This window comes from Photobacterium sanguinicancri, assembly GCF_002265265.1.
Taxonomy (GTDB): Bacteria; Pseudomonadota; Gammaproteobacteria; order Enterobacterales; family Vibrionaceae; genus Photobacterium; species Photobacterium sanguinicancri.
The window spans coordinates 1-44652 of sequence record NZ_NOIF01000019.1 but is presented as its reverse complement, the minus strand read 5'-3'; the positions used below and the strand labels follow the sequence as shown (position 1 = coordinate 44652).

Sequence of the window (44652 nt, the reverse complement as noted above, 5' to 3'; positions counted from 1 at the left end):
TGATTCACTATCAAAGGCTACATTCACAGAGAGAATCGCTGGATGCTGGGCTCTCAACTAAGTTGCTGAACAGAGCCATACCTATACCAGGTACTAGCCATAAATCTTGGTTGATATCGACCTGAGTATTCCCCTTTTTAATGCCACTAAAAATAATCATTTGGATTCAGATGGTTATGAGAGCCGTGAAAAATAGGGTAGAAATTTATGCCTTGCATCACGATAAGTCGGGACGGTATGAGTGAAACTAAGGTTTAACATCAATCATTAGGTGAATCTATGGCCAAAGTAATCAGTCCTAGCGATCTGAAAACGATCCTACACTCCAAGCGTGCCAATCTTTACTACTTGCAGCATTGTCGTGTATTGGTAAATGCAGGGCGAGTTGAATATGTTACCGACCAAGGTAAAGAAAGCCTGTATTGGAATATTCCTATCGCAAATACGACCGCACTAATGCTAGGTACAGGCACATCGATTACGCAAGCGGCAATGCGGGAGTTAGCCAAAGCTGGGGTTCTGGTTGGTTTTTGTGGTGGTGGTGGAACACCGTTGTACTCGGGCAACGAAGTACAAGTAGACGTGTCTTGGTTACTTCCTCAGTCTGAATATAGACCAACAGAGTATCTCCAACAATGGGTAAGTTTTTGGTTTGACGACCATCATCGCCTTGAAGCTGCAAAGCTATTTCAATTAGAACGCATAAAGCAAATTCGTAAGCACTGGCTGTCTACCAACATCAAAAAAGACTTCACTCTTAATGGTGAACAGCTAGAAAGTGCATTGAATCGCTTTGAAGATAAAATGCAAACCTGTGCCACTACGCAAGATCTTCTCTCTTTAGAAGCAACCACCACTAAAACGCTTTATAAGCTCGCTTGCCATGCCAGCCAATATGGCGATTTTACCCGCTCTGAAAGGGGTAACAGCAGTGATATAGCTAACCGATTTTTAGACCATGGTAATTATCTCGCTTACGGTTTGGCTGCAACAGCATGTTGGGTGATTGGCCTGCCTCATGGATTAGCGGTATTACATGGTAAAACGCGCCGAGGTGGGTTGGTGTTTGACGTCGCAGATATAATTAAAGATGCGTTAATATTACCTCAAGCCTTTATCGCTGCCATGGAAGGAGACGACGAACAAGAGTTTCGTCAGCGATGCTTAAATCAGTTCCGCTCAGCCCATGCATTAGATGTGATGATCGATACACTGCAAAGCACGGCTTCAGCATTGGCGCAAAATAACAAAGTGGAGCAGTAAGGGTGAATATTTTATTGGTTTCTGAGTGCAGCAAACAAGCCTTACCAGAAACACGCCGCGTCTTAGACCAATTTGCAGAGCGTAAAGGTAGGCGAACATGGCAGACGCCAATCACCTATGAAGGGCTAAAAACATTAAGACAATTACTAAAGAAAACAGCAAGGCGCAATACCGCTGTCGCTTGCCATTGGGTGCGTGGTAAAAACCATACTGAATTAATGTGGGTTGTTGGTAATCGTCGCAAGTTTAATTTAGATGGCAGTGTTCCAACTAATACGACTCAGCGGGATATTCTTCGAAGCCAAGACGAAAATAACATGAATAGCATTCAAACTTCCGCTCTCATGGCTGGAATTGCTGCTCTGTTTCATGATTTTGGGAAAGGTAACAAACTGTTTCAACAAAAACTAAAACCTAAATCAAAAAGCAAAGGGTTCGAACCTTACCGCCACGAGTGGCTATCTTGCCAACTGTTTATTGGTTTTGTGGCAGGCAGAACCGATCAAGAGTGGTTAGAGCATCTTGGTTCCGTTTCTGAAAATGATGACAAACCACTAATTGAAGGTTGTGACCCAACGCAAAGTGTTAGCTTTACTGATTTGTCTCAGTCCCCGCTTGCCCAATGTATTGTCTGGTTGATTTTATCTCATCACCGATTACCAAAATGCCTTGGTGATGGACCAAAACAAGACTTAAATGATGTGGATAGCTGGCTTACGGGCTTTGGCGCCAATTGGAATGCGCTAAACCATTGCATAGATAAGTTTACTCCTGCAGAAAGAGTCGCTGTTACCGTGTTTCCTCACGGTACACCAATGCGAAGTTATAAATGGCGCAGTAAAGCCAAGGAGCTATCGAAGCGTGCATTGAATCAAGCTAACTTGGCGGAGTACGCCTCCCTTGATAAAGCCTTTCCATTACACATTGCTCGCATGGCATTGATGTTGGCTGATCATGCATATTCTTCAGGGGAACCAAATACCTATTGGCAAGATGAAGGCTATAACGCCAATGCCAATACCTACAGAGAAACAGGAAAGCCAAAACAACAGCTTGATGAGCACTGCGTGGGCGTGGCTCATAATGCCTACATATTAGCGCGTACAATGCCTAAGCTTCGCGGGGTAATGCCTGCTATCACCAATCACAAAGGTTTCAAACGTCGCAGCAAAATCAGTAAATTCCGCTGGCAAGATAAAGCCTACGACTGTGCCTACAGCATTGCTGAACAAACTGAGCAACAAGGCTTTTTCGGCGTAAATATGGCATCCACAGGCCAAGGTAAAACCTTTGCAAATGCGCGTATTATGTATGGCCTTTCTAATCCTACAATAGGTTGTCGTTTTAGTGTGGCATTAGGCCTACGTACCCTTACTTTACAAACGGGTGATGCGCTACAGCAAAGGCTGAACTTAGATACTGACGACCTCGCAGTACACATTGGTTCTCAAGCGGTGAAAGAGCTGTTTTATAAGCAAAAGCAGCAAGAAGAACTAGAAAAATTAGAGAGAGCTAGCGAAGGTGGAAGTGAGTCAGAACAGATCTTTGCCGAGCATGAATATGTGCGTTATGACGGTGAAATTGATAACCAGTATTTACATCGTTGGTTAGAAAATAAAGGTGCAGTTCATAAACTAGTAAGTGCTCCAATATCTGTTAGCACCATAGATCATATTATTCCCGTATCAGAAGGCGTGACAGGAGGCCAACAAATTGCGCCTATGTTACGCCTATTAACCAGTGATTTAGTACTCGATGAACCAGATGACTTTTCGTTAGAAGACGATCCAGCACTTGCGCGTTTGGTGTATTTTTCAGGCTTGCTTGGTTCTCGTGTTCTGCTGTCTTCAGCCACGCTACCGCCAGCCTTAGTCACACACTTATTTGCTTGTTACCAAAGTGGGCGTGCGCAATACAATCAAGTGATTGGACAGCAAGTTGCCATGCCTGTTTCATGTGCATGGTTTGATGAATTTGGTGTGAAATCCAGTAGTGCAGGTGGTATCGCTGAATTTAGAGCCAGTCACGATGAGTTTACAAAGCTTAGAGCAGAGAAACTGACCAAACATTCCGAGCATCTACACAAAGGTGACTGGCTGAAAATAGCAGAGGTTAAACTTCCACCGCACCAAGTTATCGAAACTTTTGCTAAAACCGTATATCAAGGAATAACTCAGCTTGCCGTTGATCATAAAACGGTTTCTGAACTGCAAGGCTCTAAAGGGAAAACAGTATCGGCAGGTATTGTTCGCATGGCCAATATTGAGCCTTTAGTGGCTGTAGCAAAGCACTTGTTAGCAACCCCGCCGCCTGAAAATACGCGCATCCATTACTGTATCTATCATAGCCAGCATCCTTTAGCGGTGCGCTCGGCCATAGAGCAACAATTAGATGGGCTGTTGCAACGTGACCGAGACGATCTGCAAGGGATCATCAAAACGCCAGTGGTTGAAGCAGCATTGAACCAATACCCCGAGCAACACCATATTTTTGTGGTACTCGCAACGCCCGTGGCGGAAGTCGGGCGAGATCATGACTATGACTGGGCCGTGGTAGAACCAAGCTCTATGCGCTCGATAATCCAGTTAGCAGGGCGTGTGCAAAGGCACAGGCGCATTGAGCCGCGGAGCACCAATATTTTAGTTTTAAATCAGAACGTTAAGGCGCTTAAAGGCGAAGATAAAGCAGCCTATTCAAAACCTGGATTCGAAAGTAAGCAAACTTTTAGGTTAAGTAAAAATGGCCCCAAGACGCCATGTCTTCAGCTTTCGTCTCATGATTTATGCTTGCAGATGGAAGCAAGCAACCTACATAAAATTAGCTCTTCACCAAGATTTGTTGAACCTGATAGAAGTCAGCTATTTGTAAATAAACAAGTAGGTGGTTTTATTGAACTCGAACATCTCGCTATGAATTTAAAGCTCAGAGATACGGTGAAGCCTTGGTACAGCAACAGCAAAGCGCATTTATTTGCGGAGTTCCAAAAGCAGACACCATTTAGACAAAGTAACCCGTCTATTGATTACGTATGTATGTTGAATGAGCTTGATGAAGAGCCTGTATTCAAACAGTGGGATAGGGTGTCGAATGAACTTATTGACTCGTCTGGTTTTGCGCCTTTTGGCGAGTTGTTGGTGGCTGATAGTAATTCAATTTGGGGGGCCGCAGAGTTGCCTGAGGTTATTGAACAGCTATCCGAATGGCACGATACAGAGTTGCAAGAAACCTGTATTCAGTTTGCTTCGGTTAGCTTACGAGCACCATGCGAGAACGAGTTAGGCAAGCAATGGTTGTATCACCCTGTACTCGGAATTTTTGAAGGGAAAGATATGAGCTAGTGATTATGCTAGCTCAGCAAGCTACCTGTTCGGTAGTAAACGGTATGAAAAATACTGCAGTATATTTCTAAGCTACGCGGAACGTAAAACGAAGATTTTAAGCCAATGGTAGTGAGATGTGAATTAATGCTCAATATGAAACAAATACCACTGTAAGGTTTTGTATTTGATGTTAAATTTACGGTATCTTGTCACACCATATCTTATGGAGGGATAATGGCAGAATCATTAACCAAAGCAATTCATCACTTTATTGAGGATCGCTATCAAACCAAGCGAGAAGCACTCGATAAAGACCATGAAAAGGAACGTAGTCAGGCGACAACGGCGCAAGACATAGAGAGCGTTGACGTCACATTTGCTGATAAGCGAGACAAGCTACGTTCAGATTTTGATGCCTCAAACTGGTTGGATAGCGCAGCGAAAAGGGCTTCGCAGATCAGCATGGCAACCCATGCCGTTAAGTTCACTCATAGTTCCGCCAAAGGCACAAATGTTCTAGCTGCTGACTTAGGGCAAGACAATCGTTATCTAGATACTGCCGTACTACAAATGCCCGCCATTGACGCAGTAGGTAATGCAGCAGCGCTTGATGTCGCAAGGTTATTGCAGCTATCGGATGACAACGGTGAGTCTTTGCTTGATTACTTGAAATTAGATGATGTGTCGTCTTTGAAAGTCATAGCTAAAAATGATACTCAGCTAGAAGAGTGGCGAGTTGGCTTAAAGCAAGCGTTGCTAGATGCCACACCAAGCAGCCACACACTCGCTAAACAAGTTTATTTTCCCATCGCGGATAACGAGTACCACTTGTTAGCGCCGCTGTATTCTTCTTCGCTTTCTCAGGCGATCTATCAAGAGATTAATCACAGCCGCTTTAGCCAAGAGATGGTGGCAGCCCGAGAAGCACGTAAAAAACAAGTACCGCATTCAGAACCTGTTGTGGCATACCCGAACTTAGCCGTGACGATTGCTGGTGGCTCTAAACCACAAAACGTATCACAGCTTAATTCAGGTCGAGGTGGGCGTAATTATCTATTTTCTACTCGTCCTCCTGAGTGGCAATCGCAGCTTAAAGCGCCACTAACCAGTGACAACATCTTTACTCACCCAGAGCTTCGCTATGCCACGCGATTTGCTATCAAGCGCCTAGTGAGCTTTTTGATTCAAGTGAATCAGCAAGAGCGAGAAAGTAACTTAGCTATCCGAAACAAAGTTAAGCGGTTAGTTGATGAAGTGATTGATGAAGTGTTTGCCAAAGTAAGCCAATGGCAGCAATTATCTCTAGGGTGGAGTGACGAGACCAATGAACTACCTGCTGCGCAATGTCGTTGGCTAGATCCCAACAACCCTAAGTGGGATCAGCATGATGACCAATGGCTGCAAGATATTGCTAAAGCATTCGGTGGTTGGTTAGTCGCTAATGTAAATCACTTTGCCAAAGATGAGCTCTCACTCGGCCTTGTGGAATCAAATCAATGGCAAGAAGCCTTTAAGCAAGCACTGTGGGAGATAAGCTAATGGCAGCACAATATCTTATCTTAAAAAACATATGCATCAGTAATGCTAATGCGATTGCTGGGTTTACTTATGGCTTTCCTGCTGTTACGCACTTTCTTGGTTACGTACATGCGTTATCGCGTAAGTTACAGCAAAGCCACGGCATTCGTTTAGACGATGTTGGCATCATGTGTCACCAGCATCAAGTTCATGCTTATCGAGAAAATCAATACGAGCCTTACTCCTTTGCCTTGACTCGAAACCCGTTAACAAAAGAGGGAAAGACAGCGCCGATTAATGAAGAAGGGCGCATGCACTTAACGGTCTCTTTAGTGATTAAAGCAAGCGGTATCAATATTGTTAGTGAGCAAATACGGGATGAACAATGTGCCGCGATCAAAGCGTTAGCCGAAAGGCATAAGTTAGCAGGCGGGCGTATTACTTCTATCGACAGTTGCAAACTGGCTAAGAGTGATTGCCATAAAGCGATTTTGCGCCGTTTATTACCGGGTTTTGTGCTACGTGAACGTTCAGATTTACTGGCTGAAAAGAATGAACAAAGCGGTAGTTCGTTAGGGAACTGGTTGGACTTTTCAGCCCTTAAATTTTCAGCGACAGACGAGCCATTAAGTGACTCGGACGAAAGCGGTAAAGTGAAATGGGAAAAAGTAGCAAAGCCCAAAGGTTACCTAGTGCCAATTCAAATTGGCTACAAGCAAATAGCGCCAACCTACTCAGCAGGAGAAGTCGCTAATGTACGCGACAACCAAACACCAGTGAGCTTTGTTGAGCCAGTGCACAGCATTGGTGAGTGGGTTGGAGCGCCGAGTAAGCTCGAATCTCTACAAGAAATAATGTGGCAATACAATTACCACGCCCCGTTTTATGTATGTCGGACTCAAGAGATTGCAGAGGGCGACACAATGGCTGATGAAGAATTAGATTTCGATTTTTAAGGAAAATAACAATGACAAAATTAACCACCCCTTCCGTATTGGCTTTTGAATCTAAACTTGCGTGTTCAGATGCCGTCATGCTTTCAGGTAACTGGCAAGATCGCGCTGAAAAAAGTGGCTGGACTGCAATTCAAGTAACAGAAAAATCAGTACGTGGTACCATTTCAAACCGCTTGAAAGGCGCGAAAGCCAGTAAAATCGATGCTGAAGTAGAAAAAGCTAACTTACAAACTGTCGATAACGCCGCGTTACCATTTGATTCCGACACACTGAAAGTCACCTTCACATTGCGTGTATTAGGCGACTTAGCTGTGCCATCAACTTGTAATAACCCTGAGTATCAGTCTGCTTTAGCGGATAAGATCTCTAGTTATGTTCAAGCAAATGGCTTTAAAGAACTGGCGAAGCGTTACGCTACCAACTTAGCTAATGGTCGTTTCTTGTGGCGTAACCGCGTAGGTGCAGAGCAAGTAGAAGTGCGTATCAGCCACGGTGAACAGCAGTGGACATTCGATGCACAAGATCTTTGTTTGAAATCTTTTGATCACAATAACGATAAATTAGAGCAAATATCATCTGTTATTGAATTAGGGCTTTTAGGCGAAAAAGCAACACTATTGACAGTTGAAGCCTATGTTCAACTTGGTGAAGCGCAAACTGTTTTTCCATCACAAGAATTGGTAATGAACTCTGGCGACAAGAAGAGTAAGTTCCTTTATCAGCTTGGCGGCCAAGCAGCCATGCACTCGCAAAAAATTGGTAATGCTTTGCGCACGATTGATACTTGGTACCCACAAAGTGACGAGTTTGGTCCAATTGCCATTGAACCATATGGTAGCGTAACCAACCGTGGTGTTGCCTACCGTAAACCAAAAGACAAAACAGATTTCTATAACATTCTTGATAGCTGGATGCTGAAAGATAAAACCCCAGAGCTTAATGATCAACACTACCTAATGGCGATGTTGGTTCGCGGTGGCGTATTCGGAGAGTAATAATGGATTACTACCTTGATATTCAAGTAGAGCCGGATCTCGAAATTACGGCGCCTGCTTTATTAAATAATCTATTCGCCAAGTTCCATCGCGTAATGGCTCAAACTTGCAAAGGGCAGGTTGCAGTAAGCTTTCCAAAGCATGGCCGAGTGCTAGGTGATGTGCTGCGTTTACATGGATCTAAGCCAACTATTGAGTTACTTATGGATCAACCTTGGCTAAAAGGGCTGAGAGATTACACTCAAGTTGGCGATGTGCTGCCCGTTCCATCCGATCTAATTGGTTATCGTACTGTTTCGCGGCTGCAAAAGAAAAGCCCGCAAAACTTGCGTAAGCGATCCATTGCAAAAGGTTGGTTAAGAGAGGAAGAAGCACGGCACAAAATTCCTGATACCAAACAACCACAATTGGATTTACCGTATTTGCAGTTGCAAAGCCTTTCTAATAAAAACGTACTGCGTATTTATGTGAAGCATGGTGATATTACCCAGCAAGCCGTAAACGGTGAATACTCTAGCTATGGTTTTAGTTCACAAGCAACTATTCCTTGGTTCTAGCTTTTTTACCCTATTTTTTTGCTACTTGTAACTCATTGATTTTTAACTAGTGAGTAGGGTAGTTAAAAAATAGGGTTTTTCTTGTTTATTTCCCTCAAGCTCTTTAACAATCAAGCCTTCAGCGATAAAATTAACGCTTCACTGCCGAACAGGCAGCTTAGAAAACCAAGTCCGGCAGACATTCCATGCCAGTAACCTTCACTGCCGAACAGGCAGCTTAGAAACACACAACGGGCTGGAAGATTTCCGACTGTCGCTTCACTGCCGAACAGGCAGCTTAGAAATTGGAGCCTTGCTAATTCCAGTCGCTTTATTTCTTCACTGCCGAACAGGCAGCTTAGAAAAAACCCACCAGAGGGTAGTGAATCATGATGATCTTCACTGCCGAACAGGCAGCTTAGAAAGACAAGAACGCTAATCCATGAGAACCCAAACACTTCACTGCCGAACAGGCAGCTTAGAAAGTAAAGCACGTGAATTTGTCCTGGGCTTATCTCTTCACTGCCGAACAGGCAGCTTAGAAAGACAAGTGCTGCGATCACTTGAAAAAAGAACCCTTCACTGCCGAACAGGCAGCTTAGAAAAGGTGTAAACTCGGGCGGGTCATTCAGTAAATCTTCACTGCCGAACAGGCAGCTTAGAAATAAGAATGCCAGCCTGGAATGGTATCAGTTCACTTCACTGCCGAACAGGCAGCTTAGAAAAGCATACCAGGAGCTTGGTGAGTACTGGAAAACTTCACTGCCGAACAGGCAGCTTAGAAACGCAGAAATGCGCGGCGACCCCGTGGAAGACCCTTCACTGCCGAACAGGCAGCTTAGAAAAATATGTACTGGCGCCTCACCAATCTCGCGTACTTCACTGCCGAACAGGCAGCTTAGAAAATCGAAGGCAACGTCACCGGCTTAATTAAAGGCTTCACTGCCGAACAGGCAGCTTAGAAAGTATTCGTTACATGCCGTGGATTAACCGCATTCTTCACTGCCGAACAGGCAGCTTAGAAATAATCGCTTACGCAACAAAGCAAGGTTATGAGCTTCACTGCCGAACAGGCAGCTTAGAAAGCTGATACTTCGCAAATCGACCATATGTTTTTCTTCACTGCCGAACAGGCAGCTTAGAAAACTTTATTAAAAGCGGTATCTGAATCGGTGTAACTTCACTGCCGAACAGGCAGCTTAGAAACAGAATCACTTTATCTTTTGTTGTGGCCATAAGCTTCACTGCCGAACAGGCAGCTTAGAAAAGTGATAGCAAGGTCACTGAGAGTGACAAGCACTTCACTGCCGAACAGGCAGCTTAGAAAACGGACAACTTTGTCCACGGTCAAACAGTAATCTTCACTGCCGAACAGGCAGCTTAGAAATAGTATGAACCCTGAATACTCACCACTCCAAGCTTCACTGCCGAACAGGCAGCTTAGAAAATCACCGCAGCAGGGTTAGACATCAACCCCATCTTCACTGCCGAACAGGCAGCTTAGAAAGTTGGAATTGGCCAAAAGATTGGACCTAAGAACTTCACTGCCGAACAGGCAGCTTAGAAAGGTGGCTTTCCTTGTCAGGCGTGGTCAATGGCCTTCACTGCCGAACAGGCAGCTTAGAAATTCCAGGCACGCTTGTTACTTCTGACTTATCTCTTCACTGCCGAACAGGCAGCTTAGAAAGGTAACTAAATCAATTGATGACCAGTCAATATCTTCACTGCCGAACAGGCAGCTTAGAAACCCTGAACACTGTTAACGAAATTCCACAACTTCTTCACTGCCGAACAGGCAGCTTAGAAATGGCGAGATTGAGTTATTTTGATGTACTCACCCTTCACTGCCGAACAGGCAGCTTAGAAAGTAACTGTTTGTGTCGTTGTCTAGCTGCCCGACTTCACTGCCGAACAGGCAGCTTAGAAATTAAACGCGGCGAAGAAGAAATCAGCCAAATCCTTCACTGCCGAACAGGCAGCTTAGAAACACGGGCTTGGCGACCATTTCCGACAGTCGGACTTCACTGCCGAACAGGCAGCTTAGAAAAAACACAAACACGCGGCTTGCATCAATAGTGACTTCACTGCCGAACAGGCAGCTTAGAAAACAACAAAGCAAACGGAACTCACATCAACGATCTTCACTGCCGAACAGGCAGCTTAGAAAATGCGCTGAGCAAATGAACGTGCATTCTCAGACTTCACTGCCGAACAGGCAGCTTAGAAAATTGATGTGGTATGCGCAAGTATCCAGCTAGACTTCACTGCCGAACAGGCAGCTTAGAAACCAGCCCTACATACTCTGTTGTTGGTGGTCTTCTTCACTGCCGAACAGGCAGCTTAGAAAGTTCATCATCATGTTGTCGAATGCTTCACCAACTTCACTGCCGAACAGGCAGCTTAGAAAAATTACACCCCACTCACTGACTGAAAATGCACCTTCACTGCCGAACAGGCAGCTTAGAAACACACGTCAAAACATTTAAAAGACACTTAGAACTTCACTGCCGAACAGGCAGCTTAGAAATGTCAAACAATAACGAAGATATGATAAAAAAGCTTCACTGCCGAACAGGCAGCTTAGAAAAGGTACATGCGGTGAGATGGTTGCACACCTGCCTTCACTGCCGAACAGGCAGCTTAGAAATATGAACCAAGGTACGAAAGCAGAAGGCTTGCCTTCACTGCCGAACAGGCAGCTTAGAAATTACTTGCTCACCGTGGTATCTGCGACCGATACTTCACTGCCGAACAGGCAGCTTAGAAAAGTAAGCTACACGGGTTATGCGTCCAAATAATCTTCACTGCCGAACAGGCAGCTTAGAAAAAAAATCAACCCAAGCCCAGCAGAAACGATACCTTCACTGCCGAACAGGCAGCTTAGAAACGCAGATAATGAAGTAATAGCCGACTTGTACTCTTCACTGCCGAACAGGCAGCTTAGAAAAATATCTTGAACCCATCACCTCCCGTGCGGAACTTCACTGCCGAACAGGCAGCTTAGAAATTGATGAGGTTGGGGCTAGATTTGGTAAATACCTTCACTGCCGAACAGGCAGCTTAGAAATGGCCCCCTGCTTTGTTTGATGGTTTATGTTACTTCACTGCCGAACAGGCAGCTTAGAAATGTTTCGATACCGCGAATGTCTGATAGGTTTACTTCACTGCCGAACAGGCAGCTTAGAAATGAAACCACCATAGCTTCAAGTTCAGCACCTTCTTCACTGGCGAACAGGCAGCTTAGAAATTACATGCTTCAGAATATGACCGATGCTAATGCTTCACTGCCGAACAGACTCTATCTAGATAGCAACAAAGCCGACATAAGTCGGCTTTCTTTAGGGTGAATTAATTATGAGGGCAGGGGGAACTGCGTTAGGCCATCATAATGTTAGCGATCATCGCTGAAAGGATACTTACCAAGGTTGAACCATAAAGTAAGCGCAGGCCGAAGCGTGCAACAAGGTTACCTTTTTCTTCGTTCACCCCTTTAACAGCACCAGCAATAATACCGATAGAGCTAAAGTTAGCGAATGACACCAAGAAGATAGAAATTGTACCAACCGTATGAGCAGATAGGGTATCTAGTTGCTCTTGTAGCGCCATCATTGCCACAAACTCGTTCGAAACTAACTTGGTAGCCATAATACTACCGGCTTGCAGTGCTTCGCTTGCAGGAATACCCATCAGCCAAGCGACAGGGTAGAATACATAGCCAATCAAGTCTTGGAAGCTAATACCTAGCGCTACAGTAAAGCCTTTGTTGATCATGGCAATCAGTGAGATAAAGCCAATCAGCATTGCAGCAACGATTACGGCAACTTTAAAGCCCGTTAAAATGTATTCACCTAGCATTTCGAAGAAGGTGACTCTTTCGCCTTCAGCTTCTGCAATCATATCGTCGAAGTTCACTTCTGCTTCATGATCATAAGGGTTGATGATCGACAGAATAATGAAAGTACTAAACATGTTTAAAAATAGCGCCGCCACCACATACTTAGGGGCGATTAGCTGCATGTAAGAACCCACGATAGACATTGAAACGGTCGACATTGCCGTTGCTGCTAAGGTGTACATACGGCGTTCAGACATCTTACCCAGAATATCTTTATAGGTAATAAAGTTTTCAGACTGGCCAACCATTAGCGCACTGATGGCATTGAAAGATTCTAATTTACCCATGCCATTGATTTTAGAGAGTAAGAAGCCAATAGCACTAATAACAACGGGTAGCACTCTAATGTGCTGAAGAATACCGATCAGCGCCGAAATGAACACAATTGGCATTAAAACTTGAAGGAAAAAGTCGAAACCACCGTCATTGATTAGCCCACCGAAAACGAAATTTGTCCCTTCAGCGGCAAAAGCCATTAGGCCATTAAATCCATTTGCGAACTCGGTAACAATACCAGTACCGGCGGATGAATTGAGTAAGAAGTAAGCCACACTCATTTCAATCACGAGTAGCTGAATGATGTAACGAAGTTTTATGCTTTTACGATCTTTGCTCACTAATAAGGCAAGAACGGCGACAACAGCAAGGCCAAAAATAAAATGTAAGTAGGGCATATGTGGTATGTACCAATTGTGATTATTCTCAAATTCTGCGTGTATGCTCGCATGCGGATTACCACTTTAGAGTGACGCAAATCCCATTTACAAAGCTGGTTTAGATGGACTTTATGGCTGATAACCAATTGTGTTGAAGAGATTTAGCGGGATTTTATTCATGCTTAAATACAAAAGTTTCACAAGCATCAATTATGCAACCTGATTTTTAGCGGATGGTACATTAAGCATGTGAATAAATAGAAGGTGCGATTGAAAGAGGGAAAGAAAAGTTGTCGTTATCGAAAAAATTTCACGCGTTTATGTTTAAAAGCCCCGCATATCCGTACGGTATGAAGGGCTTAAATTGAGACCAATTTTGAAGTGTATCAAGCTAAATTTAGCTACTTAGCTTCAACTGCTTTTTGAATGGCAGGGCCAATTTGGCGCTTACGTGAAGTCACACCTTCAAGCACTAGCCATTGTTCAGATGCTTTGCCTTTAAATGCAGCGTTAGCAATTTTTTGATCGGCGCTGTCTATCCATAAAAGATTCGCACGTTTGTTTTTAGTGTCAATTACAGAGAAGAAAAGGTGATCTAAGCCCGCTTCTTTTTTATAGGCCTTCATTGCCGAGATAAATTCAGGCTTTCTATCCAGTAATTGTTGCGCAGTAATGGTTTCCGCAACACCAATGCCCACTTTTTTACCGCCATAAGCAAAGTTTTTGTAATCCAACGTCAGGATGTCAGCGGCGCTAACATGGCTGAGGTCTGATTTTGCCTCAAGCATTTTTTCGCCAAACGCATTGAGATCTTTAATGCCTGCAACTTTAGCCAGCTTTTCAGCATAACTACGGTCGTACTCTGTGGTTGTTGGCGAGCGGAATACCATAGTGTCAGATAAAATACCGCCTAGCGTCGTACATGCAATGTTGGCTGGTAAGGTGATGCCGTGTGTTTCAGCATGGTTTGCAAGAATAGTAGCTGCTGAACCCCATGGGCGAATATCAATGGACGCCACTTGCGTCATGTTAACAGGGTTACCACCAATAGCGTGGTGGTCAACAATGGCAACAATACTTTTTTCATCGACAGATTTATGCAGTTGAGTTTGTTGGTTGAAATCCACTAAGCCAAATTGTTTTGCTGACACATCTTTAAGTAGTTTAGGTGCTGTCGTTTTACAGTACTCAAGTACAAAGCGGCTTTCCGGGTTGATATCTTCTGGTACGGCTGCAGTGCCACCATAGATATAAGCGGCTGCAATTGCGGATGTCACAGTGTCGGTGTCTGGGCTTAAATGACCTGTCCAGACAAGCTTGTCCGTATTGTTTGCTTGGGGAGTTGTCAGATCGAATGCCATGCTTGATGAACTCATCACAGAAAGGAGTACGGCGAGATAACGTAGTTTCATTGTCTAATCCATTATTGTTTTAACTGGGGCTCATAGTGATAGAGGCATATGTAAGCGCATAATGGCTTTTGTACCTTTTGCGAGTTAAATCAAAACAATGAAGGAGTCGATAAGCAAAAGAAGACTGGTTTGACTAACAATTTGAAATATTTACTTACGTGTATACGAGTCAGTCGATTTAATACTCTAGCTTAGAGTTGCTTATTAAATGAATGCTGGCAATAGATGTGATGATTTACGCTGTAATGCAGGATTTAGCACGACAGCGAGAATCATATAATAGAATTTCGTTGTGTATTACTTCAGTAAGGTAACCGCTGATTGAAGTTGATCTAAAATCTCTGGATTTGTCACCGTACAGGTAGAAGGATCAAAGTTGTCATAAAAGCTCGGTACAGAAAGCTGCGCCTTTACGTCACCTGCGAAATAGGGAGCGGAGCCTGCAGCCGCTGCTAATACGTTACTTGCACCGCCAGGGCCTGGTGAGGTTGAAAGCAATAGCATTGGCTTGCCTTGGAAAACTTTTTGATCGATACGTGATGTCCAATCAAAAAGGTTTTTGTAAGCGGCAGTGTATGAACCGTTATGCTCTGCAAAAGAGATAATCAGAGCATCGGCTTCACCAATCTTTTTAAAGAAAGCCTGTGCTTGCGCAGGTTGACCAAGCTCTTGCTCACGCTCCATGCTAAAAATCGGCATTTCGTAATCATTGATATCTAAAACTTCAACATCAGCTTCATTTATGAGTTGGCTAGCAGCTGTTGCTAATTGTTTGTTGATTGACTGCTTACTGTTACTTGCTGCAAATGCTAATACTTTCATGATGATTCCTTAAAGTTCTAATTTTATATTTTTGGATGTTGAGCATTGTTACTGTTCTTAACGCTGACTAGTTGAATGCATTTAATCCAGTATATTCAATAAATTCGATAACGTTACGATCTGGGTCTCGAATAAATAGAGAGAGCCCCGTTGGGTGAGTTACCAGTTCGTGCTGCTGAGTGGAATGCTTTATTTCAACATCCATAAACATGTTTCGTGTTGCTGCTGATGGACTAACTATAAATTACATCGTGAAAATCATTAATAGCCTTATAGTGGATGGATTATTTCCAAATGACTGTTAATTGATGAATGTACGTAATAAAGTGTGTCACTGATAAGCTAATTTAGTTGCCCAGTTTGTCATAGAGAGAGGGAAGTTATGGCGTTTAATGCACATTTACTCGATGGAATGCTCATTTTTGTTGAGGTTGTTAATTGCGGGAGTTTCACAAAAGCAGCTGAAAGTAGTGGTCACTCAACATCGTATATCAGTAAAGAGATAAACAAACTCGAAGAGCGGTTAGGGGTGCGTTTGTTGCATCGTACTACGCGATCATTAAGTCTTACATCTGAAGGTGAAGTTTACTTTCAACAATGCCAGCAGTTACTTTTTGATGCAGAGCAAGCTGAACTCGCCATGACGGGAGGGCAGCTTGAACCACGCGGTTTGCTACGGATTTCATGTCCTATTAGTTTAGGCATATCCAGAATTCGCCCAGTAGTCGCGAAATATATGATGCAATACCCTGAAGTGAACTTGGAGCTGGATCTTAATGATCGTCGGGTTGATATGGTTGCCGAGGGCTTTGACCTTTTAATCCGAGCATCAGCTACGATTGAAGATTCAAGCTTAATATGCCGTCCTATATTTAAGTCACATGGGATCACTCTTGCCTCGCCAGAATATTTATCACGCTATGGAACACCGACACACCCAGCTGATTTGGTGAATCACCGCTGCATTAGCTATAGCAACTTGAAAACGCCGAATGTATGGCAATTTACGGATCAAAATAATCAGATACATCCGATCCAAATACATAGCAAAGTACTGACGAACAGCTCAGAAATGGAGTTGGGTCTTTGCCTTGCGGGCCAAGGTATTACACGGTTACCCAAATTCAATTTAAGGTCAGAAATTGAACAGGGGCTTCTAGTTCCCCTTTTTACGGACTTTAAATTGCAAATCATCAATGTGTATATGATGTACCCCAGTAGGAAGCACATGTCTTCAAAGGTGAGAAGTTTTATTGATTTTGTTTTAAAAGAGCTAGGGGATGATTAAAAAGGCGACTGCATTATATCGATTTAGATGATGGAATAAGTGAAGGGTAAATTTTTCCTCACTTATTTACTCTAACAAAAACCGGCTAGTGTAAGCCGGCTTTATTTTTCATAAAATTAAAGGCTTAGGAGAAATCCATTACTATTCGGCCCGTAATTTCTCCTTTCAACATATCGTCGAAAATATCATTAATATCTTCTAATTGCTTCACTTCAGTAATGGCTTTTACTTTGCCTTCAGCCGCAAACTGTAAGCACTCTTGTAGATCTTTACGCGTGCCAACGATAGAGCCGATTACTTTGATACCATTCAATACCGTATCAAAAATAGGGATTGGCATATCCTCTGGCGGTAATCCAACCAGTACGCAAGTGCCGCCACGACGGACCGAGCGGTACGCTTCTTCGAAAGCGGGTTTTGAAACGGCTGTACACACAACACCATGAACACCGTTGACAAGCTGTTGAATTTTGTCAGATGGTTTATCTTTCAAAAAATCGATGCAGTAGGTGGCCCCAAGTTCTTTCGCTAATGATAGTTTTTCAGCACCAGTATCGACAGCAACGACATTCATGCCCATAGCGACAGCATATTGAATAGCAAGGTGACCAAGTCCACCCACACCCACAATTGCGACCCATTGCCCCGGTTTTACAGCAGTAACTTTTAATGCTTTATATGTTGTTACACCTGCACAGAAGAGTGGAGCTGCATCAACGTAGCTGATCCCATCTGGAATTTTGATAGTGTACTCACCATGAGCCAGACAATATTCTGCGTAACCGCCATCAACAGAGTAGCCCGCATTATGTTGTTCTAGACACAATGTTTCTTGGCCTTCTAAACAGTAATCACAGTGGCCGCAGGCACTATACAGCCAAGGTACACCAACGCGATCGCCGACTGAAAGGTGTTTTATTTCGCTGCCAACCTCAACTATTTCTCCAACACCTTCATGGCCTGGCACAAGTGGCATTTTAGGTTTTACTGGCCAATCACCATGGCACGCATGTAGGTCGGTATGACAAACACCACATGCATGGATTTTAACTAAAACATCACGAGGTTTTACTTGTGGGAGTGGTATATCTTTAATGACAAGAGGACCTTTAAATTCGTTTACTACAGCTGCTTTCATGATTCATTCCACACTGATTGATGATTTTGATAATCATTCTCATCTATTGGTTTTGAATTTAAAATGATGTAAATCACGAATTGAAAGTTTTCGTGTTGCTGTGAGATGGATCAATTTATGGCTTCGTTCAGATATTGTTCATCTTTGTTCAGTTAGTCTGAAAGAACATAAAGAAGAGGCATAGACGATGAAGAATATACTGACTGGTATTGCAGCACTTATTGTAGGTGCGTTTACATTGATTATGGCAACAGTAATGGGTCTTTTCATTAGTGTTGCAGCTTTACTAACAACGCCATTCATTAAGCGTAAAGTTGCTTACGCACACGCGGAAACTCGATTCAATCGCGCTAACATGCACGCTGCACCACACGGCAGTAATACCATTGATGGTGAATACGAAGACGTTAGCCACCGCTAATACAGTAAGTCGGATCATCAATCAAAGTACGTCAGAATACCAATCTCATCAGCAATTACTTAGGTTGGTCTAGTAGAGAGATAGGTTGGTATTAGACAGTGAATTAAAAAAGCCCGCTATGATGAAAGCGGGCTTTTGCATTTTAGCTTACTAGCGCTGGATGGCTCTACTTTTTAAGGCGAGTCACTTTGCTTGATTTGCCTTGAATCGCACGGCGAAGGCGAAGACGACGTTCTGCTGAACCTTGCTCTTCTGGGTTGTTAGTACGGCCCTGACGATTTTTAAATGCTGGTTTTGTATTCATTTTAAGCAATAGCGCATCACGGTCTGCTGGCTCATAGCCTGCAAGTTGAATACGTTTAATACGTTGCTGAATGAGTTTTTCAATTTGCACGAGTGTTAGCTCTTCTTCACGGCTAACAAAAGACACAGCATGGCCTTCTTGACCAGCACGACCTGTGCGGCCAATACGGTGAACGTAATCTTCAGCAAGGAAAGGCATATCGTAGTTAACAACGTGCGGTAGACCTTGAATATCCAGACCACGAGCAGCAACTTCTGTTGCGACCATTACACGTGCTTTGCCTGTTTTAAATTCTTCTAGTGCACGACGACGTGCGCTTTGTGCTTTGTCACCGTGGCAAAGAACAGCTTTAATGCCATCAAGTTTTAGCTCTTTCACTACTTGGTTTGCTGTTTCTTTGTAGTTCACAAATACCAGCACTTGTTGCCAGTTTTTCTTACCAATCAATTCAGAAAGTAATTCACGCTTGCGGTCTTCATCAACTGGGTACACAACGTGAGAAACCGTTTCTGCTGTTGAGTTTTCAGCTGTTACGATGACACGCTTTGGTTTACGTAATAAATCTTGTGCTAATGAATTCATTTGCGTAGACGATGTTGCAGAGAACAGCATGGTCTGCGGATGCTGACTAATTCCGCCCATAATGGTGCGAATCGCATTAATAAAGCCCATATCTAACATACGGTCAGCTTCATCGAATACAAGGAATTCTAGGTTAGCAAAACTCACGTTACCCAGCTCGATGTGCTCGATTAAGCGACCCGGTGTAGCTACAAGAATATCAACACCAGCTTCAAGCTTACGCTCTTGCGATGACATTTTTGCACCACCAAAAACAGCCGCAACAGAAACGTCGGTGTATTTAGTGTAGCTTTCGATGTTGTGTGCAATTTGATCAACAAGCTCACGTGTAGGCGCAAGAATTAATGCACGAACATTAAAACGGCTACGTGATTTTTGTTTGTCAAAAATCTGCTGAATGATAGGCAAAGAAAATGCCGCGGTTTTACCTGTACCTGTTTGTGCGTGTGCAAGGATATCGTGCCCACGACGAGCGTGTGGAATAGCCTGTTGTTGAACGGGAGTGAGTTTTTCATAACCACACTCGGTTAATGCGCGCACAATATCAGGTGAAAAACCTTGTGATGAAAATGACATTCTTTGTTCCTAAAGCAGATGGCTGTTGTATGGCTTTCATCGTAGAAAGAGAAACAGCGCCTGACCAAAAATACGGTCGCTGATTATAGAGGAATAATCAGTGGCTGTGGTGACTAATTGTGAAGGTATGAAGGGATTTTGTACAGTTAAAGCCGATAAAACCCAAAAATACACAGTTTCAGTGGCTACAGTTGAGTCGCTGGCTGATTTTATTGAGGTTGATGAGCTGTATCGTTAATTCTAATCCCTATTTTCACTGATATACGTGTAAGACGGTATTGCGTGCTCGATGTGATCTTGCCCTGTCAATTTTTGATGAAGGCCGCTAATCGCGGCCTTTGAGTAAATGTATTGTTGCTTGCTTATTTTTCAATGAAGCGTTAATCATTGTTTTCATAGGATAATTGGTGCATTGAATCTAGCGCTAGTTTAGTCACTCTCTCAAGTAGATCTTCCATTGATTCCTTTCCTGATGAAACTGTATTGTCCTCTCGTTCCATCGGATGTTTTGGGGAAGTACATTCCATGGTAATTACCTTTATTTGACATATTCATATCGAGAGTAGTCGCTCTGGGCTAAATGGAAGATAAAAGAAGCAATACTTTTAAGCGCATACCACTAAAGGGGTGTGTAGCCATACAAAACGTGATCGGTAGCGCATTGTGGTGGTATTAAAATTTAGTGGAATTATTTCAGTATTGTGATTTTTTGAGAGAACCTTTGAGAATAAGCATGTTCGAGTAACCCATCTTATAAAAGAGGTAGTGATGCGACCGGGGCGCTATTAGCCAGTTGTTTTCTTTTATAGGTAAAACGCTAGGTGAGACTGTCAGTATAAAAAGACAATTCATGGTAGGGAATGAATGCCTTTGTGTACCTTTTTGTTTAAGTCTTTGTTATTTAAGGTTTTAACTGTTCGTCGGTTAAATGTCTTTCAGAAACAGGAGGATATAAATCGAACAATGTCTTCTAACATACCGCTGACATACCTTACAAACAGCCGCATAGAATCGCTTCGCTTAATTAAAAACACACCAGATAGGAAGCGGTTGATAAGTATGTTGAAGAACACAAACCAAAAAAATAAAGTACGATATGCTGTATTGTTAAGCTGCATAATGGGTCTGACTGCGTGCCAAGGGGGAAGTGCTGGAGATGATTCATCTGTGACGCCAGGGCCTACGCCTACTCCGGGACCCACACCGAACCCAACACCAGAACCAGGGCCCACACCGATCCCGCCACCTAAGCCATTGCCGCCCACCCCTGATGTTGCGGATAACACCTTTCTTGTGGATGGCGTGAGTTTTTCCAATATATCTGACGCGCAAAATGCATTGAAAGACAATAGTACACTCGTGATTGGTAATGGCACTTATCGTCAGGGCATGACGATTCAGCCGAGTAATGTCACTATCCAAGGTAGCCCTAATACCCACTTCATAGCGGGGGCTGTGAGTGGTAAAGCGACATTTGTAATCCAAGGCAACGACACAACCATGGAGCAAATTGAGTGTAGTGGCGTCACAGTACCCGATCAAAATGGCGCTTGTATTCGTCAAGAGGGGCAGAACCTGTTACTCAAATATGCGTATTTTCACGATAGTGAGCAAGGGATCCTTGCCCATGATGGCACTGGGACGATCCGAATTGAATACAGTCGTTTTGAAAATTTAGGCAAGGCGGGTCGAGCTCATGCGATTTATGTGAATAAAGCCGATCGTTTAGAAGTACGTTACAGTAAATTTTATAGCTCTAAAGATGAAGGGCATGAAATTAAATCCCGCGCAAAAGAAACGATCATTGAATATAGCGAAATTGCATCGTTAACAGGTAATGATAGCCGTTTAGTCGATGTACCGAATGCAGGAAAATTAGTTATTCGCGGGAGCGTGTTAGAGCAAGGGCCAAACTCTGCAAATAACCAGCTACTCGGTTATGGTTATGAAGTGAACCCTGTTGATCCTGCAATTTCACACTCAGTAGAGATTAGAGATAATATTATTATTTTAGAGCGTAATGGCAGTAACCATTTCTTTGGTATTTCAGACAGTGCGAAAGATGTCTCTAAGGTTGTGACCCAAAATAAATTTGTAGGCTCGATGAATGATTCCGCTCTTTATCAAAGTGGTAACCAGTTTTATGCTGATCGCGCGGCTTTTGGTTTAGGCCCTTTTCCTGAATTGCCGAGTATCGGGCTGTAACGAACTATCGTGAGTTGCTTTAAGGTAACTAATGTAGTGAAGATAATGTGATCGAGAAGGCCAGCAATTGCTGGCCTTTCTTGTCTGTGTATTGGTGACAGACAATAAACAGTAAAAAACTACTTATTTCGTCGTGCTGATTTATAGAACAGCATAAACCCAATAACGACACCCATTACATTGGCGATAGCATCTAGCCATGAGGCTTCACGATTTAAAATAAACTGTCCTTGGCAAAACTCAAGAAACAGTCCATAGGCTGATAGCGCGATGCACAGTGAGATAAATTTGTGGAAGGATAAACCCAACTGGCTAGCAAGTATTACGAATAAACCGTAAGCCCCTAGATGAAGCATCTTATCTAGAAATAAGATGCCGTATTGTTTTAAATCTAACAGACTGTCTGTTTCTGCCCCCGCAGCAAGTGATATTAGCGTTATAAAAACGAAATAACAGCTAAAAGCCCCCCAAGCAATATAGACCTTCAGCAGTTTGTACTGAGGTGCTAACCAATATGATTTCATATTCTTAATTTAGTGCCGTGCGTTTAATCAGTTGTTGTAAATGCTTTACAGGGATCGCATAAGTGATATCACTAGGATTGGTAAGTGCGGACTCTTTGGTTGATTTTAGTAGCACTTTATTAACGATGGCAATCACGCTGCCCGTTGCAGGGTGATAAACCGGACTACCACTATTTCCAGGGTAAGCTGTGGCATCTAATTGGTAGACCATGTAGGGGTTTTTAAGGTGCTTAAGCTGTTTTATCGTTAGTTCTTTTGCATTTCTTGCGGGAATCGCAACGGGTGTAATACTCGAAATCATGCCTTTATGAGTAACAGGATAAAGCCCTAAAATGGCGCCGATAGGGAATCCTGTAAAGGGGTATTCTTCACCTTCCCTAACCTGAAAGTTGGCCATCGATAGGGTGGGTATTGCTTTACCGGTGATTTTTAATAAGGCTAAATCATGCTTTTCATCACGGGCAATAACACGCGCATTTCGAACGTCGGGGCTTTTTCCTTGACCAACAAAAACAACAAACTGCGTTTTACCATCGTTCAGTAATCGACTGGGTACCACATGCGCATTGGTTGCGATGATCTGGCTCTTCGTTGATTGACTAGAGATGCGAACGGCAAAACCTGTACCTAATAACTGCGCGCGCGGTGTCGCGAGCTTGTTATAGATCCCAATACCGACAATGGCAGGTTTTACTTTGCTGATGGTATCTGGCAAGGCTGCAGTGGCTGTTATCGGTATGCTAATAGCCATCATAAGCAGTAAAGTGAACAATGCCTGGAATCTGTGAGTCGTTTTCATAATCGCACCTGTTTAAACATCGGAAGAGAGGGGGAGGGGCTCTTCATGTGTATTTTTACTGAACCTTCTATTGCTAGTCATGATGCTAAAACCGCCCTATTCGGGCGGTAAGCATAGGATGAGATTTATGGCACTAATTGACAGCTGTCAGTTTATTTTGGAGCTGGCCTTTTATCGCCATTAAGCGAGGATCTGAGGTGTTGATTTTTTCCAACACATCTTTGGCGTTATCTGCTTGCTTATTTTCCAATAAACTTTCGGCATAGTGCAGTGCAATCTCGGCATCATCATGTTTCTTAGCGTAGGCTTCTTTCAGCGGCTGAAGCGAGGGTGCGATTTGCCCTGATTTCAGCAAGCAATAGCCGTAGGTATCTAATACTTCAGGAATATTACCGCGCTTCGCTGCTAAATCATGTGCTTTATTGGCTGAGCTACATGCTTTGTTGAAATCACCTTTTTCAAGGTATAACCAAGCAATATTGTTCAGTGCAATAATATTGTTTGGCTCTCTTTGTAAAATTGTTTCGTACTGACCGATTGCTTCATCGGGGCGGTATTTCACTTGTAGGTCGGCTAATCGAATCTGTAAGGAATCGGCTTTGTTGCCATATTCGTTGATAACCGATTTTAAGAATTTAATGGCTTGATCTGTTTTGCCCGACATTTCATAAGCGACGGCTAAATCAGCGGCTGAATCTGGATTTGGAAGCGTGTCATAACGCTGTTCTAGCGCTTGAATAGCTTCTGGGTACGCTTTGTTTTGTAGGTAGATCATCGCCTGTAAACGCAAGAAGTAAGCGGTTTGTTTAATTTCATCTGACTGCTGATTTAATAAGACTTGGCTTTGTTCACTTTTGCCGGTTTTAAGTAGCAGGCCAGCTTGCATAAGGGTAAATCGTGTATCGTTGATAAACAGGCTGCGTGCTTTTTCTGTTAGCTTTAAGCTGTTATCTGCTCTATTTACAAGCTCATTAAGTTGTATGTTTTTAATGTATGCATTTGGGTTAAGGGGCTCTTTTAGTAGCCACTGACTGTAGTAGGTGAGCGCGTTATCATAATCTCGTTGTTGGTTATAGAGATCGCCAAGTAAGCGTAAAGAACTGCTGTTTTGATTATGGGGTGAAATAGTTTCAAGTAATTCAATGGCATCTTGATACTCAGTACTGATAGCGAGCGTAGTTGCTTTTTGAATTTTTAAGCCATCGTTATCTTGATCTGCTGCGCGTTGCTCATCGATGATTTGACTGAAATCAGCCATCTTATCGGCTTGGTAAGCAAAACGAATAATATGGCGGAAGACCATAGGGTTTGTTGGCTCGAGCTGATACGCTTTTATTGCGAGAGAGTAGGCCGCTTCTGGGCCTTTTTGTTTATCGGCGAGCTGCGCAATGGCGAGGTGGGCTTGGATGTTTTCACCATCGGCTGCTAATACCTTTTGATACCATTCTTTTGCTTTATCTGGCTGTTGTTTTATTTGGTTTATTAACCCTTTTAGTAACATTGCCTGAGCGTTAGCAGGACTTTCAGCTAACCAATCATCAACTGTTTTTTCTGAATCATCGACCTTACCCATCTTCAAGTAAAAATAGGCTAAGCCTAGCTTGGCTTCTTTCAAATCAGGGTTGATTTTTAATGCTTGTTGTAGAGTATCAAGCCCGCCAGTGTCATTATTGGCAAGCTGGATTAGCCCCAATTTCACTTGGCTATTACTTGACCCATTAGCAGACGCTTTGTGTGCGAGAGCAAGCGCTTCATCTTCACGGCCTAAACGCGCGAGTTCTACACTCATAGAAGAAAGGAAGGTACTATCTTGCTCTGTTTGCCCGTTAAAGTTACTTAGAGTGCTCATCGCATCATCAATGTCACCAAGCTTAAATTGAGTGATGGTGTATAGGCGTTTTACAAAGTGATTATCGGGAACCAGTGGGTCTATCTTTTTGAAGTGTTCATTCGCTTGTTCAAACTTACCTTGCTGGAAGGCAACCACACCGGAAATAAGGTAAGTGGATACGTTTTGAGAGCCGTTTTGAATGGCAAGATCAGCATGTACTTTAGCTTCGTCACTATCTCCCTCTGCGTAGAGTATATTTGCTTTTAGTTCATTAACGATGACGTGGCTATTTGACATTTTCAGCAGGTTGCTAACGTATTTATCTGCATCTTTATAAGCTTCATCTCTGACAAGTGCTTGCGCGAGGTATAGCGTGTATTGAATCGCATCTGGTGCGTTATCCACGGCTTTTTGATAGCTCCGAGCCGCTGATTTATTATCACCTTTCGCTGTCTCTAAATGTCCTTTTAATAGCCAAGCATCACTGCTTGTACTGTGCTCTTTAACGATGTTATTTACAATGTAAAGTGCCGAATCAATGTTCTCGTTGGCTGCATCGAGTGTTGCGCGTCCGATGGACTGATACAGGGTGTCTTGGCCTGCGTTTTCAGCAAGAGAAAGGCTGTATTGCGCCTCTTCCATTTTCCCTTGCTTAAGAAGGGCGAGTGCTTTAAATGCCAGCAATTCGGTTTTAACGCTCTGCTCTGTGGTTCGCGTGTTATCAACTAATTCGATTAATGCTTCTGTTTTATCTTGTCCTAGCAATGCTTGAGCAACAAGAGGAGATAATGAATCACTGTCGCCTTTCAAGCGTAGGGCTTTTTCGAGTTCTTTTTCAGCAGATGCAAAATTACCGCGTTCAAGATAAATTTGGCCAAGTATCTGCCGTGCTTGGCTATCTTTTGGTGCCTGTTTAATGGCATTTTTTAATTCAATAATAGCGGCGTTGGTATCTTGGTCTTCAAGATAGGTTTGCGCTTGCTGGAGATATTCTTCGGTAGATTTATCATTACATGCCGCCAAAGAAAGCGTTATGAAACTGGCTAAAGCGAGTCGGGTGAAAGTTTTGCTTTTATTGTGAGTCATAAGCATCCCTGTGATGACAAAAAATTGCTGGACATTTTTATGATAGACCTAAATAAGTTTGTCAGCGCAAAGAATTGAAGGATGTCCAGTACTTTACATTATTGATTGCTACTCTTAGTTAATAGGCAGAGGACGCTGTTGAAAGATGGATGGTTGAATGGATTACCAAAATCAGATTGAGTGCGAATGGTTACATAGCCCTTCGATAAACGAAGTAAAAGATCAGTGGCTGGCGCTTGAACCTAATACCAAGCCCAATCCCTTTATTTCATGGTGTTGGATTGGGCCATGGCTCGAAACCTTTGTTGATGATTTTTGGTTACTAACGGCCTGCAACAGTGACCAAGTAGTCGGGCTCGGCATTTTTACGGTGAAACAGAAAAGAAATTGGTTGGGGCAAAGTTACAACCATTATTCTTTGCATCGACTCGGAGATGAACAAGCCGATCAAATTTGGATTGAATATAATGACTTCCTTCTTGAGTGCGAACATGAAGCGCAAATAAGAGAAGCGATGTTTAGTGCCGTTAAACTAAGGCTGCAACCGAGAGACTGTTTATCCGTAGGAGCAAGCCGCGAAGAGGTTATTTTTCATGATGCTTTTATAACGGATCAGACGAGGACGATGTTCCCGCGAACGGTATGGCAAAGCTCCAGTTATTTTATCGATTTTAAACGATTAAATAGTAATGGCCAGACGCTAGATGAATCGCTGTCGAAAAGTGCACGTAAGCAAATACGGCGAAGTATTAAAAAGTATGAGCGCAGCGGGTTTTTAAAAGTGCATACAGCAGATTCTTGTGAAAAGGCGTTAATATTGTTTGAGCAGGCTAAGCATAGGCACATGAATCGCTGGGGGAGTAATCTCGGGGAGAGTGGCTTTGCGAATCCTGAATTTGTTCAATTTCATCAGGCTTTTATTCGTCATAATTTCTCAAAAGGTATGATACAAATCCACCGAGTTACAGCGGGTGAAAGTGATCTAGGTATTATTTATAACTTTCATTTTGGCGGCGTGGTTTATTTCTATTTAAGTGCACTTTCATATAGTGATGATCCGCAGCTAAAGCCTGGATTAGTTGCCCATTATTTATTGATCGAACAGGCACTTGCTGGTGGGATGAAAATGTATGATTTTATGGGGGGAGAGGCTCGATACAAACAAACATTTTCAAACAACCGTCAGCGACTTTCGATAATAGAATATCACCAGCCACATTTTGCCCTATCGCTACAAAATATGGCTAGGAGTGCTAAGCGTCTTATGGTTCAAAGCAGCTGATTGCCTCTTTAAATGCTCCCATAAAGGTGTCTCCATTCAATACTGGGTTTCCACAAAAATCATGCAATGGTGTCTTACCTGTTGATTCACTCGTCGTTAGAAACGGGTAGGGCGTTTCTGTACGGGTAAGTGCTTTCGTGGGTGTGAAGTCGCCGACAGAAGGCGCTTTAAACCAACCATCCAGTTTCTCGCCGCCACCCCAAAAATCTTTGCGCAATACTGTATTGTTGAATTGTTCAGCAACGCCTTTATCTCGTTCTCTTATGCTACCGCTTAAGATGTTATTGGTAACTAAAGCGGTTGATTGCCTAAAGCGAACATCAATACCACTGGTGTTATACAGGATATTGTTATTGACGATACTGTCTTTCCCTTGGTTGATATACACCCCAACATCGTTGCAATGCATCATAATATTGTTGCGGACAACAGAAAGGTTTGTTTCAAAATTTGATTTATCTCGTCTGGTGGCGCGTTTCATTCCTCCGCCCCCCAAAGAAACACCAACTTGATAACCCCCATAATCATTACTTGTACTGTTACAGACGATGAGGTTGTTTTCGATCACACCATTATTAGAGCCCCCTTTGATAAAAGCGCCATAACTGACTTGATTGCCCCCCAACTTAATAAAGTCTCTAATAATATTGTTGTTAAGTACCCAACTGTTACCTGAATCGAGGTTAATGGGAGTGACTGAGCTGGAAGACTCACTGGGTTCGGTAAAGTAGAAATAATTATGAGAAACTTTGCCAAAATCAGGATAGTTGTTGTTAACTCCGTTAACTTTTATAGCGGCGTTAAAATCCACAAACTCATTATGAGTGATTTGTAAATTATCGGCATGCCCGACAATATGCATTGCATGCTCACAGTGAGGTTGGCAGTTCCCAATGAAGCGCAGCCCTGTGATAATCCAGTTGGGCCTATTGATAAATAAACCTTCTAACGTACTGAGTTCTAAGTTCACCTTCCCTGCAGTTTCAGCCCTAACGATAACGGGGTTATTTGCTGTAGGATAAGCAAGGCTACTGTTGATCCGTTTTTGTTCAAGGTAGTAATCACCATTTTTGATGACTATTTCCATACCGGGTTGTGCGGTATTAATGGCTTTAATGATGTCTTGTTCATTATCGACAATAATAGAGCGACTCACACTGGGAAGGTCAGCATATGCTGTAGAGAAGTTAGGGCCTACCGTTGGCCAATTGCTACTATCAAACTCTCGCCAAAAATAGTTGTTGGTCGTTAGCGTTTCACTGGCGTTTAATAGGGTGTCACCTGCGATAGCAACAGTAGGGTAATCTTTTTTTATCGTATGTCCAATACGTTGGAGTGTCTCAGGAAGCGCTTCTGCTTGGTTGCTAACTTGGTTGTAAACGCTATAACCCAAAAAAATGATAAGGATATGGGCGAAAAGACCAACGGCGGCAAAGTAGCTTTTTATACTGTTTATTGGGAACTTCATATTTGCCTCATTGAGTCTGATTAGCGTTATTACATCTGTTTAGCATCTGACTTTGTTAGTTTTTGCCAAACCATCATTTTTAGTTTACTAAGTTGAAGTGAAATAAGGGCATAGGTCGTGGAATGGTTTTTAAATAGGGTGATAAAGCTGATTAATACAGCAACGTAAATAGAGGTGTAGACAAAACTTGTTGCTAATACACATAGCAGATTAGTCACTTCATTTATGAGTAACAGCTGAAACGGTGCTGTGATCAAGTAAGCCGCGCCCGAAGCAATGACAAAGGGGAGCGATTCGAGAAGATAGGCCGCAACAGATAAAGAGATCAGGCGTTGCAACACGAAAAGCAGAACAAGGCAACTTACTGCTGTTAGTATTATCCTAGCAATAACAAGCGCTTCAATGTCCCCCCAGTACACAGCAAGAAATAAGACAATACTCGAGACAATGGCTGTTATTAACTCAAATTTGAAGAGAAACTTTATTTTATCAAGCAACGTTAATACATCAAAAAGCGCAAATAAGAGTATGCGTGTAATTAATAACGGTGCAGCAATCGGTAAGAGGTTAGCAACGACAGACCATTTTTCAGCACTACCTAATGCTATTATCACAAGCTGCTCAGCGTTTATCGCTAACAAGCCCGTCAACAGTATGACAACGACACTGGTGGTAATTAAGGTGTTGTGAAAAATGGTCGTGAATTGTGGTGATTTCCTGTCAAGTTGACCAAGACCAGGGTAAAGTATTGATATAAATGGCAAAACAAGAACATCTGATGCTGTCTCATATATTCTCTGGGTGATACTAAATGCACCTAACGCTGCTGAACCAACAAATTTTGATATTATGAGTTGATCGCATTTGTTGTTGAAATAATTGACGATGCCTTTTAGTAATGTCCACTGAGAGAACGAAATTTGTTTGTTCAATCGACTTAAACAGAGTGCTGGTCGGTAGCTGGAAAAATAATAACTTGTTGTCGTGATAATAGCGAAATAACTCACCATGCCAACAATATAGGCCCAATATGTCGGGGTTATTAAAATTAGAATGAGTGTTATTATAAAGGAGGTTATTTTTGCGCTTGCATCCCAGAACATCAACGTTTTAAATGCCATGTCTTTTTTTAATAGCGCAATGCCAATATTGGCAAAGGCGAGAAAGAGTGGAATTAATGCTAACGCTTTTAATATATTCTCAAGCTGTGGTTCATTAAAATAAGAGGCAGTCCAGCTTGAAAAGCTAAATATAGTTAAAGCAATAAGCAGTTTAATAATGAGTTGAATAGTCCACGCGGTGTTGATGTCTTCAGAGTCTGGGTCAACCTCTTTAATTAAGTAGGCTTCAGTACCTAATCGAGAAAATAGGTCAAAAAAAGCGGTAACTAAGGTCGCGGTTGCGATAAGCCCGAATTCATCAACGGATAGAATTCGAGCGAAAATTAGCATGGTAAGTATGCCAACAGCAGAAGATACCCACGAGGCGATGGTTAGCCAGAAAGAAGCTGAAGCTAATTTTTTTACGAAAGACATTGAATTTGACCTGATCCCATAAGATCACACAAAGTGTAGTAATCTTCAGGGATGCCAATATCAATGAAAAACCCATCAAGAATACTGGCGCCTATCGTTTGATGAGCAAGTTCATGGTGCAGAAAGTCTTCTTCAAAAGAAAAGCAATCAAGCTTAGGAAGCTTTGTAAGTAACTCTGGTTGAGTTAAATAAACACCAGCATTGATGTAACCTTTAGACCCCGCTTTTTTTTCTTGAAACCCAGTGACTAGCATGTCGTTATCGATGGTGAGTTTGCCGTAGCGAGCAGTGTCGTCAATTGCCTTTGCGGCAATAATCAGTAATTTATCGGTTTTATCTTGTTCTAGCTTTGATAAGTTAAATTCAACAAAAGTGTCACCATTTAGGATGACTATGCTTTCATTCGGTTGAAACGAAGCATTGAGTAATACGTTTTTAATCGCGCCGCCAGTACCGAGTGGTGATGCTTCAGCGATATATTCAATATGTAGACTTCTGTATTGGTCGCCGAAGTGGTGAATAATGCATTCTTTTAAGTGGGATACTGCTAAAACAACCCGCGATACTCCCTGAGAAATAAGATAGTCAAATTGATGTTCAAGAAAGGGAACACCGGCAACATTGACCATAGGTTTGGGTTTGTTGTTGGTGATGCTGCTCAATCTTGTACCTAGACCACCACAAAGGATAATGGCCGTTGTGGTGGTATTACCCATTGAAATATCCTTTCTCGACAAACCCGCAAATAGCATGACCAATAAGGATGTGGCATTCCTGTATACGTGCAGTATGTGATGATGGAACAGAGATACACAAATCGCACATGGCTTTCATATCGCCACCTTTACCTGTTAATCCTATGGTCGTAATGCCTCTTTCTTTTGCTATCTCGATTGCTCGTAAGATATTTGGAGATTTACCTGATGTACTAATGCCAATGAATACATCGCCTTTTCTCCCATTGGCCTGCAGTTGGCGAGCGAACAGTTTTTCAAAGCCGTAATCGTTCCCTATGGCAGTAAGTATCGATGTATCCGTAGTAAGCGCTTGTGCAGGGAGGCCGGGGCGATCAAATTCAAAACGACTCACAAATTCAGCAGCAATATGCTGGGCATCTGCTGCACTGCCACCGTTACCTGCGAGCAGCACTTGATTACCGGCTTGATAAGCCTCTAAGCAGATCTCTCCCGCACGCGCCATTGCTTCTAACACGTCATCGTGCTCAAGTAAGCGTTGCTTGGTTTCGATAGAAGAACGAATTTGCTGGTTAAAATACGTTAGGCTTTCCATGATTGTGTTCCTTGCCAAGTGAAGTGGAATGGCTGGATCTTGCCGTCTAAATCTGAGAGTGATTCCTCAACACTGAGTCGGTGGATAGGGTCGACAAACAGCATCATGAAGCCACCACCGCCAGCGCCTGAAATTTTGAGCGACTTAGCCCCAGATGTTAGTGCGCGATCTTCAATCAAATTAATATGGGGAGTTGCAATGGAATCTGATGTGGCTTTTTTTGCATTCCATGACTCTTGGAGCAGATCAGACATGCCGCAGATATCAGAGTGCAATAGTCGTTCTTTCATCTCAAAAGCGAACCGCTTAACGTCATGCATCGCTTCAAGTGGTTTTTTATCTGTAGAAGTGGTCGTTTTAACCTGATCTTCAATGATTTGAGCTGACGAACGTGAAACACCAGTGAAATAAAGCATTAACTGGCTCTCTAGTTCGTTAATAATTGGCTGGCGAATACGAAGCGGATTAACTAAAACGCGCTCGTTTTCATAGAACTCCATGAAGTTAAAACCACCAAAAGTGGTTGCATACTGGTCTTGTTTACCACCAGAGAGTTGGCAATCAATACGTTCTATATCGTAAGCCAATCGAGCAACTTCATATTCATCTAACGATAAATTGAGCAGTTTTTGGTAAGCACTGATGATGGTTACAACCATAGTTGAAGACGAGCCTAACCCGCTTCCTGGTGGGGCTTCAGAGTGGGTGTAAACCGTCACTGCTAATGGTTTGTTGTCGTTAAATTGGCTGACAATACGGTTGTAAACGGCTTTATGTAGGAGGAGTTCACCCTCTAATTCGAGGTAGTTAAGTAAAGGGGAGTGGTAAGTGACGTCAATATCTTGTGCGACAAAAGAAATGCCTTTTTCGGGCGAATGTAGCTCTATGGTGCAATGTGCATACATATTAATAGTTGCATTTAACACGCAGCCACCATATTGGTCGCAATAGGGAGATATATCGGTGCCGCCACCAGCAAGGCCTAAACGAAGTGGAGAACGAGAGCGAACAATCATAATAAGCATCCTTACTTGCGCATGAATTACTGAAATTTCGGCGACTACTCGTTTGTATTTGTTGCGGATAAAACTTGGTTTACATCAAATAGTCATCCTATATTTAGGATGGATGCAGAGTATGTTTTGTGCAAGTTTGTCTCGTGACTAAAGCAAATAAGTACAATATAAATATGCAACAGCGAAATCTGATTTGAGATTTCTCAGGGATGAAGTATGGAATCACTACTTTTTTTAGGTTGCCTCGTACTATTAGTGTACTTGTGCTGGAAATCAACCAAGATAACAGCAGAAAAGGATGATTGATGCGTGATCTTGTGTTTGTTACAGCGTTTGCTTTCATGGCTGTTTTTGCTATTAGACGGCCGTTTATTGCATTATCGTTATGGCTTTGGTCTGGCTTGTTTGTCCCAACACACTGGTTAGGTGGATTTGCTGCTTCTTTTAGTTATAACTCTGCTTTTGCGGCTTTAACTATGCTGGGTTACCTTATTTTAAGGGACAAACCTCGATTCAAACTGACAGGTCTTTTCGTTTGTGTCCTTCTTTTTTGTATTCATACATTATTGGCGACACAATTTACCCTTGCGTATTTTGAGTTGGTTTGGTTTGAGTGGGTTAAATTCTTTAAAATAATTCTTACTTTTATTTTTGTGTGCTTGTTAGTTAGGAAAAAAGCACATTTTGATATGGTTGTTTGGGCCGTTGTTTTATCAATCGGCTTTTACGGTTGTGTTGAAGGGTTAAAGTTTATTTTGTCTTTTGGTGGACATAAAATAGCAGGCCCTAATAGTCATTTACTCAGTGATAATAATCACTTAGCTGTTGCTTTGTGTATGACCATCCCCTTGGCGCTTTATTTGTTCTCTCAAGAGGAAAGTAAAATAATAAAGTACATACTTTGTGGGATAACTGCATTCTGTGTTATTTCAGTATTGGGTACACATTCAAGAGGGGGGTTATTAGGCCTTATCATTATAGGTGGTTATTTTTGGATGCGAAGTAGTAGCAAGATGGTATCGCTTATAGTGATGTGCTTGGTGCTATCGGTTGCCTTATTCTATCTCCCTGATAGCTGGTTTGATCGAATGAATACCATCGAGCAAGCTGATCAAGATGGTTCGTTTATGCATCGGGTAACGTCGTGGAAGATCCATACCCTGATGGCGATGGATAATCCTATCTTTGGCGGTGGTTTTAAAGCTGCGCAGTATGCACACCTGTGGCAACTGACGGCACTTAATATTGATGCTTTGAGCTTTATTCCTTCACCTGAACCCGGTGAAAAAGGCCTCGCAGCACATAGTATTTACTTTCAAGTGATTGGTGATCAGGGATTTGTTGGTTTTATTCTTTTTGCTTTTATTCTATCGCTGACCTATTTCCAGTTAACTGCGGTAGAGAAGTATTTTGTAAATGATAAAAGCGAAAAAAATGCTTGGGAGTATGAGCTTGCCAAAATGCTTAAGGTTTCTTTTCTTGCATTTTGTGCAGCAGGTGCAGCGCTCTCCCTCGCGTACCTTGAGTTATTTTGGGCTTTAGTCGCGGTGAGTAATTGCCTTTATGTTCATTCCTATTTTTGCAAGCAGCATCGTAGTCAGGATATGACTGCAGTTAAAGTTTAATTTGATAATTTATGCTTCGCAATTATATCAAAAATAAGGTTGGAACTTTTCCAGCGAATTGCTGGTAATAGTTCTTTAGAAATAGTTGATGCATCTTCAGGCATAGCTGACAAACCATGTACTTTAAGGTTAGGTACAATAGAGGATTGTTGCATATAACGGGTTGAATACCGTACACGGCGTCTTAAATAAAGTTTGATGTCTTTAATAGAGAAAATAGCTAAGGGTTCATAGGTAAAAATAGCACTTTGGCAAACGCCAATCCGTTGTTTGGGGTGATCACTGTTTTGTTCTAAGTTCGTCGCTGATAAATAGCCTAGCATACTATCATCGCCAATCAGGCCAACAGGCAGTTTAACGTCTTGGCTTATTATTTTTGATATAAACGGTTGAGATAGTAAGTATAGGTTGCCGGTAAACTGATGTTTTTCTAGTAACTCTTTTCTCCAAGCGATAGAACTTCTTCCATGTTCAAACGGAAAGCTTGAAATACTATTGTAGGCTGGGTGACTGAGGTGAAAATCAATGATGTTTTTGATGGCATCGTTTTCCAATTCTAAATCTCCATCGACAAAGATAGGGATTGAAGAATGATCATAATAATCGTAAGTGAATATATTCCAGGCATTAGATTTGTCGCCAATTGACAACTCTACGACATGCACTTTTTTGTTTTTCTTTGCGATCTTGTAAGCGACTTCTGCTGTTTTGTCTTTGCATCCATTGGCCATGATGTAGATGTCAGCACTATAATTTCCTTGGTTTTTTATAATACTGTTAACTGACTTCTCTATATGATGCTCTAGGTTGTAAGCAAACACACAGATTTGTATTTTAGACATTATTTAACCTCTACAGGTGGGGATGGTAAAGATGTCGATAATCATTGAATGTTGATCAAATCAACGATTTTGTTGGCATTTTTTTGCCATTCTAATTCTTTTATTTCTATGGTTTTTACTGCTTCTTTCTGCAGTTGTTCCCGTAAAGTTGCATCATTGATGAGTTGTTCAATTTTAGCGAGTAAGTGCTGCATATTATTGGATTCAAAAAGAAGGCCGTTTACTTCGTCCGTGATAAGTTCTCGAATATTAGCTGTGTTAGGTGCCACAACCGCTTTACCTGTCGCTAAGTATTCAATCAGCTTTAGAGGAGAGCACCAAGGTGTGACTGCAGGTTGAATCGCGATATCGATTTGTTCTAGCCAGTAGGGCATGTCTTCCCTGCTAACTAACCCTGTAATGTGAATGCGATCAATCATTCTCATGGCTTTAGCTTGGTCTTTTAGCGCTTCTAAAACAGGTCCGTCACCAACAATCAAAAACATGACATTATCTGCCTGATGGCGCGCTAACATCGTGAGTACCTGATCTAGTTGGTGCCATTCGCGACAGAAACCGACAAAACCAACGACAAGTTTATTTTTGAAGCGATCATGGCGTTCATTTTTGCGTATAGACGAAAAAACGCGCTTATCGATTCCATTGTGAATGACAGTGATTTTGTCGTTAGTGACACCCGCTGTTCGAATATAGCCTGCAAGTACCTCAGTGACAGGAAGCAGGTGATCGGCATTGCGCCAGGCATAATATTCAGACCATTTTGCAAGCATACCAAAGGCAACGCCACCGTAGTTCATTCGCTCTTGATAAAGTGGAGAGTTAACCTCAAGAATCAGTGGTAGGTTAAATAGCTGCTTCGCCCAAATACCTGAGGGTAAGTAGAGGTTATAGCGCTCATAAATTGCATCGGGTTGGTGTTTTTTGATTGCTTGGCAGAGTTTAATAAAATCATAGAAACAATAGCCAAACTCCAGTAACTCACTGATGACCTTTGGTAACTTTTGACGCAGACGAGAAACCCAGCCACCATCACTACCAAAACTTGCTTTTTCTGCTACGTTCGGTGCCACCATGATGACGGTATGGCCTTGATCACGCAGGGCAGATACGATGGCATCAATATGAACATATTGGCCATCTTTGGAAGCGATGCGGTGGTGGTAGAGTATCTTCATCCGTGATAAACCTTTTTTCTAATTCACTAATTCACTAATTCACTAATTCACTAAATAGTGCATATTGCTTGTCAGATGTACTCTGCCAGTCAAATTGTTCTGCGTACTTGCGGGTATCTAATCGTGTGAAGGTTTTATGGCTAAGCTGGTTGATTGCTTTGGCAATTTGCTGTGGCTCTCTGTCGACTAATACCCCAGCATGGGGATGTTGTACAACTTCGGGTGAACCCCAAATTTTGGTGGCAACCACAGGGGTGCCACAGGCCATCGCTTCTAATAATACGTTAGCCCAACCTTCTCGGCTGGAAGCTAAAACTAATGTATCGGCAGCACCATAGTATTTACACAGCATAGGCTGCGGTTGTTGTCCCAAAAAGTGAACACGCCCCTCTAGCCCTAGTGATGTAACCAGTTGCTTGAGCTTTTTATCTTCAGGGCCGTTGCCTGCAATCAATAAAATCGCGTTTGGTACATCATTGATAGCACGGATCACATGATGATGCCCTTTACGTTCAATCAGCCAGCCAACTGAAATCACGATCGTTTTATCAGCTGGTAGTTCTAATTCTTCACGAAGTTGCTGTTGTTTATCTTCATTGCTGAATTGAAACAGATCCAAATCGACTCCGTTACGGAGTGTGCTTACTTTTTGTGGCTCAGCACCAAGTGAGAGCATTTCTTGGCGCAGTGCTTCACACACTGCCATGTTGTGATTACTGTCTTGAAGCACTTGTTGGATTTGCCGTTTAGGCTTACTAAATTGTGGAATAAGGTTAATGTCAGTCCCGCGAGCCGTTACTGTATAAGGGATGTTAAAACGTTTGGCGACTTGGTTGATAGCAACGCCATCGGGATAGAAATAGTGGCCATCGATAGCATCAAACGTCAGCCCTTGATCAAGAAGGGCCTGAATTTGCTTTTCTATACTATGAGCAAGGGTGACAGGTGTTAATGTCATGCCTATTTTGGGTATGACAAGATAGCGAGGGTGATACACCTCAAACCCATTGCGCTGTTCATGCTGTGGTGTGTTGGCATATAGGCTGTACTGGCCAAAGTAAGCGGACTTGAATGGGAACCATGGGACAGGGGCGATAACCGTAATGTTCACGTCGGGATAATGTTTTTTTAAATGCTTTAGCCTTGTCTCAATAAATACGCCATGTTTAGGATCCATGCTATTTGGGAACAGTGTCGAAATCGTTAATATATTCATACTGAGACTGTTTCCTATTGCTTCATCATGAATTGAGAGAACATCAGTAAACACCACAATGACGCACCATGATCGCGATAACCTTCGCTGTGTTCTTGTAGCATTTTTTTAAGGTGGTCGACATTGAAGTAACCACTGTCCAGCATATTGGTGGACAAAACAGAATCGTGTAGCGTTTGCTTAAGGGATGTCCTAAACCATTGGCTAATCGGCATGGAGAATCCCATTTTAGGTCGATACAAAATGTCTTGGTTAATATAGGGTTCTAAGGCTTTTTTGAACGCGTACTTTCCTTGTACCCCTTTACCTTGCACGCTCTGAATATTGTCTTGGCTACGAACGCTAAAAGCCCACTCGATAAACTCATGGTCCAATAAAGGTGCACGGACTTCTAGCGAGTTAGCCATACTGGCGCGGTCAACTTTAGTCAGAATATCGCCGACTAACCACGTTTTTATATCTAAGTATTGAATGAGCTTGAGGGGATCATCGGTTGGGGCATTATTGGCATGTTGTGTTAATTGATCGATACCGTTATAGCCATTCAACTGCTGGTGATATTGGGTACTAAATAATTGTTCGCGTTCATCCACACGCAGCTTAGATATAGAGCTGGCATACGCTTCTACTTGGTTTAATGCCAGCGATTGAAACGTTGTTTTGGCGCGTAATGGGCGTGGTGCCCAATCAGCCTTGGGATAAAGCCTGCCGAGTGAGCCAAATATGGTTTTACGGAAACGGGAAGGGATTGCTTGGCGGACTCTTTGCTCTGCTAAATGCATGCGATGGCGGCGATATCCACCGAATATCTCATCACCACCGTCACCTGATAGTGCAACTTTAACCGACTTTCTGGCGAGCTGACATACTCTGTATGTAGGCAATGCAGAACTGTCGGCAAACGGTTCATCGTAAATATCATTGAGTTGCTTAATTAAGCTGACATCATCAGCATCCACAATGTGAGCGATATGATTGGTACTGTATTGGTTCGCGATTTGAAGGGCATATTCACTTTCATCAAATTCAGCTTCATTGAAGCCAATAGCACAGGTGTTTACAGGGTTATTTTGTAAGCGAGCCATCATAGAGACAATGGCGCTAGAGTCGACACCACCAGAAAGAAATGCCCCTAATGGTACATCTGCCATTAAACGTATTTTTACTGCGTCTTCTAACTGTTCAATCAATGCCCCTTGGGTTTGCTCCCAACTTAAATAATTTTCAGGCGCTGAAAGATCCCAATAAGGGGATGTTCTTAATTGCTCTCCGGGTGTTAGCAGCATGGTATGGCCAGCTTCAAGTTTATAGATATGCTGGTAAGCCGTGTAGGGATCTGGGATATAACCATACATGAAGAAATCTTCTGCCATTTCAGGTCGTAACGCATGGCTCACTTCTGGGTGTTCAAGCAGTACTTTTAATTCAGATGCAAAAACAAGTTGCCCTTGGGCTGTTTGGCTGTAAAAAAGAGGCTTCTTGCCCAAACGATCACGAGCAATAAATAATTGACGACGGTTAGTATCCCAAATGGCAAAGGTAAACATACCGCGAAAACGCGTTACCGCTTTTTCTCCCCATTCTTCCCATGCGTGCACAATGACCTCGGTGTCACTGTATGTACTAAAGACATGACCCGCTTGTGTTAGCTCAGCAACTAAGGATTGAAAGTTATAAATCTCACCATTGAAAACGACTGCGATACTACCATCTTCATTGAATAGCGGCTGATGACCGCCTGATAAATCGATGATAGACAAACGACGGTGCGCCAAGCCAATGTAACTGTCAAAATAGTAACCTTCATCATCTGGACCGCGATGGCTTTGCCGACGATTAATGGTTTTAAGTAGCTCTGGCTGTAATGGGGCGGTTCGATAAAGATTGAAAATCCCCGCAATTCCACACATAGATAATCCTTTTATGGTGAGCGTCCGTCATCATGGCTACTGCCATTGTTTTGCTAGTTCTCGTATTGTGCTCTCGCTAAGAGTTGTACTGGCAACCGCGAGTACTTCTGCCGTTGCATTTTGTCCTGTAATTAAGCGGGTCGCTTGTGCCCACTTAATATCAATGGGCTTACTTGAGCAAAAGTCATCGACACAGTACCAGTAGATGATTTTCATCTGTGTGCCAGTATCATTTAAAACAAGGACTTCGGTGGCATCGAGATCTGGAGTTAACTGAATAACCTGTGAAGCCACTTCCCTCCAGTGTTTCTTATTAAATAATTGATTGTTTTGATTGATAATTTCGCCTTCATCTTGACGAAGACTGAATATTGCATTGAAGTACTCAACACTGCCATCTTGACTCTGACCTAAGACGTGTTGTTGAGCGTGTTGAAACTGAATTCCCCATTTTGATTGACTGATAGGCGTGACATTGTTTGGCATCAGCTTTGCGTTTTTCGCGACGATATCGTTAGTTTTAAAGGATTGTTCCCATAACCCTAAGCTTAGTAAAACCATGGTTAAACAACCGATAACTTTCAGACTTTTATCTGCTTTCTCGGTAGAGACATTATGAAAGGCAAAGTCAGTGCTTTTCGCAGGAGGATCGGCAAAGATATTGGCAGTGAAAAAGATAACCAAAATAACAATACTGAAAAATACCCAACCATATACGAGGTGATCAGCACCTGTTGCGTGCTCCATATCGCTGAGGTAACCAATAGTGATAATGCCAAAAGCCCTGAGTCCATTGGCAACAATAGGGAAGATAAAAGAAAAGCCAGTGAAAAGGATTCGTTTCCACCAATGGTTGAATTGCAAGTAGGCAAAAAGCGTTCCCAAGGCAATGCTCGAAATAAGAAAGCGTATACCAGAACATGCTTCAGCAACGTGAAATTGGCCATTAGGAATCGTGAGGTAAAGGCCTTCACGGTATACCGGAATATTAACAATATTTAAGAAGAAAACGGAAAGATCAGCTGTGATAATCTGAAGTGCCGGTACCAGCTCTTCGCCAAAGGGCGCCGCAAAAATCAAAAAGAGGATAGGGAACCAAAGTAGCTTTGCCATTGGGGTGCCAATGACTGCCCATATGATGAGTTGCAAACTGACTACACTGGCCACGTGCTGAAATAAAGATATATCGGCTGCGCGCCCAAGAAGCCATAACATCGCAGGAAAAATGAGTAAGAAAAGAGGGATCCAACTAGAGGTGTAAGGTACTTTCCGAATATCTTGTCGCTTTTGCCATACTAGCCATAATGAAATAGGAACAATCAAAAAGCAGTGTTCATAGGTTTTTGATTGCATCCATACACTGACCATTGTTTGTAAAGAGCCTGAAAAAACCAGCCCCCACGCGGCCAAAGGAAGCATTAAGCGTAATATGATAGAGTTATTCATGGCTCTCTCCTAAATAGCTTAATAGGGGGGTGAGTTTGGCCTCCCAGCTAAAATTGGCTTCAAGCCATTGACGGGACTCCGTTGCGGTAAGTACTGGATTCTCTAATTTTTCAATAATCCAAGCTGTGATTTCTTCAGGGGAATCCTCGACAGAAAGGTATTGCGTCGGGTAGTTTTCAAGCCCCTCCATGCCGATGGTGGATGAGAGAACAGGCTTCGCCATCGCCATTGCTTCTAATATTTTATTTTGAATCCCACGAGCCATCCGCATTGGTGCGATGGCGCCTTTCGCATGTTGCATATATGGGCGAATATCTTCAACTCTGCCCGTTACCACAACCCCTTTTTCTTGCGCTAAATTGAGTACAGATTTAGGCGGGGCTGAACCGACGATATAAAAATAACTCTCTGGTTGCGCGGCAAGCACACTTGGCCATACATTTTCGACAAACCACAAAACAGCATCAATATTGGGGCGGTAGTCCATAGCGCCAGTGAAAACGATGTAGTTTTGTGAATCTAATGCGTAGGGCTCTGATAGCACAGAGGGTTGCTCGGGCGAAAAGTAAGCGCAATCGAGACCATTTTCAAGAATTTGAATTTTTGGTTTGGTCTGTTTATCGACCATGGTTTTAAATTGGTCAGCTTCAGTTTCTGAAATAAAACAGCTGATATCAAAGTTATCAGCAACGTTTATCTCAAAATGCTCTAGCGTCGTATGTTCTCGTTGATAAACATAGCGCATGATGCCCGTTGCTTGATGTGCATACTGGCGCCATTTATCGGAATCAATATCAGCAAAATGAATCACTTTATGAATCGAAGTGGGCGGATTAAGTAGGTACTGCGCCATACAGCCTGAATAGACGAAGGCCTTTTCGATACCATGGGTGGTTATAACCTGATTAACCCAGTTTTGCATTTTTTTGTGCGAGTAGTAAGGCACTGTGATTGGATCACCCGTTAAAAAAGCGCGTAAGCCTTTAACCTTTGCTATAGAAGGATTCAGTGGAATAAAGAGGGTCTCTTTACACAGTTTTTTTACGTCATCGACATAGCGCTGATCAAACTGATCATCGATAAAACAACCAAGATAAACATCGAAATGGCGACTTAAAAATTTAAGTACGTTGCACGTTGTTATCTTATCGCCTTTATTGGGCGGGAAAGGAATGCGGTGGCATAGGTATAACAATGGCTCTTTCATAGTGTTCACCCTAAATACTTCGATAACATTGGCCCTAATTGGCGACTAATGCCGAGTGGCAGTTTTTGCCATGCTTGGATGAAAAAACGATACTTTGGATTGTTTGGCGATAAGTTAGGGAGAGATTTTGCGTTAACAAGGGCAATGCGATAGTGCAGTGGTTTTTCGTCCATTCCCCAGTGACGTTTATATTGATAAGCGCCCGAGTCAATTTTGCTACGGCCAAAATCAAAAGCGTCAGCCCCTTTTTTCTGGGCTTCACACATGAGCTGGTAGTACATAAAGTCATTACTTTTTAGCTGTCTGGCTTGCGTTGTACCGCCGCCATAATAGGGAAGGACTTGTTTTTTGTAGTAAAAACTTAAAACGCTTGAAACAGGGACATTGTTACTGTCCCTAATAACGAGCGTTTCACAACGTTCGCCAAAAGTTTGTTTTAACTCACTAAAAAGCGCTTTGTTAAAAACAGGTGTACCCAAATTTCGGACTGATTCAGCATATACTTGATAACAAAGTGCAGGGTTATTTGTTAGATCTGCGTGTAAGCTGTTTTTATTGGATTGGCGAATAACAGCGCGTTGTTTACGTTTAACCGTCGAGAGGATGGCATCAGGGTTAGCTTCGAGCGCACATGAGAACGTTGCGTGATGACAATGTGGCTGCCAAGGTGCTTCACTTTCTTTATTCTCTTTGTCCCTTAGTTCAATGTAATCAACATTGAGTGAACATCCTAGTTCATAAGCTGCTTTTTCTAATGCTTTTCTAACATCATCATCATCGGCAATAACACCGCCGTAAACGCAAAAAGGGGTCGAGACTAGCGCATGACCAAACAATCGACTTTTTTGCTCAAAAAGCGGCAATATGCCGACAAGCTGATCATCATTTTCCGCTAATAAATAGTGATGACGATGACCAAAAACTTTACTGATAACATGTTGCCACCCCGTTAGATGAAAAAAGCTACCGTCGTCATGGTTATCAACGTAATTGTCCCAAGCTGGAAAGTCGTTGTCTGCTATCTTCCTGATTGCTAGATTTTTCATCGCTTACTAATCCATGTAATTGATAGGTGTTGTACATTGTGTCCCACTGGAAATCGCTGAGGAGCCGATGAATGCGGGCTTCCATACGATTCAAGTTCAGGTAGTGCCGTACACGAGATTTTATTGAAATACCGTGCATTTGTGGTTGCATAGGGTCAATTTCCCACGGATGGAAATAAAAACTGAAAGGCTGTTGAGTTTGTTGCCTGAAACGCTCTATGAAATAGCGACTTAAAGCATATGGGTACAATCGAAAATATCCCCCACCACCAATAGGTACATTTCGATTTAGTACATTGAGTGTTGGAATTGGAATTTCGATAATCCCTTCTTGGCGTAGATGCTTAAATCGAGGCCACTCTGGTGTGCCGTAAATATCGTGTTTAACAGGATAAGTGCTGCTAGTGTAGCTAAAGCCCGCTTGTTGTAATTCTTCAAAAGCCCAAGTGTTACCTAGCCCAATTGAAAAGCTGGGTGCACGGTAGCCATGCACGCGCATACCAGATTGATCTTCGAGTAGCTGCTTACTGCGACATATATCTTGCCTAAAGGTTTCTCGTGTTTGTTTGTTCGCATGCTGGTGGGCAAAACCATGGCTCGCCAACTCATGCCCACCTGCAACAATTGCTCGTGCTAAATTGGGGCAGGCTTCTGCGACCCAACCTAAGATAAAAAACGTAGCTTTTACATCATGCTGATCAAGGATGTTAAGAATGCGATGAGTATTCTTTTCAACACGTAACGGGTATTTATTGCCCCAATCCTCCCGTTTTACAACAGATGAAAATGCTTCAACATGAAAGTAATCTTCTACATCAATGGTTAAAGCATTGGTTGTTGGGAGAATGTTATTTGTGAATCCATTCATGGCAAGCCCTCTAGAATAAGTGATGGAATATCAAGAACTAACGTCCTTTACCAAACAGCACTATTTCAGAAGTGCGCACGAGTATCAGTAAATCAAGGATAAAGCTACGATGTTTTATGTAATAAAGGTCAAACTTTAGTTTTTCAATGGCATCTTCCTTGCCACAACCATAGGGATACTTTAGTTGAGCCCAGCCTGTTAAGCCGGGCTTAACATTATGGCGATGGTTGTAATATGGAATAGACTCTTCGAATTGTTCTGAAAAATGAGGGCGTTCAGGGCGAGGGCCAACAAAACACATATCACCTCGAAAAACATTAAAAAGTTGGGGTAGCTCGTCTATGCGATATTTACGAAGGTAGTGGCCAACTCTGGTTATGCGAGGGTCTGCTTTTTCTGCCCATTTTATGCCATCTTTTTCCGCGTCTAAGGACATGCTTCTAAATTTATAGATTTTGAATGGTTTCCCTTTCAAACCAATACGTTGCTGGGAATATAAAATGGGCGATGAAATACCGTCTTCTAACTTTATAAATAAAATAGCGAATAAAATAAGCGGCCAACAAAAGAGTAAAATTAAAACAGCGACTGAACTATTA

The 44652-nt window shown here is 42.6% G+C and carries 35 protein-coding genes and 1 CRISPR repeat array; of the genes, 12 read left to right on the top strand and 23 right to left on the bottom strand.

Going from position 1 to position 44652, the window contains the following annotated elements; translation table 11 throughout:
- The first annotated feature begins 279 nt into the window (after positions 1 to 279).
- The 6 genes from cas1f (at position 280) to cas6f (ending at position 8609) form a co-directional block, all read left to right on the top strand.
- Positions 280 to 1263 (top strand): type I-F CRISPR-associated endonuclease Cas1f, encoded by a 984-nt coding sequence (cas1f, locus tag ASV53_RS05255; protein ID WP_094955974.1) that lies wholly within the window; start codon positions 280 to 282, stop codon positions 1261 to 1263.
- Between the two features lie 2 nt (positions 1264 to 1265).
- Positions 1266 to 4601, top strand: coding sequence for a type I-F CRISPR-associated helicase Cas3f (gene cas3f / locus ASV53_RS05250; RefSeq protein WP_094955975.1), 3336 nt, complete (start codon positions 1266 to 1268; stop codon positions 4599 to 4601).
- Between the two features lie 216 nt (positions 4602 to 4817).
- A complete protein-coding gene (gene csy1 / locus ASV53_RS05245; RefSeq protein ID WP_094955976.1) occupies positions 4818 to 6122 on the top strand; it encodes a type I-F CRISPR-associated protein Csy1 in 1305 nt (434 codons plus the stop codon).
- Positions 6122 to 7057, top strand: a complete 936-nt coding sequence (csy2, locus tag ASV53_RS05240; RefSeq protein ID WP_094955978.1) for a type I-F CRISPR-associated protein Csy2 — start codon at positions 6122 to 6124, stop codon at positions 7055 to 7057. The genes csy1 and csy2 overlap by 1 nt, the downstream gene beginning before the upstream one ends.
- Before the next feature lie 11 nt (positions 7058 to 7068).
- Positions 7069 to 8052, top strand: coding sequence for a type I-F CRISPR-associated protein Csy3 (gene csy3 / locus ASV53_RS05235; protein ID WP_094955979.1), 984 nt, complete (start codon positions 7069 to 7071; stop codon positions 8050 to 8052).
- A gap of 2 nt (positions 8053 to 8054) precedes the next feature.
- Positions 8055 to 8609 (top strand): type I-F CRISPR-associated endoribonuclease Cas6/Csy4, encoded by a 555-nt coding sequence (gene cas6f, locus ASV53_RS05230; RefSeq protein WP_094955980.1) that lies wholly within the window; start codon positions 8055 to 8057, stop codon positions 8607 to 8609.
- 136 nt (positions 8610 to 8745) lie between these two features.
- A CRISPR array of direct repeats spans positions 8746 to 11835; the repeat unit is 28 nt; unit sequence CTTCACTGCCGAACAGGCAGCTTAGAAA.
- A 128-nt stretch (positions 11836 to 11963) separates the two neighbouring features.
- On the opposite strand, the gene ASV53_RS05225 is transcribed toward cas6f, so the two are convergent.
- The 4 genes from ASV53_RS05225 to ASV53_RS05210 all read right to left on the bottom strand — a co-directional run bounded on the left by ASV53_RS05225 (position 11964) and on the right by ASV53_RS05210 (position 15578).
- Positions 11964 to 13157, bottom strand: coding sequence for a NupC/NupG family nucleoside CNT transporter (locus ASV53_RS05225; protein WP_094955981.1), 1194 nt, complete (start codon positions 13155 to 13157; stop codon positions 11964 to 11966).
- 383 nt (positions 13158 to 13540) lie between these two features.
- On the bottom strand, positions 13541 to 14551 hold the full coding sequence (locus tag ASV53_RS05220; protein ID WP_094955982.1) for a manganese-dependent inorganic pyrophosphatase: 1011 nt from the start codon (positions 14549 to 14551) through the stop codon (positions 13541 to 13543).
- A gap of 297 nt (positions 14552 to 14848) precedes the next feature.
- A complete protein-coding gene (locus ASV53_RS05215; protein WP_094955983.1) occupies positions 14849 to 15373 on the bottom strand; it encodes an NADPH-dependent FMN reductase in 525 nt (174 codons plus the stop codon).
- Between the two features lie 67 nt (positions 15374 to 15440).
- Positions 15441 to 15578: a VOC family protein gene (locus tag ASV53_RS05210; protein ID WP_205049174.1), complete on the bottom strand. Its 138-nt coding sequence runs from the start codon at positions 15576 to 15578 to the stop codon at positions 15441 to 15443.
- 177 nt (positions 15579 to 15755) lie between these two features.
- Here ASV53_RS05210 and ASV53_RS05205 point away from each other — a divergent pair, with 177 nt between their 5' ends.
- Positions 15756 to 16661, top strand: a complete 906-nt coding sequence (locus ASV53_RS05205) for a LysR family transcriptional regulator (protein WP_062688998.1) — start codon at positions 15756 to 15758, stop codon at positions 16659 to 16661.
- A 124-nt stretch (positions 16662 to 16785) separates the two neighbouring features.
- Here ASV53_RS05205 and adhP read toward each other — a convergent pair whose 3' ends face one another.
- A complete protein-coding gene (adhP, locus tag ASV53_RS05200; protein WP_062688999.1) occupies positions 16786 to 17799 on the bottom strand; it encodes an alcohol dehydrogenase AdhP in 1014 nt (337 codons plus the stop codon).
- Positions 17800 to 17986: 187 nt separating this feature from the next.
- Between adhP and ASV53_RS05195 the strand changes: the two genes are divergently transcribed.
- On the top strand, positions 17987 to 18220 hold the full coding sequence (locus ASV53_RS05195; RefSeq protein WP_062689001.1) for a hypothetical protein: 234 nt from the start codon (positions 17987 to 17989) through the stop codon (positions 18218 to 18220).
- Positions 18221 to 18386: 166 nt separating this feature from the next.
- Here ASV53_RS05195 and ASV53_RS05190 read toward each other — a convergent pair whose 3' ends face one another.
- A complete protein-coding gene (locus tag ASV53_RS05190; RefSeq protein ID WP_094955984.1) occupies positions 18387 to 19682 on the bottom strand; it encodes a DEAD/DEAH box helicase in 1296 nt (431 codons plus the stop codon).
- A 100-nt stretch (positions 19683 to 19782) separates the two neighbouring features.
- Here ASV53_RS05190 and ASV53_RS25395 point away from each other — a divergent pair, with 100 nt between their 5' ends.
- Positions 19783 to 19920, top strand: coding sequence for a hypothetical protein (locus tag ASV53_RS25395; RefSeq protein ID WP_189337807.1), 138 nt, complete (start codon positions 19783 to 19785; stop codon positions 19918 to 19920).
- A gap of 881 nt (positions 19921 to 20801) precedes the next feature.
- Positions 20802 to 21887, top strand: coding sequence for a right-handed parallel beta-helix repeat-containing protein (locus ASV53_RS05180; protein ID WP_189337808.1), 1086 nt, complete (start codon positions 20802 to 20804; stop codon positions 21885 to 21887).
- A gap of 119 nt (positions 21888 to 22006) precedes the next feature.
- On the opposite strand, the gene ASV53_RS05175 is transcribed toward ASV53_RS05180, so the two are convergent.
- The 3 genes from ASV53_RS05175 to prsT all read right to left on the bottom strand — a co-directional run bounded on the left by ASV53_RS05175 (position 22007) and on the right by prsT (position 26127).
- The gene (locus tag ASV53_RS05175; protein WP_094955986.1) at positions 22007 to 22411 is read right to left on the bottom strand and encodes a VanZ family protein; all 405 of its coding nucleotides are present in this window, start codon (positions 22409 to 22411) and stop codon (positions 22007 to 22009) included.
- Between the two features lie 4 nt (positions 22412 to 22415).
- Positions 22416 to 23210 (bottom strand): S1 family peptidase, encoded by a 795-nt coding sequence (locus ASV53_RS05170; RefSeq protein WP_189337809.1) that lies wholly within the window; start codon positions 23208 to 23210, stop codon positions 22416 to 22418.
- Between the two features lie 133 nt (positions 23211 to 23343).
- Positions 23344 to 26127 (bottom strand): XrtA/PEP-CTERM system TPR-repeat protein PrsT, encoded by a 2784-nt coding sequence (gene prsT, locus ASV53_RS05165; protein ID WP_189337810.1) that lies wholly within the window; start codon positions 26125 to 26127, stop codon positions 23344 to 23346.
- A 157-nt stretch (positions 26128 to 26284) separates the two neighbouring features.
- Here prsT and ASV53_RS05160 point away from each other — a divergent pair, with 157 nt between their 5' ends.
- Positions 26285 to 27409: a GNAT family N-acetyltransferase gene (locus ASV53_RS05160; protein WP_094955988.1), complete on the top strand. Its 1125-nt coding sequence runs from the start codon at positions 26285 to 26287 to the stop codon at positions 27407 to 27409.
- On the opposite strand, the gene ASV53_RS05155 is transcribed toward ASV53_RS05160, so the two are convergent.
- The 5 genes from ASV53_RS05155 to ASV53_RS05135 are packed head-to-tail and all read right to left on the bottom strand — an operon-like array spanning position 27390 to position 32718.
- Positions 27390 to 28877: a polysaccharide lyase domain-containing protein gene (locus ASV53_RS05155; protein WP_094955989.1), complete on the bottom strand. Its 1488-nt coding sequence runs from the start codon at positions 28875 to 28877 to the stop codon at positions 27390 to 27392. The genes ASV53_RS05160 and ASV53_RS05155 overlap by 20 nt on opposite strands.
- A 29-nt stretch (positions 28878 to 28906) precedes the next feature.
- Complete coding sequence (locus ASV53_RS05150) at positions 28907 to 30412, bottom strand: oligosaccharide flippase family protein (RefSeq protein WP_094955990.1); 1506 nt, start codon at positions 30410 to 30412, stop codon at positions 28907 to 28909.
- Positions 30400 to 31128, bottom strand: coding sequence for a nucleotidyltransferase family protein (locus ASV53_RS05145; RefSeq protein ID WP_189337811.1), 729 nt, complete (start codon positions 31126 to 31128; stop codon positions 30400 to 30402). Before ASV53_RS05145 ends, ASV53_RS05150 begins: the two co-directional genes overlap by 13 nt.
- On the bottom strand, positions 31121 to 31702 hold the full coding sequence (locus tag ASV53_RS05140) for a D-sedoheptulose-7-phosphate isomerase (RefSeq protein ID WP_094955992.1): 582 nt from the start codon (positions 31700 to 31702) through the stop codon (positions 31121 to 31123). Before ASV53_RS05140 ends, ASV53_RS05145 begins: the two co-directional genes overlap by 8 nt.
- Positions 31690 to 32718, bottom strand: a complete 1029-nt coding sequence (locus tag ASV53_RS05135) for a GHMP family kinase ATP-binding protein (RefSeq protein ID WP_062687602.1) — start codon at positions 32716 to 32718, stop codon at positions 31690 to 31692. Before ASV53_RS05135 ends, ASV53_RS05140 begins: the two co-directional genes overlap by 13 nt.
- Before the next feature lie 305 nt (positions 32719 to 33023).
- On the opposite strand from ASV53_RS05135, the gene ASV53_RS05130 reads away from it, so the two are divergent.
- Entirely contained in the window at positions 33024 to 34343 is a 1320-nt protein-coding gene (locus tag ASV53_RS05130) for a putative O-glycosylation ligase, exosortase A system-associated (protein WP_094955993.1), read from the top strand.
- Here the strand turns inward: ASV53_RS05130 and ASV53_RS05125 are convergent.
- The 9 genes from ASV53_RS05125 to ASV53_RS25970 are packed head-to-tail and all read right to left on the bottom strand — an operon-like array spanning position 34340 to position 44585.
- Positions 34340 to 35185 carry a glycosyltransferase family A protein gene (locus ASV53_RS05125; protein WP_094955994.1) on the bottom strand — a complete coding sequence of 282 codons (846 nt, stop codon included), beginning with the start codon at positions 35183 to 35185 and terminating at the stop codon, positions 34340 to 34342. The genes ASV53_RS05130 and ASV53_RS05125 overlap by 4 nt on opposite strands.
- Before the next feature lie 41 nt (positions 35186 to 35226).
- Positions 35227 to 36360: a glycosyltransferase family 4 protein gene (locus ASV53_RS05120; protein ID WP_094955995.1), complete on the bottom strand. Its 1134-nt coding sequence runs from the start codon at positions 36358 to 36360 to the stop codon at positions 35227 to 35229.
- 34 nt (positions 36361 to 36394) lie between these two features.
- Entirely contained in the window at positions 36395 to 37576 is a 1182-nt protein-coding gene (locus ASV53_RS05115) for a glycosyltransferase family 4 protein (protein ID WP_094955996.1), read from the bottom strand.
- A 14-nt stretch (positions 37577 to 37590) separates the two neighbouring features.
- A complete protein-coding gene (locus ASV53_RS05110; protein ID WP_094955998.1) occupies positions 37591 to 39486 on the bottom strand; it encodes an XrtA/PEP-CTERM system amidotransferase in 1896 nt (631 codons plus the stop codon).
- A gap of 36 nt (positions 39487 to 39522) precedes the next feature.
- Positions 39523 to 40932, bottom strand: coding sequence for an exosortase A (gene xrtA, locus ASV53_RS05105; RefSeq protein ID WP_094955999.1), 1410 nt, complete (start codon positions 40930 to 40932; stop codon positions 39523 to 39525).
- Complete coding sequence (locus ASV53_RS05100) at positions 40925 to 42139, bottom strand: TIGR03087 family PEP-CTERM/XrtA system glycosyltransferase (RefSeq protein WP_094956000.1); 1215 nt, start codon at positions 42137 to 42139, stop codon at positions 40925 to 40927. The genes xrtA and ASV53_RS05100 overlap by 8 nt, the downstream gene beginning before the upstream one ends.
- Before the next feature lie 5 nt (positions 42140 to 42144).
- Positions 42145 to 43185 (bottom strand): FemAB family XrtA/PEP-CTERM system-associated protein, encoded by a 1041-nt coding sequence (locus ASV53_RS05095; RefSeq protein WP_094956001.1) that lies wholly within the window; start codon positions 43183 to 43185, stop codon positions 42145 to 42147.
- Positions 43121 to 44053: an XrtA system polysaccharide deacetylase gene (locus ASV53_RS05090; protein WP_094956002.1), complete on the bottom strand. Its 933-nt coding sequence runs from the start codon at positions 44051 to 44053 to the stop codon at positions 43121 to 43123. The genes ASV53_RS05095 and ASV53_RS05090 overlap by 65 nt, the downstream gene beginning before the upstream one ends.
- A gap of 37 nt (positions 44054 to 44090) precedes the next feature.
- Positions 44091 to 44585, bottom strand: a complete 495-nt coding sequence (locus ASV53_RS25970; protein ID WP_369126371.1) for a sugar transferase — start codon at positions 44583 to 44585, stop codon at positions 44091 to 44093.
- Between the last annotated feature and the right edge of the window lie 67 nt (positions 44586 to 44652).

Bases quoted from the DNA above. Each gene is read 5' to 3' on its own strand.
- cas1f (WP_094955974.1), top strand. From the start codon at position 280: ATGGCCAAAGTAATCAGTCCTAGCGATCTGAAAACGATCCTACACTCC.
- csy1 (WP_094955976.1), top strand. From the start codon at position 4,818: ATGGCAGAATCATTAACCAAAGCAATTCATCACTTTATTGAGGATCGC.
- csy2 (WP_094955978.1), top strand. From the start codon at position 6,122: ATGGCAGCACAATATCTTATCTTAAAAAACATATGCATCAGTAATGCT.
- csy3 (WP_094955979.1), top strand. From the start codon at position 7,069: ATGACAAAATTAACCACCCCTTCCGTATTGGCTTTTGAATCTAAACTT.
- cas6f (WP_094955980.1), top strand. From the start codon at position 8,055: ATGGATTACTACCTTGATATTCAAGTAGAGCCGGATCTCGAAATTACG.
- ASV53_RS05225 (WP_094955981.1), bottom strand. From the start codon at position 13,157: ATGCCCTACTTACATTTTATTTTTGGCCTTGCTGTTGTCGCCGTTCTT.
- ASV53_RS05220 (WP_094955982.1), bottom strand. From the start codon at position 14,551: ATGAAACTACGTTATCTCGCCGTACTCCTTTCTGTGATGAGTTCATCA.
- ASV53_RS05215 (WP_094955983.1), bottom strand. From the start codon at position 15,373: ATGAAAGTATTAGCATTTGCAGCAAGTAACAGTAAGCAGTCAATCAAC.
- ASV53_RS05210 (WP_205049174.1), bottom strand. From the start codon at position 15,578: ATGGATGTTGAAATAAAGCATTCCACTCAGCAGCACGAACTGGTAACT.
- ASV53_RS05205 (WP_062688998.1), top strand. From the start codon at position 15,756: ATGGCGTTTAATGCACATTTACTCGATGGAATGCTCATTTTTGTTGAG.
- adhP (WP_062688999.1), bottom strand. From the start codon at position 17,799: ATGAAAGCAGCTGTAGTAAACGAATTTAAAGGTCCTCTTGTCATTAAA.
- ASV53_RS05195 (WP_062689001.1), top strand. From the start codon at position 17,987: ATGAAGAATATACTGACTGGTATTGCAGCACTTATTGTAGGTGCGTTT.
- ASV53_RS05190 (WP_094955984.1), bottom strand. From the start codon at position 19,682: ATGTCATTTTCATCACAAGGTTTTTCACCTGATATTGTGCGCGCATTA.
- ASV53_RS05180 (WP_189337808.1), top strand. From the start codon at position 20,802: ATGGGTCTGACTGCGTGCCAAGGGGGAAGTGCTGGAGATGATTCATCT.
- ASV53_RS05175 (WP_094955986.1), bottom strand. From the start codon at position 22,411: ATGAAATCATATTGGTTAGCACCTCAGTACAAACTGCTGAAGGTCTAT.
- ASV53_RS05170 (WP_189337809.1), bottom strand. From the start codon at position 23,210: ATGAAAACGACTCACAGATTCCAGGCATTGTTCACTTTACTGCTTATG.
- prsT (WP_189337810.1), bottom strand. From the start codon at position 26,127: ATGACTCACAATAAAAGCAAAACTTTCACCCGACTCGCTTTAGCCAGT.
- ASV53_RS05160 (WP_094955988.1), top strand. From the start codon at position 26,285: ATGGATTACCAAAATCAGATTGAGTGCGAATGGTTACATAGCCCTTCG.
- ASV53_RS05155 (WP_094955989.1), bottom strand. From the start codon at position 28,877: ATGAAGTTCCCAATAAACAGTATAAAAAGCTACTTTGCCGCCGTTGGT.
- ASV53_RS05150 (WP_094955990.1), bottom strand. From the start codon at position 30,412: ATGTCTTTCGTAAAAAAATTAGCTTCAGCTTCTTTCTGGCTAACCATC.
- ASV53_RS05145 (WP_189337811.1), bottom strand. From the start codon at position 31,128: ATGGGTAATACCACCACAACGGCCATTATCCTTTGTGGTGGTCTAGGT.
- ASV53_RS05140 (WP_094955992.1), bottom strand. From the start codon at position 31,702: ATGGAAAGCCTAACGTATTTTAACCAGCAAATTCGTTCTTCTATCGAA.
- ASV53_RS05135 (WP_062687602.1), bottom strand. From the start codon at position 32,718: ATGATTGTTCGCTCTCGTTCTCCACTTCGTTTAGGCCTTGCTGGTGGC.
- ASV53_RS05130 (WP_094955993.1), top strand. From the start codon at position 33,024: ATGCGTGATCTTGTGTTTGTTACAGCGTTTGCTTTCATGGCTGTTTTT.
- ASV53_RS05125 (WP_094955994.1), bottom strand. From the start codon at position 35,185: ATGTCTAAAATACAAATCTGTGTGTTTGCTTACAACCTAGAGCATCAT.
- ASV53_RS05120 (WP_094955995.1), bottom strand. From the start codon at position 36,360: ATGAAGATACTCTACCACCACCGCATCGCTTCCAAAGATGGCCAATAT.
- ASV53_RS05115 (WP_094955996.1), bottom strand. From the start codon at position 37,576: ATGAATATATTAACGATTTCGACACTGTTCCCAAATAGCATGGATCCT.
- ASV53_RS05110 (WP_094955998.1), bottom strand. From the start codon at position 39,486: ATGTGTGGAATTGCGGGGATTTTCAATCTTTATCGAACCGCCCCATTA.
- xrtA (WP_094955999.1), bottom strand. From the start codon at position 40,932: ATGAATAACTCTATCATATTACGCTTAATGCTTCCTTTGGCCGCGTGG.
- ASV53_RS05100 (WP_094956000.1), bottom strand. From the start codon at position 42,139: ATGAAAGAGCCATTGTTATACCTATGCCACCGCATTCCTTTCCCGCCC.
- ASV53_RS05095 (WP_094956001.1), bottom strand. From the start codon at position 43,185: ATGAAAAATCTAGCAATCAGGAAGATAGCAGACAACGACTTTCCAGCT.
- ASV53_RS05090 (WP_094956002.1), bottom strand. From the start codon at position 44,053: ATGAATGGATTCACAAATAACATTCTCCCAACAACCAATGCTTTAACC.